At 70.0% G+C, this 55,646-nt stretch carries 57 protein-coding genes, 2 tRNA genes and 3 pseudogenes (1 of these 62 running past the window's edge); 41 read left to right on the forward strand and 21 right to left on the reverse strand.

Features of this window, described 5'->3' with window-relative positions:
- Positions 1-253: 253 nt before the first annotated feature.
- The 5 genes and pseudogenes from ABT078_RS31025 to ABT078_RS31045 form a co-directional block, all read left to right on the forward strand.
- A pseudogene (locus ABT078_RS31025) lies at positions 254-397 on the forward strand (UTRA domain-containing protein); the annotation flags it as partial.
- A 45-nt stretch (positions 398-442) separates the two neighbouring features.
- Positions 443-586, forward strand: a pseudogene (locus ABT078_RS31030) (site-specific integrase); the annotation flags it as partial.
- Positions 587-1,746: 1,160 nt separating this feature from the next.
- Positions 1,747-2,022: a hypothetical protein gene (locus ABT078_RS31035; protein WP_351233575.1), complete on the forward strand. Its 276-nt coding sequence runs from the start codon at positions 1,747-1,749 to the stop codon at positions 2,020-2,022.
- Positions 2,023-2,306: 284 nt separating this feature from the next.
- Positions 2,307-2,459, forward strand: coding sequence for a hypothetical protein (locus tag ABT078_RS31040; RefSeq protein ID WP_351233577.1), 153 nt, complete (start codon positions 2,307-2,309; stop codon positions 2,457-2,459).
- 213 nt (positions 2,460-2,672) lie between these two features.
- Positions 2,673-3,098, forward strand: coding sequence for a hypothetical protein (locus tag ABT078_RS31045; protein WP_351233579.1), 426 nt, complete (start codon positions 2,673-2,675; stop codon positions 3,096-3,098).
- A gap of 221 nt (positions 3,099-3,319) precedes the next feature.
- On the opposite strand, the gene ABT078_RS31050 is transcribed toward ABT078_RS31045, so the two are convergent.
- From ABT078_RS31050 to ABT078_RS31065, 4 genes are all read right to left on the reverse strand, one after another.
- Complete coding sequence (locus tag ABT078_RS31050; RefSeq protein ID WP_351233581.1) at positions 3,320-3,694, reverse strand: DUF6193 family natural product biosynthesis protein; 375 nt, start codon at positions 3,692-3,694, stop codon at positions 3,320-3,322.
- A gap of 226 nt (positions 3,695-3,920) precedes the next feature.
- The gene (locus tag ABT078_RS31055; protein ID WP_351233583.1) at positions 3,921-4,205 is read right to left on the reverse strand and encodes a hypothetical protein; all 285 of its coding nucleotides are present in this window, start codon (positions 4,203-4,205) and stop codon (positions 3,921-3,923) included.
- 420 nt (positions 4,206-4,625) lie between these two features.
- Positions 4,626-5,294 (reverse strand): YdcF family protein, encoded by a 669-nt coding sequence (locus tag ABT078_RS31060; protein ID WP_351233585.1) that lies wholly within the window; start codon positions 5,292-5,294, stop codon positions 4,626-4,628.
- Positions 5,291-6,082 carry a GntR family transcriptional regulator gene (locus ABT078_RS31065; protein ID WP_351233587.1) on the reverse strand — a complete coding sequence of 264 codons (792 nt, stop codon included), beginning with the start codon at positions 6,080-6,082 and terminating at the stop codon, positions 5,291-5,293. Before ABT078_RS31065 ends, ABT078_RS31060 begins: the two co-directional genes overlap by 4 nt.
- 156 nt (positions 6,083-6,238) lie before the next feature.
- Here ABT078_RS31065 and ABT078_RS31070 point away from each other — a divergent pair, with 156 nt between their 5' ends.
- From ABT078_RS31070 to ABT078_RS31120, 11 genes are all read left to right on the forward strand, one after another.
- Complete coding sequence (locus ABT078_RS31070; protein ID WP_351233589.1) at positions 6,239-6,565, forward strand: SCO3933 family regulatory protein; 327 nt, start codon at positions 6,239-6,241, stop codon at positions 6,563-6,565.
- A gap of 5 nt (positions 6,566-6,570) precedes the next feature.
- Complete coding sequence (locus ABT078_RS31075; protein WP_351233591.1) at positions 6,571-7,926, forward strand: FtsK/SpoIIIE domain-containing protein; 1,356 nt, start codon at positions 6,571-6,573, stop codon at positions 7,924-7,926.
- A gap of 143 nt (positions 7,927-8,069) precedes the next feature.
- Positions 8,070-8,741 (forward strand): DUF2637 domain-containing protein, encoded by a 672-nt coding sequence (locus ABT078_RS31080; protein WP_351233688.1) that lies wholly within the window; start codon positions 8,070-8,072, stop codon positions 8,739-8,741.
- On the forward strand, positions 8,741-8,923 hold the full coding sequence (locus ABT078_RS31085; protein WP_351233593.1) for a hypothetical protein: 183 nt from the start codon (positions 8,741-8,743) through the stop codon (positions 8,921-8,923). The genes ABT078_RS31080 and ABT078_RS31085 overlap by 1 nt, the downstream gene beginning before the upstream one ends.
- A 5-nt stretch (positions 8,924-8,928) precedes the next feature.
- Positions 8,929-9,120 carry a mobile element transfer protein gene (locus ABT078_RS31090; protein WP_351233595.1) on the forward strand — a complete coding sequence of 64 codons (192 nt, stop codon included), beginning with the start codon at positions 8,929-8,931 and terminating at the stop codon, positions 9,118-9,120.
- Positions 9,121-9,139: 19 nt separating this feature from the next.
- Positions 9,140-9,334, forward strand: coding sequence for a hypothetical protein (locus ABT078_RS31095; protein ID WP_266374132.1), 195 nt, complete (start codon positions 9,140-9,142; stop codon positions 9,332-9,334).
- A 24-nt stretch (positions 9,335-9,358) separates the two neighbouring features.
- Positions 9,359-9,700 carry a SpdD-like protein gene (locus ABT078_RS31100; RefSeq protein ID WP_351233597.1) on the forward strand — a complete coding sequence of 114 codons (342 nt, stop codon included), beginning with the start codon at positions 9,359-9,361 and terminating at the stop codon, positions 9,698-9,700.
- A 94-nt stretch (positions 9,701-9,794) separates the two neighbouring features.
- On the forward strand, positions 9,795-9,998 hold the full coding sequence (locus ABT078_RS31105; protein WP_351233599.1) for a hypothetical protein: 204 nt from the start codon (positions 9,795-9,797) through the stop codon (positions 9,996-9,998).
- 137 nt (positions 9,999-10,135) lie between these two features.
- The gene (locus ABT078_RS31110) at positions 10,136-11,419 is read left to right on the forward strand and encodes a replication initiator (RefSeq protein WP_351233690.1); all 1,284 of its coding nucleotides are present in this window, start codon (positions 10,136-10,138) and stop codon (positions 11,417-11,419) included.
- Positions 11,416-11,628: an excisionase family DNA-binding protein gene (locus ABT078_RS31115; protein ID WP_351233601.1), complete on the forward strand. Its 213-nt coding sequence runs from the start codon at positions 11,416-11,418 to the stop codon at positions 11,626-11,628. Before ABT078_RS31110 ends, ABT078_RS31115 begins: the two co-directional genes overlap by 4 nt.
- Positions 11,628-12,755, forward strand: coding sequence for a tyrosine-type recombinase/integrase (locus ABT078_RS31120; RefSeq protein WP_351233603.1), 1,128 nt, complete (start codon positions 11,628-11,630; stop codon positions 12,753-12,755). The genes ABT078_RS31115 and ABT078_RS31120 overlap by 1 nt, the downstream gene beginning before the upstream one ends.
- 89 nt (positions 12,756-12,844) lie before the next feature.
- On the opposite strand, the gene ABT078_RS31125 is transcribed toward ABT078_RS31120, so the two are convergent.
- Positions 12,845-12,917, reverse strand: a tRNA-Arg gene (locus ABT078_RS31125).
- An 859-nt stretch (positions 12,918-13,776) separates the two neighbouring features.
- Positions 13,777-14,448 (reverse strand): DUF3152 domain-containing protein, encoded by a 672-nt coding sequence (locus ABT078_RS31130; protein ID WP_351233604.1) that lies wholly within the window; start codon positions 14,446-14,448, stop codon positions 13,777-13,779.
- A 450-nt stretch (positions 14,449-14,898) separates the two neighbouring features.
- On the opposite strand from ABT078_RS31130, the gene ABT078_RS31135 reads away from it, so the two are divergent.
- From ABT078_RS31135 to ABT078_RS31150, 4 genes are all read left to right on the forward strand, one after another.
- Positions 14,899-15,588: a response regulator gene (locus ABT078_RS31135; RefSeq protein WP_351233606.1), complete on the forward strand. Its 690-nt coding sequence runs from the start codon at positions 14,899-14,901 to the stop codon at positions 15,586-15,588.
- Positions 15,589-15,686: 98 nt separating this feature from the next.
- On the forward strand, positions 15,687-17,195 hold the full coding sequence (locus tag ABT078_RS31140; protein WP_351233692.1) for an ATP-binding protein: 1,509 nt from the start codon (positions 15,687-15,689) through the stop codon (positions 17,193-17,195).
- 11 nt (positions 17,196-17,206) lie between these two features.
- Positions 17,207-17,782, forward strand: coding sequence for a hypothetical protein (locus ABT078_RS31145; RefSeq protein WP_351233608.1), 576 nt, complete (start codon positions 17,207-17,209; stop codon positions 17,780-17,782).
- 489 nt (positions 17,783-18,271) lie between these two features.
- On the forward strand, positions 18,272-19,945 hold the full coding sequence (locus ABT078_RS31150) for a class I adenylate-forming enzyme family protein (protein WP_351233610.1): 1,674 nt from the start codon (positions 18,272-18,274) through the stop codon (positions 19,943-19,945).
- A gap of 42 nt (positions 19,946-19,987) precedes the next feature.
- Here the strand turns inward: ABT078_RS31150 and ABT078_RS31155 are convergent, their stop codons facing one another.
- Positions 19,988-21,256 (reverse strand): M6 family metalloprotease domain-containing protein, encoded by a 1,269-nt coding sequence (locus ABT078_RS31155; RefSeq protein ID WP_351233612.1) that lies wholly within the window; start codon positions 21,254-21,256, stop codon positions 19,988-19,990.
- A 309-nt stretch (positions 21,257-21,565) separates the two neighbouring features.
- On the opposite strand from ABT078_RS31155, the gene ABT078_RS31160 reads away from it, so the two are divergent.
- The gene (locus tag ABT078_RS31160) at positions 21,566-22,246 is read left to right on the forward strand and encodes a TetR/AcrR family transcriptional regulator (protein WP_502981399.1); all 681 of its coding nucleotides are present in this window, start codon (positions 21,566-21,568) and stop codon (positions 22,244-22,246) included.
- Between the two features lie 190 nt (positions 22,247-22,436).
- Positions 22,437-23,987 carry an MFS transporter gene (locus tag ABT078_RS31165; RefSeq protein WP_351233616.1) on the forward strand — a complete coding sequence of 517 codons (1,551 nt, stop codon included), beginning with the start codon at positions 22,437-22,439 and terminating at the stop codon, positions 23,985-23,987.
- A gap of 195 nt (positions 23,988-24,182) precedes the next feature.
- On the opposite strand, the gene ABT078_RS31170 is transcribed toward ABT078_RS31165, so the two are convergent.
- Positions 24,183-24,689 carry a MarR family winged helix-turn-helix transcriptional regulator gene (locus tag ABT078_RS31170; protein ID WP_351233618.1) on the reverse strand — a complete coding sequence of 169 codons (507 nt, stop codon included), beginning with the start codon at positions 24,687-24,689 and terminating at the stop codon, positions 24,183-24,185.
- Between the two features lie 137 nt (positions 24,690-24,826).
- On the opposite strand from ABT078_RS31170, the gene ABT078_RS31175 reads away from it, so the two are divergent.
- Complete coding sequence (locus ABT078_RS31175) at positions 24,827-25,594, forward strand: dioxygenase family protein (RefSeq protein WP_351233694.1); 768 nt, start codon at positions 24,827-24,829, stop codon at positions 25,592-25,594.
- Here ABT078_RS31175 and ABT078_RS31180 read toward each other — a convergent pair.
- The gene (locus ABT078_RS31180; protein WP_351233620.1) at positions 25,591-26,166 is read right to left on the reverse strand and encodes a GNAT family N-acetyltransferase; all 576 of its coding nucleotides are present in this window, start codon (positions 26,164-26,166) and stop codon (positions 25,591-25,593) included. The two genes, ABT078_RS31175 and ABT078_RS31180, sit on opposite strands and share 4 nt — an antisense overlap.
- Positions 26,167-26,321: 155 nt before the next feature.
- Between ABT078_RS31180 and ABT078_RS31185 the strand changes: the two genes are divergently transcribed.
- Positions 26,322-27,326 carry a sigma-70 family RNA polymerase sigma factor gene (locus ABT078_RS31185; RefSeq protein WP_351233622.1) on the forward strand — a complete coding sequence of 335 codons (1,005 nt, stop codon included), beginning with the start codon at positions 26,322-26,324 and terminating at the stop codon, positions 27,324-27,326.
- A gap of 91 nt (positions 27,327-27,417) precedes the next feature.
- Here ABT078_RS31185 and ABT078_RS31190 read toward each other — a convergent pair whose 3' ends face one another.
- On the reverse strand, positions 27,418-28,506 hold the full coding sequence (locus ABT078_RS31190; RefSeq protein ID WP_351233696.1) for a helix-turn-helix transcriptional regulator: 1,089 nt from the start codon (positions 28,504-28,506) through the stop codon (positions 27,418-27,420).
- 63 nt (positions 28,507-28,569) lie between these two features.
- On the opposite strand from ABT078_RS31190, the gene ABT078_RS31195 reads away from it, so the two are divergent.
- The 4 genes from ABT078_RS31195 (at position 28,570) to ABT078_RS31210 (ending at position 34,208) form a co-directional block, all read left to right on the forward strand.
- On the forward strand, positions 28,570-30,108 hold the full coding sequence (locus ABT078_RS31195) for an MFS transporter (RefSeq protein ID WP_351233624.1): 1,539 nt from the start codon (positions 28,570-28,572) through the stop codon (positions 30,106-30,108).
- 223 nt (positions 30,109-30,331) lie between these two features.
- Positions 30,332-31,093 carry a DeoR/GlpR family DNA-binding transcription regulator gene (locus ABT078_RS31200; protein WP_351233626.1) on the forward strand — a complete coding sequence of 254 codons (762 nt, stop codon included), beginning with the start codon at positions 30,332-30,334 and terminating at the stop codon, positions 31,091-31,093.
- Positions 31,090-32,049, forward strand: a complete 960-nt coding sequence (pfkB, locus tag ABT078_RS31205; RefSeq protein ID WP_351233628.1) for a 1-phosphofructokinase — start codon at positions 31,090-31,092, stop codon at positions 32,047-32,049. The genes ABT078_RS31200 and pfkB overlap by 4 nt, the downstream gene beginning before the upstream one ends.
- Complete coding sequence (locus tag ABT078_RS31210; RefSeq protein ID WP_351233630.1) at positions 32,046-34,208, forward strand: PTS fructose transporter subunit IIABC; 2,163 nt, start codon at positions 32,046-32,048, stop codon at positions 34,206-34,208. Before pfkB ends, ABT078_RS31210 begins: the two co-directional genes overlap by 4 nt.
- A gap of 24 nt (positions 34,209-34,232) precedes the next feature.
- Here ABT078_RS31210 and ABT078_RS31215 read toward each other — a convergent pair whose 3' ends face one another.
- The 3 genes from ABT078_RS31215 to ABT078_RS31225 form a co-directional block, all read right to left on the reverse strand.
- A complete protein-coding gene (locus ABT078_RS31215; RefSeq protein ID WP_351233632.1) occupies positions 34,233-35,036 on the reverse strand; it encodes a DUF6227 family protein in 804 nt (267 codons plus the stop codon).
- Between the two features lie 192 nt (positions 35,037-35,228).
- Positions 35,229-36,287 (reverse strand): P1 family peptidase, encoded by a 1,059-nt coding sequence (locus tag ABT078_RS31220; RefSeq protein WP_351233634.1) that lies wholly within the window; start codon positions 36,285-36,287, stop codon positions 35,229-35,231.
- Between the two features lie 12 nt (positions 36,288-36,299).
- Positions 36,300-37,499: a low temperature requirement protein A gene (locus tag ABT078_RS31225; protein ID WP_351233636.1), complete on the reverse strand. Its 1,200-nt coding sequence runs from the start codon at positions 37,497-37,499 to the stop codon at positions 36,300-36,302.
- 181 nt (positions 37,500-37,680) lie between these two features.
- Between ABT078_RS31225 and ABT078_RS31230 the strand changes: the two genes are divergently transcribed.
- Positions 37,681-37,890 carry a hypothetical protein gene (locus tag ABT078_RS31230; protein WP_351233638.1) on the forward strand — a complete coding sequence of 70 codons (210 nt, stop codon included), beginning with the start codon at positions 37,681-37,683 and terminating at the stop codon, positions 37,888-37,890.
- Between the two features lie 19 nt (positions 37,891-37,909).
- On the opposite strand, the gene ABT078_RS31235 is transcribed toward ABT078_RS31230, so the two are convergent.
- The 5 genes from ABT078_RS31235 to ABT078_RS31255 form a co-directional block, all read right to left on the reverse strand.
- Entirely contained in the window at positions 37,910-38,317 is a 408-nt protein-coding gene (locus ABT078_RS31235) for a hypothetical protein (RefSeq protein WP_351233640.1), read from the reverse strand.
- Positions 38,318-38,929: 612 nt separating this feature from the next.
- Positions 38,930-39,859 (reverse strand): S-methyl-5'-thioadenosine phosphorylase, encoded by a 930-nt coding sequence (locus ABT078_RS31240; RefSeq protein WP_351233642.1) that lies wholly within the window; start codon positions 39,857-39,859, stop codon positions 38,930-38,932.
- A 131-nt stretch (positions 39,860-39,990) separates the two neighbouring features.
- Positions 39,991-40,320: an FmdB family zinc ribbon protein gene (locus tag ABT078_RS31245; RefSeq protein WP_351233644.1), complete on the reverse strand. Its 330-nt coding sequence runs from the start codon at positions 40,318-40,320 to the stop codon at positions 39,991-39,993.
- Positions 40,321-40,388: 68 nt separating this feature from the next.
- A complete protein-coding gene (locus ABT078_RS31250; protein ID WP_351233646.1) occupies positions 40,389-41,663 on the reverse strand; it encodes an MFS transporter in 1,275 nt (424 codons plus the stop codon).
- Positions 41,664-42,104: 441 nt separating this feature from the next.
- On the reverse strand, positions 42,105-43,655 hold the full coding sequence (locus tag ABT078_RS31255) for a potassium/proton antiporter (RefSeq protein WP_502981400.1): 1,551 nt from the start codon (positions 43,653-43,655) through the stop codon (positions 42,105-42,107).
- A 214-nt stretch (positions 43,656-43,869) separates the two neighbouring features.
- Between ABT078_RS31255 and ABT078_RS31260 the strand changes: the two genes are divergently transcribed.
- Complete coding sequence (locus tag ABT078_RS31260) at positions 43,870-46,677, forward strand: penicillin acylase family protein (RefSeq protein WP_351233648.1); 2,808 nt, start codon at positions 43,870-43,872, stop codon at positions 46,675-46,677.
- 91 nt (positions 46,678-46,768) lie between these two features.
- On the opposite strand, the gene ABT078_RS31265 is transcribed toward ABT078_RS31260, so the two are convergent.
- The gene (locus ABT078_RS31265) at positions 46,769-47,350 is read right to left on the reverse strand and encodes a 5-formyltetrahydrofolate cyclo-ligase (protein WP_351233650.1); all 582 of its coding nucleotides are present in this window, start codon (positions 47,348-47,350) and stop codon (positions 46,769-46,771) included.
- 107 nt (positions 47,351-47,457) lie between these two features.
- On the opposite strand from ABT078_RS31265, the gene galU reads away from it, so the two are divergent.
- The 7 genes from galU (at position 47,458) to ABT078_RS31300 (ending at position 52,909) form a co-directional block, all read left to right on the forward strand.
- Positions 47,458-48,360, forward strand: a complete 903-nt coding sequence (gene galU, locus ABT078_RS31270) for a UTP--glucose-1-phosphate uridylyltransferase GalU (protein ID WP_351233652.1) — start codon at positions 47,458-47,460, stop codon at positions 48,358-48,360.
- Between the two features lie 4 nt (positions 48,361-48,364).
- A complete protein-coding gene (gene glp / locus ABT078_RS31275; RefSeq protein WP_502981402.1) occupies positions 48,365-49,741 on the forward strand; it encodes a molybdotransferase-like divisome protein Glp in 1,377 nt (458 codons plus the stop codon).
- 79 nt (positions 49,742-49,820) lie between these two features.
- Entirely contained in the window at positions 49,821-50,312 is a 492-nt protein-coding gene (gene moaC / locus ABT078_RS31280) for a cyclic pyranopterin monophosphate synthase MoaC (protein ID WP_351233654.1), read from the forward strand.
- Entirely contained in the window at positions 50,309-50,899 is a 591-nt protein-coding gene (locus ABT078_RS31285; RefSeq protein ID WP_351233656.1) for a MogA/MoaB family molybdenum cofactor biosynthesis protein, read from the forward strand. Before moaC ends, ABT078_RS31285 begins: the two co-directional genes overlap by 4 nt.
- 17 nt (positions 50,900-50,916) lie before the next feature.
- A complete protein-coding gene (locus ABT078_RS31290) occupies positions 50,917-51,522 on the forward strand; it encodes a GNAT family N-acetyltransferase (RefSeq protein ID WP_351233658.1) in 606 nt (201 codons plus the stop codon).
- A gap of 153 nt (positions 51,523-51,675) precedes the next feature.
- Positions 51,676-52,749, forward strand: coding sequence for a divisome protein SepX/GlpR (gene sepX / locus ABT078_RS31295; protein WP_351233660.1), 1,074 nt, complete (start codon positions 51,676-51,678; stop codon positions 52,747-52,749).
- Between the two features lie 86 nt (positions 52,750-52,835).
- Positions 52,836-52,909: transfer RNA gene (locus tag ABT078_RS31300), tRNA-Ala, on the forward strand.
- A gap of 78 nt (positions 52,910-52,987) precedes the next feature.
- Here the strand turns inward: ABT078_RS31300 and ABT078_RS31305 are convergent.
- Both ABT078_RS31305 and ABT078_RS42905 read right to left on the reverse strand, forming a co-directional pair.
- Entirely contained in the window at positions 52,988-53,356 is a 369-nt protein-coding gene (locus ABT078_RS31305; RefSeq protein WP_351233662.1) for a tyrosine-type recombinase/integrase, read from the reverse strand.
- A pseudogene (locus ABT078_RS42905) lies at positions 53,356-53,547 on the reverse strand (hypothetical protein); the annotation flags it as partial. The pseudogene ABT078_RS42905 and the gene ABT078_RS31305, both read right to left, overlap by 1 nt.
- A 453-nt stretch (positions 53,548-54,000) precedes the next feature.
- Here ABT078_RS42905 and ABT078_RS31310 point away from each other — a divergent pair.
- The 4 genes from ABT078_RS31310 to ABT078_RS31325 all read left to right on the forward strand — a co-directional run.
- Positions 54,001-54,174, forward strand: coding sequence for a hypothetical protein (locus tag ABT078_RS31310; protein WP_351233664.1), 174 nt, complete (start codon positions 54,001-54,003; stop codon positions 54,172-54,174).
- Positions 54,175-54,460: 286 nt separating this feature from the next.
- Positions 54,461-54,781: a hypothetical protein gene (locus ABT078_RS31315; protein ID WP_351233666.1), complete on the forward strand. Its 321-nt coding sequence runs from the start codon at positions 54,461-54,463 to the stop codon at positions 54,779-54,781.
- A 440-nt stretch (positions 54,782-55,221) separates the two neighbouring features.
- Positions 55,222-55,350 carry a hypothetical protein gene (locus ABT078_RS31320; protein WP_351233668.1) on the forward strand — a complete coding sequence of 43 codons (129 nt, stop codon included), beginning with the start codon at positions 55,222-55,224 and terminating at the stop codon, positions 55,348-55,350.
- 67 nt (positions 55,351-55,417) lie between these two features.
- On the forward strand, positions 55,418-55,646 hold the beginning of the coding sequence (locus ABT078_RS31325) for a hypothetical protein (RefSeq protein ID WP_351233670.1). Its footprint extends 284 nt past the window's final position; 229 of the gene's 513 nt are visible here — the first part of the coding sequence; the start codon lies at positions 55,418-55,420; its stop codon lies off the right edge, out of view.

Consider the following 55,646-nt stretch of genomic DNA (forward strand, 5'->3'; position numbering starts at 1 on the left):
CTGCCGAGTCACACGAGACAAGCTGCCATCAGCCACACCCGGCCCTCCCGGGCCGCCTAACAACTTACGGAGCTGCCATGGGGCGAGAGATCATGACCCATCCGCTGGCCGCGAATCGGGCTGGCTCCTCGCCTGCCCGCAATAGCCCGATCTGGGGCCGTGATCTTCGAGGCTCACCCCATGGTGGCGCGTAACGCCGTGGAGCCGACCGCCCCAGCCCCAGCGGGGTTTACCCGTCAAGCCCATAGAGTGCGAACTCGCCTTGAGTCCCGGTGCCCCGGTCGTTCACCTCGTGCGCGAGGCGGTGACCGAAGCGGGCCGAGTGGTCGAGGTCTGCGACAGCCTCGTGGCCGCTGACCAGTTCGTCTTCCAGTGCAGGATTCTTGCGATCGACTGACGCTCGCTCAATTCCACCCAACCCGCCACAACTTCTTCGTCTCGGTACCTCATGTCCATGCCGGGTGCGAAGCGGCTTGAATCCCTCGGCGTTGCTGACGTCAGGCGCCTCCTCGTCCAGTTGGAGAACAGGGCGGCGGCGGCCACCGCCAAGGAGTCGCATCGCGTCTTGCGGACGGCTCTCACCGCAGAATCAACCCTCTGAACTGGCCCTTAGCGTTGTGCCCCCGGCAGATTCGAACCTGCGACACCCGCTTTAGGAGTTCGATCGCGCGGCCGATCTTGCCTGCGGAGCGTGCTCGGACTGGCGGGTGAGTGGCCGTCCGCGTACGTCCGCTCCCGCCGCTGTCCGCCGTCGTTGATGTCAGCGGTGGATGTCAGTACGCGAAGGGCATGACCCGGGACAACCGCCACGCTCAGGCGGGCCGTGCTCCCGGAGCTGCCCGGTGATCCACTTGTCACGAATTCTCGGTGAAGCGGACGGACCAGGCGTAACCGCTCAAACCATCGTGCGGGACCCGCCGGACTTCTCTGACTTGGCAGCCGTCGTGGGCATACTTCCGGGCGAACCGGTCGAGGCGTTGCGCGTCGGTGAGATCCTCCATGGACAGCGGTGCTCCGACGACGAGGTCTTCGTGAAGGACTGTGCTCGTCGCGGCACCGTCCGAGCAGGCCGAGCAATGATGCGTTTTGGGTAGGGCCATACAGACAGTGTCCTTCATGCCCCGCGTTCACAGCGCAAATGACGGCGCTGCGGCTCGCCCCCGCGCCAAGGGGTAATGCTGGCGGCCTTGCGAGAGGCGATCAGCCGTATGGACCGGCTGCTCAAGCGGCGGCCCGGCCGCGAGTGACCATCGCCGTTGATGGCAGACCTGGAGGATTCGAGCCTGCAACAGCCGCTTTAGGAGCGAGGTGGGGCGACTTGTGGTCTGACCTGCGGCACGCCGACATCGACGGACACGGGCGCGGGCACCGTCGGCGACCGCAGTTCCCCGTGGCTCCCCGCTCCATCTGGCGCGGTTGTGGCACGGTCATCCAGAGTCATTACGGCCGCTGTCGGTTGCTGTCGCTGCTGTACGGAGGGGGGTGCGCCTCATCATCACCAGAGCCACCAGTGGGGTAAGTGCCCTTGATCTGCCGTGGTGGTGCTTGTCGCGGTTGCTGGTCCAGGGCGGGGGAGCCACGTAGGTGGCCGGGACTTACCAACCGGTCGGGCACGCGTTCAGCTGCACGGGTTGACGCAGTCCAGGCCATGATCCTATTGTCCGCCTTGCGCGTGGTTGCAGCCGTCGGCAATCAAAGTCGACCGGATTCTGATTAATGCCGAAATCTGAGTAAGTGAGGGTAGTCGTGGGGGTGCTGCTCTCGTACCTGGTCCTTTTCCTTATTCAATTCGGCTTGATGGCGCTGCAGATTGTCGGCGCGTTCCTGCTCATGTTGAGTGCCGCTCTGTTTATCCGGCGCTTCGCTGTTGCGCGCAAGCGTCGATCCGGTGGCCACTTCCCGAAAGCGACGCCAGTGGCACCATATGTGCTTGGCGGCATTGGCATTTGCTTGCTGGTTCCTGCTTCGGCAGCGCTCTTCATCGGGAAGGAGTTGGGCATTTTTGAAACCTGGGCGATATAGGCCGAAACCGTTGTGGTCTGCGGGGGCATCGTCGGCCTGTCGAGGCTGGTAGCGGTCGGCTGCGGGCGCGGTGGTTGCTGCACTTGCCGCTGTACATCACCAGTTTGGAAGACGCCGTATGCAGATGGCGGCTGACCTAGCAACTCCCTGACCTGGGCCGGAGCGCGATCGGCGCCGCTGTTCCCCGTGAGTCCCCGCTGCGTCCCGCCGGACCGGGCACGGGGGCACAGCCCACCCTCTGCTTTTCAGCTGTGTTTGGGCTTGCGTGAGCCTGATTACGCGGGGTGTGGGAGACCTTGGTCGGCCGTGGTTGTGCGCTGCTGTTGGCGTACGGGTCGGCGTACGCCAACAGCGGCCCCGACTCGCCGCGCACGGTGAGGCTGCTCGGCGCGCGGGGCGCGCGCTGCCAGTCGACGCTCTCCAGCAGCACGAGCTGACCCGAGCGCCCCGCGCGCTTTCCGGGCGAGCGCATTTCGGTGCCGGGCCGCCGGCGTCAGGGTTCGGTCGCCGTCGGTGACGCCTCGAGCAGCTTCGATCGGATCACCCGAATGGCGGTTGTGGAGCATGCTTGTGGGTGCGCTTGAACACGTAGCGTGCTCCGATCGTTTCGGCGGGGGGCCCTGTTCTGTTCGTCGAAAGGCTGGAATCCCATGTCGATGTCGACCGACCGCATGGCGGCGCTCTCGGAGAAGGCGCACGAAGCGCAGGAGAAGGTACAGCACGCGATCTCCGAGGACAGGAAACAACTGTCGGACTCGGTCACCAAGGCCAAGCAGGACTCGATACAGAGAGCGGACAAGCTCCAGCGCGAGGTGGCGGCGAAGAAGGCCGAGGCCTCCGCCTCGCTGGCGGATGTGGGCACCAAGTGGCAGGAGCACGTCCAGTCCGTGAAGTCCCACATCGAGGAGCGCAAGGCCGAACTCGACATGAAGCGTGCCGATCGCTTGGCGGACGATGCGGAGTCCTACGCGTTGGACGCGATCAGCTTTGCCTCCGCCGCGATCGAGGAGGCCGAGTACGCCACGCTTGACGCGGTGCTGGCCCGTTCGGATGCCGACGCCAAACACACGAGGTGATCTGGAACATCAAGACGCCCGCTCCGAGAAGCCTCGGGGCGGGCGTTTTCCCTTTTCAGGGGCGGTGGCTGGGGCCGGGGTCGAACCGGCGACCTTCCGCTTTTCAGGCGAGTTGATCGGACGGCATGGGACACGATTCGTGCCGACAACCATCAAGGCTGACACCCCGTGACTTACCGCTGCGTACCGTGGCGTTCGCTGTCGTTGCCGTCAGGCTGCCGTCAGTTGCTGCCCGACTCGCTTGCCAAGGCATCGCGCGTCAGACGAACTGCCAGGGCAACAGCCTCGACGGGATCCTTGGTCTCAAACAGGACGTGGCCAGGCCACGGGGGGTAAGCGATCACCACGTATTCGTCGCCGCGAGCAGCGATCCTGGGAAAGGGCTCGTAGCGGTCCCGCATGTCGTCGAACTCCGACACGTACAGCTGGTGCATAGCGAGCCACGGATACATCGACCGGAACAGCTCATCGCGGGCTGCCGCCTGTACCGCGGGCCACAGGGCCTCGGCCCAGGAGTCCTGATGCGGTGGCCCGCAGAGAGTAAGCATTTCTGCCCAGGCGTCGTCATGACTGCGGCTTGGCCGCGCACCGTTCATGTGGCGACCGTCGTTCGCGACCTGCGGCGTGTCAACACCCGCGAGGCCAAGGCCGCCGCCCGGGTCCTGGAGCACTAGTTTGGAAGACCACGTATGCGGATGCCTGCTGAGCTGGGAGGTCGCTGACCTGCGGGGAAGTGGCTGCGTCGCCCTGGTTCCCCGTGGTTCCCCGCTCGTCTCCCTCTGATCGGGCACGCAGGGGGCACGAGCGGCTGTCTGTGCGCCGCTACGGCGACGTAGCGCGCTTCCTGAGTCGGGAGAATCGTCGCCAGGCCACCAACAAGCTGATCAAGAGCAGAGCTGATCCCGCGATGGGCCAGCCTACGGATCCACCGTCGCGGTAGGTCTCGATACCTACGGACAGCACCAGTGCACCGACCATTGGGCCGCCCACCAGGTCGAGGAAGATGCCCACCTGCCTCGGGACCTTTGGGAGGAGGATGTCTATCCGCGCCGCGATTTTTGTGAGGAGGATGTCCATCCGCCCCGCGATCTTTGCAAGGTTGACCACGGCTTGATCGTGACAGGTGGCCCCCCTCGCTGCCAAGGGCGAGATCCTCGCCACGACCTCCGCCTTGGACGCGCGGTCGGCGGAAGGACTTTGGCCGGGAGCTGCTTTGGCGCGAGTGATCATGGCCCCGTAAGCTTCCGGCGCGTCGGGCAGTCTGTGGACCTGCCCGGTAAAGCACGACGTTGGGGCCATGATCTTCGAGGCTCGCGCCAAAGTGGCTGGCTAAAGTCGTGGAGCCGACCGCCCTAGCCACAGCGAGGGCTGCCGTCTCGCGCATCTGGCGTTGCTCGCTTCAGCCGCGCGGCCGGCGTAGCCGGGCCCGGAGCGGGGCGAAGACTGGAGCGTCGGGCCCGGCGGCGAGCCGGGGCCGCGCGCGGCGAGCGGAGCGAGCCGCCTTGAACCCGTAGAGAAGGTTTCTACTCACTCCGCCTGAGTGGCATCAGGGATGAGGCGGCTTGTGAACCCCTGGGCACGCAAGCGCTCGTAGGCATCCTGGATGTCTTGAGGGACTTCCTGACGGATCATGAAGCCCTGGGCGGGGTAGATCAGGAGGCGCTGAAGCGCTCCGACCAGCATCTCGACGACAAGGCGGGCGTCACCGATCGCCTCGACGTAGTCGGCCAGGGTCATGGGCGTCGACGCACTGACGAACTCGACGTCCGGCCATAGCTTGCGCGCCGTGGCGTAGGCCCGACGCTCCTCGTACGGCTTGCTCACCAGCAACACCGACGACACCGGTACGCCTCGCTCTTCCAACAATGCGCGTGCGAAGCGGATGTTCTCCCCGGTGTTTCGCGCTTGCGGTTCCACGAGGATGGCGTCGCTGGGAACCCCCAGCTCGATGGCGCGTTCACGGTAGTGCTCGGCCTCCCCGCGGGGCATCCGGTCCCGGGTCGTGCGGCTCGTGGCTCCGGTGAAGACGATCAGGGGGGCCATCCCTTGGCGGTACAGCTCGGCGGTCGCGTCGGCGACGCCCAGGTCGTGACTGCCCAGACCGATGGCGACGGAGCACGGCTGCGGGCTGTGCCCCATGAGCTGGTAGTCCCAGAGGAGTTGCGCGTCCTTCATGACCGCGTCCGGCAGGTTCATGCGCCGTCCTTCGACTGCGCCGAGTCCGGGACCTTGAAGTCGTACTCCCACGCGAACCGCGAGGCTGCGTGAACGCCGACGGCGAACTCGACCACGGTCCCGTCCGCCGTGTATGTGGTCCGGTGGAGCTCCATGACGGGTTCCCCTGCCGGCAGTTGGAGGAGCTTGACTTCTTCGGCAGTCGGGACGCGCGCGAACAGGGACTCCTTCATGTGGTCGATCTCGTATCCCGCGTCGTACAGCACCTTGTACCCCCCGCCCTTGCCGGCCGGTCCCGGAGTCGGGTCCACGAGCCGCGTCCCCTCCACATGCTCCGGTCGGTAGTAGCTGGTCAGGGTGTGCGTGGGCTGTTCGCCCTCCCTGACCAGGCGGGCGCGGGCGTAGACCTCGGAGTCTGGTTCCACCCCCAGTTTCTCGGCGATCAAGGGCGACGCGGTGACGCGGCCGACCGTCTGGGTCTGCTCGTTGCGGCGGTAGGCACGGCCGGATGCCACTCGGTCCGCGATGAACGCGACTTCGTCCCCGTCGCGCCACTTCGCCTTGTCGTAGCGAGCGATGCCGAGCCGCTTCAGCGGGGTCTGCTCGCGCACGACCGTGCCGTGCCCTCGGGAAGAGGTGACGAGTCCTTCGGCCTCTAGGGCCTTATAGGCGGCATGCACAGTGGACTTGGAGCCCTCGCCAGCCTCCACAAGGTCGCGGATGTGCGGAAGCTGCTGGCCAGGCGCGTACTCACCACTCCTGATCCGCTCAGCCAGCCTGTCCGCAAGCTCACGCCACTTCGGTGCCATGCAGCCCTCCTCATCGACAGGTCAAGTCAAGCACAGTCCTAGGACAATGACAGTCCTGGGACTGCGCGTCATAGTTCTCGCGAGGCATTCGTAGTCCTAGGACAGCGACGAGCGTCTGTCCCTCGTGTGCCCGTAGGCCCGAACCCAGGAGTGGCAATGCCGTCCTTCAAGATCGACACTTCGACTGCTGTCGTGTTCGTCGCCGTCGAGCCGCAGCTGAAGGTCATCAACAAGCAGACCGGCGAGATCGCTGTCGGCCGTGAGTCGGGCGCGAAGATGATGACGGTCGGCCTGACCGTCGCCGATGAGGGTGAGGCGAACCTCTACAACGTCTCGGTCCCGGAGACGGGTGTGCCGGAGGGGGTCGCACTCGGTATGCCGGTGAAGGTCGTTGGCCTGAAGGCGCGGGACTGGGAGCGGGACGGCCGGCACGGCATCGCGTTCCGTGCGGTCGCGCTGGTCGCCCCGTCGGCCAAGGGCTGAGCACCGTGTCGACGGACACACTCGCCGTCTTAGCCCTGGTGGCGGTCGTCGCGGCTCTGGTGCTGCGGCGGCTGCGCCCGGCCTGGTACTGGCTGAGCATCGGCGTCACCCTTGCCGTGGTCCGGGTGGTGGTTCGGTACGCCTCGGTCATGGACGCGTGCGGGCTGACCGTGCCGCCGTCGAGGCTGCGGCTCACCCTCGCCCGGCTCGCCAACCGCCCGGCGCCTGAGTCGCGGCCTCCGCGGATCCTGCGGATCCGGCCGACTCGTACCGGGCTGGTGCTGCGGGTGAAACTGCGGCCCGGTCAGGACGCGTTCGACTTCGCGGCCTCCACGGACCGGCTGCGGCACTCGTTCGCCATGCACGGCATCACCTCCCGCGAGATCAAGTCGGGTGTGGTCGAGCTGCGCATGACCGGCTATGACGTGCTCCAGCGGGTCCAGATGCCCGCGAAAGTGCAGCGCGACGGGCTACGGGTTCCGGTCGCGCTGCGGGAAGACGGAGCAGTCCACTACCGCCACTATCTGGAGGTGCCGCACTCGCTGAACCTCGGCGCGACCAAGTCGGGAAAGTCGGTCTATCAGCGCCACTTGGTCAAGGAACTCGCCTCGCAGCACGTGGCACTGGTCGGGATCGACTGCAAGCAGGGGGTGGAACTCGCTCCGCTGGCGCGCCGGTTCTCTGCGCTGGCCGACAATCCCGATGATGCGGCTGATCTGCTGGATGCTCTGGTTGAGCGGATGGCCGACACCTATCAGGTGATCCGGCGCGAGCAGAGGATCAGCGCGGACACCCCGGATGCGGAGATCACCGCCGACATCTGGGGCCTGCCCGAGGACCTGCGGCCGGTGCCCGTCGTCCTCCTTGTCGACGAGGTCGCCGAGCTGGCCCTGTTCTCCAACACGGCGGAGAAGAAGCGCCGCGAGCGGATCGTCACCGCCCTGGTCCGCCTCGTCCAGCTCGGCCGCGCCGCCGGCATCTACGTGGAGATCTGCGGGCAGCGCTTCGGCGCCGAACTCGGGGACGGCATCACCATGCTCCGTGCCCAGCTGACCGGCCGTATCTCGCACCGGGTCAACGATGAAGCCTCCGCCAAGATGGCGTTTGGCGACATCTCCCCTGACGCGGTGCTGGCAACGACACAGATCCCGGTCGAGCGGCCCGGCATGGCTGTGGCTGGTGACTCCTCGGGCGGCTGGGTCCGCATCCGTACGCCATTCACGACGATGCGGCAGGCCGTGAACGCCTGCACCGTGCACGCCCACCGAACTCCGGTGCTGGAGGGCCTGGAGCCCTTCCGGCCGATGCTGCGAGACCTGGCCCCGGTCGAGATCCCGGCCCCGGCTCCTGTCACGGCCTGACCTGCTCCCCTCTCGGTCGGCGTGACCGCTTCGCGCCACGTCCCTACCCCCGCCATGCCTGAAACGGCTCCGCCGGGGCTCAGCGACCGGCCAATACGCCTCGCCCGGCCCCGGCCTAACTTTCAAGGAGGTGAAGACCCGTGATCCGCAAGGTCCGCCTGGACGCCGTACTCGTGCAAGCCGTGATTGCTGGAGCGCTGTCCTTCGCCCACCTGCACGACATCGCCCAGGCTGCCGGACAGGACGGCTGGAAGGCATGGGCCTACCCCGTCTCGGTCGATCTGCTGCTCGTCGCGGCCTGGCGCCGCCTGCGCATCCTGCGGGCACAGGGTGAACCGGCCCGGGCCGCGTGGACCTGGTTCGCCGTCGCCCTGGCCGCCTCGCTAGGCGCCAACGTAGCGACCGCGGGCCTGCTCGACCTGGGCGACGTGCCCTACTGGCTGCGCATCCTCGTCGCCGGGTGGCCCGCGCTGGCCTTCCTCGGCGGCACCCTGCTCGTCCACACACCCACCGGCCACAACGCCGACGCGGAGCCCGAGCCGCTGCCGGTGGTCGAGCCGGTGACCGTGCCGGCCGAACCCGATCCCGCCCCGGATGCGGTCGAGCCCGTGGAGCCGGTTCCGGCACTGCCCGCCGCCCCGCCGCCGGTGGACGTGCCGCCCGCCCTCGTCGACCACGCCCGCAAGCTCGCCGACGCCCACCGCACCGCGACCGGCACCCCGATCGATGCCGCCACCCTGCGCGACCGCCTCGGCCTGCCCGGCCCCATGGCGGACCAACTCGCCGCCCACCTCGCCTCAAGGGACCGCCACTGATGCCCGGACACGAACCGACACGAGACGAATACCTGTCGGCAGCCCGCGAAATGGCCAGCACCGGTCGCCCCACCCTGGCCCGGCTGCTCGCTGAAGAGGCCGCGGACCGTGCCACCGACCCGGCCGACGCCGCCCGCATCCTCGCCGAGTTCCCCGGCCCGAGCCTGCGAGCGGAGGACTGATCTCCATGCCCGCCCGTGACTTCTTCCACTCCGTGATGCGGATCGGCCCCGTGCAGATCGGCACCCACCGCGACCGGAACGGACGCACCAAACACGCCGCCGTCTGCACCCGCGACGACTGCGGCTGGTCCGCCGACTTCTCCACCCAGACCGCCGCCCAGCTCGCCGCCCGCACCCACCGCTGCCGCGCCAACTGACCCGAGGGAGCCACCCGTCGTGAACGTCGAACTTCCCCTGATCGTCCTGGTCGCCATCTTCGGCTACTTCGGGATCAAGCTCATGCGCCCGCCGACCTGGCTCATCGTCGTGCTCCTCCTCGGCGGCTTCCTCCTCGCCGACACCTTCCTCGCCCCCGCCATCGAATCCGGCACCCGGACCGGCGTCGACGCAGTCAACGGCACCACCAAGTAACCAACCCAGAAAGGAGAACCCATCATGCTCCGCCCGCGCATCCCGACCATGCCGACCCCGACCGGCATCGTCACCCCGCTCACCCACCGCCCGGCCACGGGCCCGGTCGTCCAGCACCAGCACGCCACCGCATGCACCTGCCAGCACACCCCCACGGCCGTTCCGGCTCCAGCGGCGTCCTCGGCGCCTGCGATCCGGCTCACCCCGACCGGCCTTCTGGTCGCCGTCGGCGGCGGTGCCGCGGTCGTCCTCGTCGTCGGCGCGGTTCTGGTCTCGCTCCTGCTCGCCGTCGCCATCACGGCCGCGTCCGTCGCCGTCTGCGCAGTCGTCCTGCGCTCCCTGCTCAACGACTCGCGCCAACGCTGACCGGCCCTCCGGGCGGCCCTGAAACCGCCAAGTCTCCGCCGCCCGGACAGGCCAGCCCCTACCCGACCTCAATCAACCGGAAGGACCCACCATCATGCCCCAGCACCGCCCTGCCCCGGCCCGCATCTGCCCGTCCTGCGACGGCTTCGCCTCCGCCGCCGTCACCCTCGGCGGCCGCGACCGCCACGGCCACCGCCGCACCATCACCGCCCACTGCCGCACCTGCCACGGCACCGGCACCACCCCGCCCCTGCGCCACCTCCTCGACGCCGCCGCCGACGCCGCATTCACCCGCTGATCTCCCGTCGGGGTACCGACCGCCTTCCGCCGGCCGGTGCCCCTTCTTCCTCTCCCCTCTGGAAGGAGGACTCCGCCTTGCCTGCGACCGCGCCGCCCCCGCTGCGTGACCTCGCCTTCCTCGCCTCGCTCGGCACCATGCCCGGACTCATGCGACAGCTCCGGGGCCTCGGCGGCTGCACCACCCCGATCCGCCTCGACGGCCACCGCACCGACGTCCACGCCACGACCGGCGAGATCCTGCACCACCTCACCGCCAGCGACCTGCCCGCCGGGAACCTCCTGGTCCGCTGCAACAACCGCCGCACCACCCGCTGCCCGGCCTGCGCCGAGACCTACCGCCGCGACACCTACCAACTCATCACCGCCGGGCTCCGCGGCGGCAAAGGCACCCTCGAGCGCGTGGCCACCCACCCCCGGGTGTTCGCCACCTTCACCGCCCCCAGCTTCGGTCCCGTCCACAACCGCCCCGCCAAGGGCCGCTGCCGCTGCGGCACCCAGCACGCCGAAGACGCCCCGGAACTGGGCACCCCGCTCGACCCCGAGACGTACGACTACGAAGCCGCCGTGCTGTGGAACGCGCACGCCTCCAAGATCTGGGCCCGCTTCTCCATCTACCTGCGCCGCGAAGTCGCCAAGCGCGCCGGACTCACCCAACGCGCCTTCGCCGACCACGCCCGCGTCTCCTTCGCCAAGGTCGCCGAGTACCAGCGCCGCGGCGCCATCCACTTCCACGCCGTGATTCGCCTCGACGGCCCCGACGGCGGCGACACCCCGCCCCCGGCCTGGGCCACCGCTGAACTCCTCACCGACGCCATCCGCGCCGCCGCCAAGGCCGCCGACGTGCCCGGCCCGGTCGTCGACGGACGCGCCCACACGTTCGCCTTCGGCACCCAGCTCGACATTCGCCCCATCCGCTCCGCCGACTTCGACGGCGGCACCGAACTCACTGAACGCGCCGTCGCCGCCTACATCGCCAAGTACGCCACCAAGGGCGCCGAAACCGCGACCGGCACCCTCGACCGCCCGATCAAGTTCCTCGCCGAACTCGGCCGCAAGTCCATCCCCGAACACGCCCGCCGACTCATTCGCACGGCCTGGGCCCTCGGCGCCCGCAAGGACCTGGAAGACCTCCGGCTCCGCGCATGGGCCCACATGCTCGGCTTCCGCGGCCACTTCTCCACCAAGACCCGCCGGTACTCCACCACCCTCGGCGCCTTACGCACCGCCCGCGCCGAATGGCGCCGCCTCCAAGCCGCCATCGCCCACGGCGACCACGCCGTGCCGGCCGAACCCGCCGACGACGACACCACCCTCGTCCTCGCGCACTGGGCCTTCGCCGGAACCGGCCTCACCCGCGGCGAGGGATGGCTCGCCGCCTCACTCGCCCCCGACACCACGGAAGGAGACATCGCCGCATGACCGACCGACTGCTCACCGTGGAACAGGTCGCCCGGCTCCTCGGCACCAGCGTCCGGTTCCCTCGACGACTGATTGAGGAACGGCGCATCACCTTCGTGAAAGTCGGCCGACACGTTCGCATCCCCGAGAGCGCCGTTACCGCCTTCGTCACGGCCAACACCATCGAGCCGGTGACGGTCCGGCGTGCCACTCTGCGGAGGGTCGCCTGATGGCCAACAAGAAGGGCAACCGCCGGCGCTTCGGCTCGGTCCGGCAACTCAAGTCGGGCCGCTGGCAGGCGCGGTATCGCGACCCCACCACAGGGCAACTGCGTACCGCTGAGCAGACCTACGCCAGCAAGACGGATGCCGAGGTGGGGCTGACGCATATCGAAGCGGACATCTCGCGCGGGCAGTGGGACGACCCGGACAAGGGCGCCGTCGCGTTCGGCGAGTACGCGGATGCATGGCTGAGGGATCGCAAGCTGGCAGATCGGAGCCGCGAGCGAAACGAAGCCGTGATCCGGCTGCACATCAAGCCGACGTTCGGCGCCGGCACTCTGGCCGACGTGACCACGTCCCGGGTCCGGGCCTGGCGCGGCAGCCTGCTCGCTGCCGGGGTGGGGGAGCCGACCGTGGTCAAGGCGTATCAGATCCTCCGGGCCATGATGAGCACGGCGGTGGACGACGAGCTGATCCGCCGGAACCCGTGCCGGGTCAAGGGAGCCGACCGATACGACGTTCCCGAACGGCCGGTGCTGACCGTCCCCGAGGTGTACGCCGTGGCCGAAGCCATCGCGCCCCGGTACCGCCTCCTCGTTTTGCTGGCGGCCTTCACCACCCTCCGGTTCGGCGAGCTGGCATCGCTGCGCCGTCGGGACGTCGACCTCATGGGACGCGTGGTCCTGGTCCAGCGGGCCCAAGCGGAGATGCAGGACGGCAGACTCTTCGACAAGGCTCCGAAGTCCGCGGCCGGTGTCCGTCCCGTCGCCTTCCCCGACGAGCTCCTGGCCGACGTGACCGAACACCTGGAGCGCTACGCAGGTGCCGGCCGAGACGGCCACGTCTTCCTCGGGCCCCAGGGTGGCCGACTCCGACGCAGCAACTTCCGCGACGACTGGACCAACGCGCGCACGAAAGCGGGCATCGCGGCTGACGTCCACTTCCATGATCTGAGGCACACAGGGAACACCTTGGTCGCCGCCGGGGCGAGCACCCGGGAGCTGATGACCCGCATGGGGCACAGCACCGCGCGGGCCGCGCTGATCTATCAGCACATGACCAACGACCGGGACCGGGCCATCGCCGATCGGCTGGGAGCGATGATCCGAAAGAGCAACGGGGGAGCGGAGTCCTAGCGGGCATCTGGCACGTGTGTGGCACGACCGCGATCATGCGGAAGGGCCAGTTCGAGAGGATCAACCCTCTGAACTGGCCCTTAGCGTTGTGCCCCCGGCAGGATTCGAACCTGCGACACCCGCTTTAGGAGAGCGGTGCTCTATCCCCTGAGCTACGAAGGCGGGGATGTGTGGGCAAAGGTGTTGGAAATCCGCCCATACCAGACGAATCTCGACCCCTGAGGGCCCCAGACATCCACAGGGCGCCCCACCGGAGTGGTGCACCGCGCACAGTCTAGCGGTTGCGGCAGCACGCCGAGGCGCAGCCATGCGCTGCCGTTGTGTGGCTACGCCGCCGTGTGCCGAGGCTCGTGCGTCGGCCGGCGGAGTGTCCTGTGCGGTGACGTGCGCCGACCAGCTGTGCGCCTGTACGGCGGGTGATACCGCGGGCCACGGAGTTGTTGGCCCAGGCGTATCCGATGCAGATGAGCAGAGCGCCATCGGCTCCGTACGCGGGGTTCCGGCGGAGGCGGTGTGTTTCATCCAGGGTGGAGAATCCGGATTCGCTGTCCTGGCGGAACCCGATGAGGCGTTCACCGGCCTCTGAGCCCGGCGGAATGATTCGAAGGCGCTCCGTCCTGTCAGACCTCATGCGCTTTGTTCCTGGATCCGGCGATCCATCTTTCCGAGTTTCGTCAACCGGAATCCTTTCCATGTGTGGACGGTTTCGGCAGGACATCTCAAGCATGTCGGCACCGTCGACTGTCTCGTGCTCCCAGATCCGCGAGGGCACCCACCCGAGGCGGACGAGGTGGGCATCGGTATCCGCGTCCCGCCGAAACGCTGGGCTCGAGCTTCTCCCGCCACCACTCCCCGTTGTGCACCGGAGCGTGCAGGTGCTGGGACACGGGTGCCAGAAGCAACCCAACTGCTTGGGCCGGCTGCTCACCCGGTGGCGGCGGCTCACCCGACACCGTTGCCACTGCTGGCAGCCCGTTCAAGCTGCCTTCCGCAACCGCCGGGAGGGCCGGTCGTCGCCGGTTCACTGCACGCGCGGCCCGGTGACGAGGTCACCGTTCTCGTCGTAGGGCCAGGCGTTGGCGATGCATCCGTGCAGGCCCTTGATCTGCTGCATCATCACGGGGGCCAGTCGGCCGGGGCCCGCGCAGGTCCTGTGCGTGTAGCCCAGGAAGTGCCCCATCTCGTGGTTGATGATCAGCGCCCGGTAGTCATGGATCGGACCGTCGAAGGTGGGCGAGCCCTTGACCCAGCGCTTGAGGTTCACCACCACCCCACCGGGGACCTCGCAGTTGTATTCGCCTTCGGTGTCCTGCTTGATGCCCGCCCAGCACACCGCGTCCGCCGTCCCCGGTGTCGCGATCGTCACCGTGAGGTCGTGGGGCTGTCCCGCGCTCACCAACTGGAACGCGTGGGCCGGGTTGTGGGTCCAGCCCCGGGGGGCGGCGAGTATGTCGGCGATCTCGTCCGCCGCTTGATCCGGCGAGATGTCGAGGCCGGTCTCGACCCTCACCACGTACCGCAGTGGACGCGGACCGTGACCGACCTTCGCGCCACTGGCCTGCGCGGTGACGAACGTGCCGGCGCCCGTCGAGGGGACGTCGATCTCGGTGGGCGTCGGGGTCGGGGTCGGGGTGGGCGTCGGAGTGGGAGTGGGAGTGGGCGTGGGCGTGGGGCTGGGGGTGGTGGGTGCCACGCTCCGCCGGTGCTGCGCACCGCTCGACGCGTCGCTTCGCCCACCGTCCAGGAAGAACGCAGCGGAGCCGAGCAGGCCCGCGGCCACCAGCGTGCCGACCAGGTACCTCCGGCCCCGGCGGGGCGGACGGCCCCGGCGGCGCGGACGGCCCCGGCGGTGCGAGGACCCGCGGGGCGCGGACTGGTGACGGCCACCGCCGTGGGAGGCCACGGCGCTGCCCGTGGGCGATGCGTATTCCCGCTGTGGTGCCGAATGCATGGCAACTCAAACTGGTTATCTCAGATGATGGCCATGAGTTCGAATAATCACGAACCGATAACGAGCGGCCGCTCGGTCGGTTCGACGGGGTTGCCCGCCCGGCGACCCGCCGATGTGACCCTTCTGTAACGGCTCCCGAGAGGGGCTCTTCCGCAGGCCGGCGACCGAACGCGATCTGCTTACACTGTCGAAGTGCCACGAGTCCTTATTGTCGAAGATGACCCAGATGTTCGTAAGGCCGTTCAGTTGGGGCTGCGACACCAGGGGCATGACGTCTTCGCTGCCGGAACGGGTGAAGAGGGATTGGAACAGCTCCACCCCTTCCATCCGGACGTCGTCGTACTCGACCTCATGTTGCCCGGCATGTCCGGCCTCGACGTATGCCGGCGGATCAGGGATCGCGACCAGGTGCCGATCATCATGGTGACCGCCAAGGGCGACGACATCGACGTGGTCGTGGGCCTGGAGGCCGGCGCGGACGACTACGTGGTCAAGCCCGTGCAGGCCCGGGTGCTCGACGCGCGAATACGGGCCGTACTGCGCAGGCAGGACGCGTCGGTCTCCGACGCCGTCCGGCCCAGGGCGGAGTCGCACGGCGAGCTGGTCATCGACCGGGCCGGGCTCGTGGTGACACACCGTGGTGAAACGGTCGCACTCGCGCCCTCCGAGCTTCGGCTGCTGCTGACCCTGTCGGCCTCTCCCGGACAGGTGTTCAGCCGCCAGCAGCTGCTGGAAGCGGTCTGGGAGCACAGCTACTACGGTGACATACGGCTCGTGGACGCCTGTGTGAAGCGATTGCGCGGCAAGCTCGGTGAGCTGGGCGGGGATCCCCGGTACATCCAGACCGTACGCGGCTTCGGTTACCGCTTCGGTTCGCCGTGAGCGGCCGCAGATCCGTAGGGACACGCAGACACGTACCCAAGCGCGAGGCCGTCGCAGCCGGGCAGGGCCCCAGGCCGGCGAGGTTTCATCGGGCGGTCCTGGCGAAGGTCCCGCTCCCGCTTCGGGGCCTGCGCCCCCGCCTGGTGGTGGCCTTCCTCCTGGTGGCCGTGGCCAGTGCCCTGAGCACCGGAGCCGTCGCCTTCCGGGAGGCGCGCACCGGGGTGCTGCAGCAGAGCCAGGACTCCGTCATCCGGCAGTTCCGGACCAGCGTCGACGCCGCGGGCGTCCGCGTTCCCACGGTGCCGAGCGACGCGCACGCGCAGAAAGTCCTGCAGAAAGCGGTGCAGCAGGTACTTCGCGCCAACCAGTCACAAGGATGGCGCGTACTGGCCACGTACGGCAGCGTCCGCGCCTACGCGCCGAGTGCCGACTTCGACAAGCTCAGCCCGGAACTGCGCCGGTCCGTGGACACCAAACGCGCCGCTGTGTTCCAGCGGGTGAACGACGACGGGCATCCCTACCTCGTCGTCGGAATGCCGGTCACGTACAACAGCGGTGAAGGCAAGGAGTCCAGGCTCTCGGGGATGGTGATGTACCTGGTGGTGCCGCAGAACACCGAACAGGCCTATGTCGAAGCGATGGTCAACGCCATCAAGCAGGCCACCCTGGTGGCACTGGGCCTCGCCGTCGTCCTGGCGCTGCTGGCCGCGAGCGGCGTACTCCGTCCCGTACGGGCGTTGCGCCGTGCGACACGTCGCATGGCCGAGGGGCACCTCGACGTCCGGCTGGCCGTGAACGGTTCCGACGAACTGGCCGACCTCTCGCGGTCCTTCAACCACACGGCGGCAGCCCTGGAGCTTTCGGTCGCGGAGTTGCGCCGCCTGGAGGCCCAGGCGCGCCGCTTCGTCGCGGACGTCTCCCACGAACTGCGGACGCCGCTGGCGGCGATGTCAGCGGTGACCGACGTGCTGGACGCGAACGCGCTGCACTTGAACCGGGATACAGGCGAGGCGGTGCGGCTCGTCAGTGAGGGAACCAGTCGGCTGAGCGTGCTGGTGAACGACCTGATGGAGATCTCCCGCTTCGACGCGGGCGCGGCCGAACTCAGCCTGGACGAGATCGACCTGGCCGAGTTCGTACAGCACACCCTCGCCGCTCGGGGGTGGCAGACCCACGTGGAGACCCGACTGCCCCGACCGGGCGTGCTCCGGACGCGCGTGGACCCGCGCCGGCTCGACGTGGTGATGGCCAATCTGGTCGGCAACGCGCTGCGGCACGGGGCGCCGCCGGTGCGGCTGACCATGGGCGTGAGAGAGGAGCGAGCGGACGTGGCGTGGGCCGTCATCGAAGTGACCGACAACGGACCGGGCATCGCCGAGGAAGCCATGCCGCACATCTTCGAGCGCTTCTACAAGGCGAGTACCACACGGACCAGAAGCGAGAGCAGCGGACTGGGCCTGGCCATCACGGCGGAGAACGTGCACCTGCACGGAGGACGCATCAGCGCCGCCAACCTTCCCGGGGGCGGAGCGGCGTTCACGGTCGAACTCCCCCTGCAGCGCGACATCACAGCCGCCGACCACGACTCCACCTCGGGTGCCCGGTGAAGGGCTCGCGCGTGACGGCGCTGCTGGCGGGGCTCGCGGCCGCGCTCACGCTGACGGCGTGCGGAGTACCCCCGTCCGACGTCATCGAGGCCGGCGAACCGGCGAGCGGCATGTTCTCCCCCAGTCCGAAGCCCTCGGTGCCGGTCGTCGTCTCCCTCTATTTCCTGGACGGCGGTGATCTGACGGCCTATCCCCGCACGATCGGCGATCCTACGGACCTCGGTACCGTCGTGGGCCGGCTGTTCGACGGACCGACGACAAGCGAGGCCGTGACGGCCACCACGGAGCTGCCCCGCCTGACGGATACACCGGACGTGACGGCCGACAGCGGCAACGGCGTCTCCATCAAGCTCCCCCATGATGTCGCTCCCCTCAGCCATCCGGCCATGCTGCAGTTGGCGTGCACGGTGGCTCACGTGAGCGGGTCGTTCGTCGCACTGCCCGCGGAAGCGCATCGGGACGGCGCCCTTGCGGCTCCTCCCGGCAAAGCACAACGGTCCCCCGCACACACGAGCGTCCATGTGCTCGGGGACGGATGGACGATGACGCAGTCGGCGGACTCGTGTCCCGACGCTCCGCAGCCGTAGGAGGAGCCCGGGCACTGCCCCGGTACTGGCAGAGATCATTGTTCGACTGGTCCGTATCCGTCCCTCGTGCTCTCGGATCCGTCCCGGTTCGTAGTGGTCGTCTCGGGCGATGAGCCCGTGAGCAGTCGAGCGATGCAGACGGGGCACGGGATTCTGCGCCGCAGCTTTGGGGGCGTCGCACGTCATCAGGCCCGGGCTGCGACGACGGAATTTCCCTCGGATCCCACGAAGGCGGGACAGGGCGGCGCGCCCGTCGAGCGTTGCGCACCGCGCACAGCCCGGCGGGTGACGTTCCGGACGTTCCGGCGGTCGGTGGGTTGATCCAGTTGCGTGGCACCCTCCGAGGCACATGGCACCCTCACCCTCCGAGGAGATCTTGACGTGGTCCCGCGCCGCGCATAGCGTCGCAGGGAACTGAGCGGGCGCTTAGCCCCGCGCACGACAGTGCGACGGCGCAGACAGCGTCACCGCACGACAGGAGGGCGACCCGTGCCGCACCCCCGTTCCGCCTCCTCCGCCCTCAGCGCGCTCACCGCGCCCGGTGCCCCCTTTGCCACAGTCGACGGGGTGTACGTGTCCGGGCCGCGGACGCTGCGGGAGTTCGTCGAGGCCACCTGGGCGTTCGGGGAGCGGCCGTTCCTCGTGGGGGAGAGCGGGACGTACACGTACGGGGAGTTCTTCGCGGCCGCGTCCGCGCTCGCGCGGCGGTTCACCGAGGAGTACGGGCTGCGGCCCGGCGACCGGGCCGTGGTCGGGATGCGCAACCACCCCGAGTGGCAGATCGCCTTCTGGGCCACGCAGCTGGCCGGCCTGGTGGCCGTGCCGCTGAACGCCTGGTGGACCGCGGAGGAGTTCGCGTACGCGCTCGACGACTGCGAGCCCCGCGTCCTGCTCGTCGACGGGGAGCGGCTGGAGAGGGTCGGGGCGTGGGCGCGCGGGCGGGTGCCCGTGGTCGTGTTCCACCATGACGGGCCCGTGGGCGACGGCGTCGTACGGTACGAGGACCTGCCCGAGGCCCACCCGGACCCCGCCGCCGCGCCGCCCGACGTCGACGTACGCCCCGAGGACGACGCCACCATCATCTACACGTCGGGCACCACGGGCCGGCCCAAGGGCGCCGTCGCCACCCATCTCGCCCAGGCAGGGGCCGCGATGAACCCCCGGTACACCGCCGCCGCCTCCGCACTCGCACGGGGCGTGATCCCGGGGCAGGGGCCCGCGCCCGTCTGCCTGATGACCTTTCCGTTCTTCCATGTGGCGGCCTTCACGACGGTGTACTCGGTGATGGCCGTCGGCGGGACGCTCGTCCTCATGCGGAAGTGGGACGCGGACGAGGCGCTCGCGCTGATCGAGAAGCACGGGGTCACGCACTACTCCGGGGTGCCCACCACCGCGCTCCAGTTGCTCGGTGCCGCCGAGCGGCAAGGGGCGGCCCTGGAGACCCTCACGCATCTCAACACCGGCGGTGCCGCCGCCCCGCCGGATCTCGTCGGGCGGCTCACGGCCCGGTACGGGCAGCGGATCGAGCCCCGCAACGGCTACGGTCTGACGGAGACGAGCGGAGGCGTGACGGCGAACTTCGGCGTCGAGTGCCGGGAGTTCCCGGACAGTGTCGGGCGCCCGACCCCGGCCACCGAGGTCCGGATCGCCGGGCCGGCCGGCGAGGTGCTCCCGGAGGGCGAGGTCGGCGAGCTCTGGCTCCGCGGGCAGTCGCTGGTGCGCGGGTACTGGCGCGACCCCGAGGCCACGGCGGCCGCGTTCACGGAGGACGGCTGGTTCCGGACCGGCGACCTCGCGACCGAACGGGACGGCGGCCGGATCTCGATCGTCGACCGCGTCAAGGACGTCGTCATCCGTGGCGGGGAGAACGTGTACTGCGTCGAGGTGGAGGCCGTCCTGCACGGCCATCCGGACGTCGCCGACGCGGCCGTCCTCGGCGTGCCGCACCCCGTCCTCGGCGAGGAGGTCGCGACGGTGGTCCAGCTGCGGCCCGGCGCCGCCGTCACCCCCGACGAGCTGCGGGCGCATGTCGCGAAGAGCCTCGCGGCCTTCAAGGTGCCGGCCCATGTCGTCGTACGGGACGAGCCGCTGCCCCGCAATCCCACCGGGAAGATCCTCAAGCGGGAGCTCAGGGGTCCGCTGGAGGAGCAGGTCAGGTGCTAGCAGCGGCAGGCCGGGGCCGAGCCGGACCGGGGCTCAGGAGGCTCAGGTACGCGTGACACGCACGCGATAGGTCCCCTCCAGGCTTTCCGACAGCACCGTGATCTGGATCCCGTGGCGCCCGTCCGTGAACGACTCTCCCGGCCGGTACGGCGCGTCCGAGAGCTCGGCGTGCACATTGGGCCGCCGCGTGCAGCCGCCGCTGTCCTGGTCGCTGTCGGAGACGCGCACCGGCCCCTGCCCGGTGTCGATGTCCGTCTCGACGCGGTAGACGAGGACCCCCGGCTCGCAGACCGCCTCGTCGTTCCCCTCCCGGGTGCGGACCTCCACGGCGTAACCGGCGTCCGTGCCGGTCGGCACGACGACGAGCTTGCGGCCGCCCGTGGTGGCGAGCGGCGTGAGGTCGTACTCGGCCGCCCCACTCGCCGAGACGCAGCCGACCTGGTCGTTGTCGAGCCAGCCGAGCTTCCACTTGTGCCAGCCCAGCAGATCGTTGTTGGCGCCCCAGTCCTCGGACATGATGTCCCAGTGGCCGACGGCGCCGCCGCCCTCCGAGGTGTAGAGGTCGGGCAGGCCGAAGACATGGCCGTTCTCGTGCGGGAGCACCCGGAAGCCGGTCTCGTCGTACGTCCCGGACCCGTCGTCCTGGCGGCTGTAGACGAACGAGGTGTTGGCGAGCGGCACACCGTCCGCGTGCGGCGCCTCGTTGTTCCCGGAGAACGTCACGGACAGGACGGTGTCCAGCGCGGACGGGCCGGCGTTCGGCGTGACGAGGACGTTGACCAGGTCGTACGCGCTGAAGTCCACGTGCGGGTCGGCCGTGGTCACCAAGTCCTGCACCAGCTGCCGATAGCCCGGCTCGTACGGCGCGCCGCGCTCTATCCCGTACGCCGCGAAGGGCAGCGGCATCCGCAGCCAGTCCGGCAGCGGGGCCTCGGGGCGGTAGAGGAGGCGCCCGTACGAGCTGGTCGCGAACCACTGCTGGGTCTGCGGGAAGAACTCCTCGTAACGCTCGCGCGCCGTGCCCTCGCCCTCCGCGTCCGGGAAGTCGATCATGATGTTGAGGGCGCGGACCTCGCCCGTGGAGCGCACGTAACCGGTCGGGGTGGGCATGCCCTCGGACATCTGCACGCCGGGGGTGGTCGCGATACGGCACGGGCCGAGCGCCGATTCCTCGGCCGTTGCCACCGGGCCGGCCGAAGCCCGCGAAGGGCCCGGAAGCATGGAGCTCGCCGAGGTCAGGGCGGCAAGGGCAAGAGCGGCGACCGCGCCGAGGACGCCCTGTCTGCGTATCCGGTGGCGGGTCTGCTGCATGCGGTCGCCTTCGGGTCCGCGGCAGCCGGCCGGTCCTCGGCTGCGCTCCGTTTGATCAGCGTGATTCGGGCGCGGGGCGGGCGCTCGCCGGGTGAGCCGATCGTGGGACGCGCCGAGGAAAGGGGAGCCGGCGGGAGGGGGACAGGAACCCGAGGGCTGTGAGGCAGGTCACCCGAGATTTCCGGGGCGAGGCGAAATAACCGGGGACGGACTCCCCGTTTGCAGGAGGGTCCCCCCGAAACGGGGAGTCCGTCCCCGGATCTTGTCCGGCCGGGTCGGAGACCGCAACGTAGACCCATGATCGACGCCATGAGAGGGAGTGGAGCCGTGAGCCCCGCCACCGCCACCTCCACCGACACCGCAGGGCGCCGTGCCCAGCGGCCGCGCGCGGACGCGCTGCGCAACCGGGAGCGGATCGTGTCGGCGGCCCGCGAGATGTTCGTCGAGTTCGGCCCCGACGTGCCGCTCGACGAGGTCGCCCGCCGCGCCGGCGTCGGCAATGCCACCCTCTACCGGAACTTCGCCGACCGGGCCGCCCTCGTCCACGAGGTCGTCCTGGCCGTCCTGAGCCGAACCACGGACCGGGCGGAGGAAGCGGCCGCCGAGGAGGAGGACCCCTTCGCCGCCCTGAGCCGTTTCACCCACGCGGCCGCCGACGAGCGGATCGGCGCGCTGTGCCCGATCCTCTCCGGCGGCTTCGACAAGGACCATCCCGAACTCTGCGACGAGCGCGATCGGCTCGAAGAGGCCGTCCATGGCCTCGTCGACCGGGCCCAGACAGCGGGGCGGCTCCGCTCCGACATCGCCGTCGGAGACCTGTTGGTCGCGCTGACCCAGCTCACCCGGCCGCTGCCCGGCATCGCGTGCCCGGACATCGACCAGTACACCCATCGCCATCTGCAGTTGCTGCTGGACGGACTCGAGGCGCCCGCGCGCTCGGAGCTGCCCGGTACGGCCGCGACCCTGGAGGACCTGCGGCGCCATCCGTGACCAGCACGCCGTCATCCGCATACCCGACCCGTCATCCGCAGTCCGTGATCCGAAACCCGTAGTCCGCACTTCGCGATCCGACATCCGTAATCCGGAAGCACTTACGCCCGGTGCCCGACACCGACTCGTCCGCGCGCGCCGGTACCGACGACCGTTTTTCACGCTTACGCACCCCTAGGTGGCCACACCCATGTCAAAAACCGCCCAGACGCAGCTCCCGCTCTCCGCGGGTCCTGATCCGAGCCGCTGGAAGGCCCTGGTCTTCATAGCCCTGGCCCAGCTGATGGTCGTGCTCGACGCGACCATCGTGAACATCGCGCTGCCGTCCGCCCAGCAGGACCTGGGTATCTCGGACGGCAACCGGCAGTGGGTCATCACCGCCTACGCCCTCGCCTTCGGCGGACTGCTGCTCTTCGGCGGACGCATCGCCGACCTGTGGGGCCGCAAGCGCACCTTCGTCGTCGGTCTGCTCGGCTTCGCCGCCGCGTCCGCCGTCGGCGGCGCGGCCACGGGTGAGGCCATGCTGCTCGGTTCGCGCGCGCTCCAGGGCGCCTTCGGCGCGCTGCTCGCTCCGGCTGCGCTCTCGCTGCTCGCCGTGACGTTCACCGACGCCAAGGAGCGGGCGAAGGCCTTCGGCATCTTCGGCGCTATCGCCGGTGGCGGTGGCGCCGTCGGTCTGATCCTCGGTGGTTTCCTCACCGAGTACCTCGACTGGCGCTGGACGTTCTACGTCAACATCCCCTTTGCCGTCGTCGCGGCCGCGGGCGCGTACTTCGTGATCCGCGAGCCGGCCGGCGGCCGCAACCGCTCGCCGCTCGACATCCCCGGCGTCATCCTCTCCACCCTCGGCCTGGTGGCCCTGGTGTACGGATTCACGCGTGCCGAGGCGGACGGCTGGTCGGACTCCATGACCATCGGTCTCTTCGTCGCTTCGGCGGTCCTGCTCGCGGCCTTCGTGTTCACCGAGTCCAAGGTCCGCTCGCCGCTGCTGCCGCTGCGCGTCCTGACCGAGCGCAACCGCGGCGGTGTCTACCTCTCGCTGGGGCTCGCCATCATCGCGATGTTCGGCCTCTTCCTCTTCCTCACGTACTACCTGCAGGTCGTGAAGGGGTACTCGCCGGTCAAGACGGGCTTCGCCTTCCTCCCGATGATCGTGGGCATGATCACGGGCTCGACGCAGATCGGCGCCCGGCTGATGACCCGCGTCCCGCCCCGGCGGCTCATGGGGCCCGGCTTCCTGGTCGCCGCGACGGGCATGCTGCTGCTGACGCAGCTCGAGATCGGCTCGTCGTACGCCGGACTGATCCTGCCGGCGCAGCTGCTGCTCGGCCTCGGCATGGGTACGGCCTTCATGCCGGCCATGTCGCTGTCCACGCACGGCGTCGAGGCGCGGGACGCGGGCGTCGCCTCCGCGATGGTGAACACCTCGCAGCAGGTCGGCGGCGCGATCGGTACGGCCCTGCTGAACACGATCGCCGCCTCCGCGACCACCTCGTACATCGCCGCGCACGCGGCGGGCGCGACCGGCCCCCAGGCGCAGCAGACGCTGCAGATGCAGGGCCTGGTGCACGGCTACGCCAGCGCCATCTGGTGGGCCGTCGGCATCCTGGTGGCGGCTTCGGCCATCGCGTTCACCTTCATCAACAGCGGGCGGCCGGGGACCGGCGCGGTGGCGTCGTCCGCGGACGGCGCCGGTGAGGGTGCCGAGGACGAGGTGAGGGTCCCGGTCATCGCGCACTGAGCGCGCGGCCGGGGGCCGGGGCCGACGTCCAGGGCTTATGGCCAGGGCCGACGTTCAGGTCGGAGGTCGGTCGGAGGTCGGGCTGACGTCAGGCCGACGCCCAGGTCACTGTGCGGGGGAGCGGGGCTCCACCCGGATCCGGATCCACCGGACCCCGGGCGGAGCCCCGCTCCATGCGCCAGGAAGGGCGGCGGCTCAGCGCAGCCAGGGAAGGTCCGCGCCCGCGCAGTCCGGCTCGAGACTCTCGACCATGGTGCGGGTGATCTCGCCCAGCTGGCGCACCTGTTCCGGCGTGAGCCGGTCGAAGATCGCCTGCCGTACGGCGGTGACATGGCCCGGCGCCGCCTTCTGCAGGACCTCGTACCCCTTGTCCGTCAGGTACGCGTTCTGGCCCCGCTTGTCGGAGGGGCAGTCCTCGCGGTGCACCCAGCCGTTCTTCTCCAGGCGCGCGATCGCGTGTGAGAGCCGGGACCGGGTGATCTTGGCGTCCTTGGCCAGCTCGGTCATGCGCCGGCGGCGCCGCGGTGCCTCGGCGAGCTGGACGAGCAGGCCGTAATAGATGTGCGGCATCCCCGCGTCCCGCTGGAGCTGGCGGTCGAGAGTGTCCTCGAGGAGGGTGGTCGCCTGGAGGTACGAACGCCACACGCGCTGCTCCTCCGCGCTGAGCCAGCGGGAGTCGCCCGCGTCGTTCGCCGTAGTCATGCGTCCACTGTACGAGCCCGTCCTTGAAAGTTGAACAAGATGCGCCTAACCTGTCCCTCGGCATGAACTTGAATGTTCAAGAAGATTCGCTCGAGGCCCGGGAGGCTCCTGTGGGTGCGGACGTGTACGCGGAGCGGATGCCCGCCCTCTACCTCTCGCACGGCGCACCGCCTCTCGCCGACGACCCGGTATGGACCGGCCAGCTCGCCGCGTGGTCCGCGGATCTGCCGAGGCCCACGGCCATCCTGATGATCTCCGCCCACTGGGAGGAGGCCCCGCTCGCGCTCGGCGCGACCGAGCCCGTGCCGCTCGTGTACGACTTCTGGGGCTTCCCCGAGCACTACTACCGGGTGCGGTACGAGGCCCCGGGTGCGCCCGCGCTGGCCGAGTCCGTACGGAAGCTGCTGCGCGGCGCAGGTACGCCTGTCCAGGACATCCCGGACCGCGGTCTCGACCACGGCGCGTACGTCCCGCTCGTCGAGATGTTCCCCGGCGCGGATGTCCCCGTGCTGCAGGTCTCCATGCCGACGCTCGACCCGCAGCGGCTGCTGGAGATCGGACGCAGGCTCGCTCCGCTGCGCGACGAGGGCGTGCTGATCATCGGCAGCGGCTTCTTCACCCACAACCTGGCGGCGCTGCGGCAGGCGGGCGGCGGCATACCCGGCTGGTCCGCCGAGTTCGACGACTGGGGGCAGCGGGCGCTGGCCGCCGGCGACGTGGACGCCCTGCTGGACTTCGAGCACAAGGCGCCGGCGGGCAGGCTGGCCCATCCGCGGACCGAGCACTTCGCTCCGCTGTTCGTGACACTGGGAGCGGCGGACGCCTCCGGGGAACTGGACCGGGGGCGGAGCGTCATCGACGGGTTCTGGATGGGGCTGGCCAAGCGGTCGGTCCAGTTCGGTTAGGTCCGTGTCCGGTCGGTCCCTGTCCGGCGCTCGGGTGGCGCCGTGCCGGGTCGGCCCAGCTTCTTCTCGTACCAGGCCACGTCCCAGTAGCGGCCGAACTTTCGGCCCACCTCCGCGTACGTTCCGACGTGCCGGAAGCCGAAGCGCTCATGGAGCCCGATCGAGGCCTCGTTCGGAAGGGCGATGCCGGCATAGGCGCGGTGCAGGTCCTCGTCCGCGAGGGCGGCGAAGAGCGCGTCGTAGAGGAGTGTGCCGATGCCGCGGCCCACGGCGTCGGCCGCGAGATAGACGCTGACCTCGACGGATGTGGCGTACGCGGGCTTCGGGCGGAACGCGCTGCTGGTCGCGTAACCCAGAATTCGGTCAGAACGGACATCCCGAGCAACCAGAAGGCGGTGCGGGCCGTCTTCAGGGTGGGAGTGCAGCCACGGGCGGCGCTGCTCGGGCGTGAACGCGGCGGTGTCGAAGGTCACGGCCGTCTCGCGCACGTAGTGGTTGTAGAGCTCGGTGAGGGCCGGGAGATCGGCCTCCGAGCCCGCTCTGACCTGCACCTCTGTGTGCTTCGGCAGCATCCGTCCTCCCAAGTGGCGGCACAGGGTACTGCAAGATCACAAAAAACCCTGCACTCCTGGGAATTCTGTCCGGATTCCAGTCGTTGTTTCCCTCGGATGCAGGGCACCTGGAAGACCCTGAAGGGTGTCGCGACCTACTCAGCAAGGGAGCACGCATGGCAACCCGTGCCGTCGCCCGTCGTCAGTCCGCCGCCAATGGGGCCGGTTCCGATGGGGCACGCAGTGTTCGCGCCGCGAGCGGGGAGATCGCCGACCGCGACCTGGTCGGTATGTATCTCGACGAGATCGCGCGCACGCCGCTGCTCGACGCCGCCAAGGAGGTCGAGCTCTCCCAGACCATCGAGGCCGGGGTGTACGCCAGGCAGATCCTCGAAGGCGAGGTGGAGAGCGAGGCGGGCGGTGCCACACGCGAGGAGCTGGAGGCACTGGTCCGCGAGGGCGAGGGCGCCAAGGACATCTTCATCAAGTCGAATCTGCGCCTGGTGGTGGCCGTCGCGCGCCGCTATCCGCGCAGCGGGCTCCCGTTGCTGGACCTGATCCAGGAGGGCAACGCCGGTCTCGTGCGCGCGGTGGAGAAGTTCGACTACGCGAAGGGCTTCAAGTTCTCGACGTACGCCACTTGGTGGATCCGTCAGGCCATCACCCGCTCCATAGCCGATCAGTCGCGCACGATCCGGCTGCCCGTCCACCTGGTGGAGGAGCTGGGCCGGATCCGCCGTGTCCAGCGCGAGTTCAACCGCGAGCACGGGCGCGAGCCCGAGCCGGCCGAGGTGGCCGAGGAGCTGGGCTCGACGCCGGAGCGGATCATCGATGTGCTCGACTGGGCCCGTGACCCGGTCTCGCTGAACATGGCGGTGGACGACGGCGGAGAGACGCAGTTCGGCGATCTGCTGGAGGACACCTCCGCGGTGTCGCCGGAGCAGTCCGTGATGACACTTCTGCGCAGCGAGGAGCTCGACGACCTGATCGACAAGCTCGACCACCGGACCGCCTCCATCATCCGTATGCGGTACGGCATCGAGGACGGCCGCGAGCGCACGCTGACGGAGGTCGGCAAGGAGCACGGTCTGACGCGTGAGCGCATCCGGCAGATCGAGAAGCACGCGCTGCTGGAGCTGAAGCGCATGGCGCGCGACACGGGCTTCGACGCGGCGGCGTAGGATCAGGCGTGGCCAGGCCTGATGAGGTGGGGGCTCGCCCCACCCTCCCAGAGCGGACCCCGGCACCCTCCCCCCCCGGTGTCGGGGTCCTTCATGCGCGCGGTGGGCCGGCGGCGTCAGATGTGCTCGGGCCCGCGGTGCGAGACGTGCTCCGCCTTCCGGCTGTGCTCTCCGGGCTTCCCGTGCCGGCCGTCCCGGCTGTCCCGGCCGCGCTCCGCGCGCTCGCCGCGCGGGTGAGGCGGTCACCCAGGGACGCGAGGTGGTCGCGGAGCGACGGCGGCCCGTGGACCGTGAACGCGCAGTCGACCATGGCCAGTCGGAGTGCCAGCCACTCCAGGGAGTCCTGCGAGCGGGTCCGGAGGCGGCAGCTGTCCGGGCCCGTCGGCTCGGGCGTGCCCAGATAGTCGGGGAGGCGGCCGGAGACGGACTCCGCCGACGCCTCGAAGCTCACGTCCAGCGCGAGCTCCGGCTGATTGCGGGACATGGAGTGCGACAGGAGCTTTGCGGCGTCCCAGCCCTCAGGGACCTCGCGCGGTGTGAACCGCGCGCCTGTCGGGAACGGCTCGCCGACCCGGTCGACCCGGAAGGTACGCCAGTCGTCGCGCACGAGGTCGTACGCGACCAGGTACCACCGCCGCCCGGTCGAGACCAGCCGGTACGGCTCGACCTGCCGCTTCGTCTCCGTGCCGTCGCCGGAGCGGTAGTCGAAGCGCAGCCGCTCGCGGCCGGTCACGGTCGCCGCGATGGCGGTGAGGGTGTGCGGGTCGACGGTCGCTCCGTCGCCGCGGGTGAGCGGGATCGTCGCGTTCTGGAGGGAGGAGACACGGTGTCGCAGTCGTGACGGCAGCACCTGCTCCAGCTTGGCCAGGGCCCGCACGGACGCCTCGTCCACGCCCTCGATGGCGTGGCCGGCCCCCGCCCGCAGCCCCACCGCGATCGCGACGGCCTCCTCGTCGTCGAGCAACAGCGGCGGCATCGCGGCACCCGCGACCAGCCGGTATCCGCCGACCGCGCCTCGCGTCGCCTCGACCGGATAGCCGAGGTCGCGCAGCCGGTCGATGTCCCGGCGGATGGTGCGCGGGCTGACCCGGAGCCGTTCGGCGAGCTCGCTGCCCGGCCACTCGCGCGGCGTCTGGAGCAAGGACAGCAGATTCAGCAGTCGTGCCGGGGTGTCTGTCATACGTTCCATACTGGCCACCTTCTAGGTCACGAGCTGGCCTATATCCCGCCTAGCTTCTCGGGCATGAGTTCCCCAGCCGCCGTACTGGATACGGCTTCCGACCCTGCCACCACTGCCGACCGGCGTCGCTGGACAGCCCTGGCCATCGTCATGACGGCGGCTTTCATGGACCTGGTGGACGTCACCATCGTCAACATCGCGATCCCGTCGATCGAGCACGATCTCGGCGCGTCGTTCGGCGCGATCCAGTGGATCACCGCTGGTTACGCGCTGGCGTTCGCCGCCGGCCTGATCACGGGTGGCCGACTCGGTGACATCTTCGGCCGCAAGCGCCTGTTCCTGATCGGCATCACCGGCTTCACGCTCGCCTCCGCGCTGTGCGGCTTCGCGGTGGACGCCGAGATGCTCGTCGCCGCGCGGCTGCTGCAGGGCGCGATGGCCGCGATGATGGTGCCGCAGGTGCTCGCGATCATCCATGTGACGTTCCCGGCGCACGAACGCGGCAAGGTCTTCGGGATGTTCGGCGCGATCGTCGGGCTCGGGGCCGTCTCCGGCCCGCTGCTCGGCGCGCTGCTGACCCAGTGGAATCTGTTCGGCCTCGAGTGGCGGCCGATCTTCCTGATCAATCTGCCGGTCGGCATCGCGGGCGTCGTCCTCGGCCGGAAGTTCATCACCGAGTCCCGCGCCGAGAAGGCGCTCCGCCTCGACCTGGTCGGCGTAGCGCTGGTCACCACCGGTCTGCTGATGCTGATCTACCCGCTCACGCGCGGCCGTGAGCTGGACTGGCCGCTGTGGGGCCATCTGTGCATGGCGGGCAGCCCGTTGGTGTTCGCCGTGTTCGTGGCGTACGAGAAGTGGAAGACGCGCAGGGACGGTTCCCCGCTCGTGGAGCTGTCGCTGTTCAAGGTGAAGAGCTTCGCCGCCGGTATCGCGGTCCAGCTGACCTTCGGCGTGGTCATGGGCATCTTCTTCCTGGTCTGGACGCTGTACATGCAGATCGGCCTGGGCTGGAGCCCGCTCAGGGCGGGGCTCACCGGGGTGCCGTTCTCCATCGCCGTGTCGCTGGCGGCCGGGATGTCCGTCCAGAAGCTGGTGCCGCGCTTCGGGCGGAAGGTGCTGCAGGCAGGAGCGCTGACCATGGGGGCCGGCCTGCTGCTCTACATCTGGGAGGCCGGGCGGTACGGCACGGGGATCCACTCCTGGCAGATGATCGCGCCACTCGTGATCATGGGGCTCGGCATGGGGCTGATCGTGGCGCCGCTGACGGACGCGGTGCTGTCCGACGTGCCGCGCGAGCACGCCGGCTCGGCGTCCGGGCTGATCAACACGACGGCGCAGATGGGCAACGCGCTCGGTCTCGGACTGGTCTCGGTCGTCTTCTTCGGGGCGATCGACGAGCCGCTCGCACCGGTTGCCGTGGGCCCGGCGTTCGCGGACGCGTTCCAGAGCTCCCTGTGGTGGGTCGTCGCGGTGCTGGCGGCGATCTTCGTAGTGATGTTCGCGCTGCCGGCGCGGCCGAAGCAGCACATGGAGGGGGCCATGGAGTCCGTTCCTTCGGAGCCTCGCGCGGAGGAGGAGCGGGAGCCGATGCTCGCGTACTGAGCGCGTTGCGGTGCGGCCCGGGGAGCACGGGGGAAATTCGGGGGAGTACGAGGGAAGTGCGGGCGCGAGGCCCGGCGCAGGGGCCCGGCACGGGGCGTGTCCCCGGCGCCGGGCCTCTGTCTGTTCATGCCCGATAATTGCCCGAGTCTGTTTACTTCATGGAAATCGGGGCGTAGTCTTGCGTGAAACCACAGGTTCGGGCATGGAACGGACGTAAACCCACATGTACGCACCCGAGCGTCAGCAGCAGATCATCCGCCTCGCCCGCGAAGGCGGACGCGTCGATGTGCTGTCTCTCGCCGACGAGTTCCAGGTCACCGCCGAGACCATCCGGCGCGATCTGAAGGCCCTGGACCGGGCCGGGCTCGTGCGCCGGGTGCACGGCGGGGCCATCCCGGCCGGGCGGCTCGACTTCGAACCGGACCTCGCCGAGCGCGAGTCGACCGCCGCCGACGAGAAGGACCGCATCGCGCGGGCCGCGCTCGCCGAGCTGCCCGAGGACGGAAGCGTCATCCTCGACGCGGGTTCCACGGTGGCGCGACTGGCTGCCTCGTTCCCGCTGGAGTGCTCGCTCACGGTCGTCACCCACGCCCTGCCCGCCGCGGCAAGGCTCGCGGACCACCCCGGAATCGACCTGCATCTGGTGGGTGGCCGGGTCCGGCACCGTACGCGCGCCGCCGTCGACGCGTGGGCACTGCGGGCGTACGGGGAGATCCGCGCCGATGTCGTCTTCCTCGGCACGAACGGTTTCTCGCCGGGGGCCGGGCTGACCACGCCCGATCTGGCCGAGGCCGCCGTCAAGCGCGCGCTCGTCGCCGCGGCCCGGCGCGTGGTGCTGCTGGCCGACTCCGCCAAGTACGGCGAGGAGCACTTCGCCCGCTTCGCCGACCTCGCCGACGTCGATCTGCTCATCACGGACAGCGGGCTCAGCCCCGAGGATGCCGCGGCGATAGAGGCCGCGGGCACGGAAGTAGTACGCACATGATTCTCACCGTCACCCCGAACCCGTCGCTGGACCGGACGTACGAGATCCCGGGCCTGGAGCGCGGCGAAGTGCTGCGGGCCACCGGCGAACGCATGGACCCCGGCGGCAAGGGCGTCAACGTGTCCCGGGCGGTCGCGGCGGCCGGGCACCGCACGGTCGCGGTGATGCCGCTCGGCGGCGCTCCCGGCGCGCTGGTCGCGGATCTGCTGGCGGGACACGGGATCGAGGTGGCTCCGGTACCGGTGGCGGGCGCGACGCGGTCGAACGTCGCGCTCGCGGAGCCGGACGGGACGCTGACGAAGATCAACGCACCGGGCCCGCTGCTGACGGCCGACGAGTCGACGGCGCTGCTCGCGGCCGCCTCCGCCCACTCGCCCTCCGCGTCCTGGATCGCGTGCTGCGGCAGCCTGCCGCGGGGCCTGGAGCCCTCCTGGTACGCGGAGTTGGTGGCCCGGGCGCACGAGTCGGGTGCCCGGATCGCCCTGGACACCTCCGGACCGTCCCTGCTGTCGGCCCTGTCCGGCCGCCCCGACGTGGTCAAACCGAACACGGACGAACTCGCCGGGGCGGTCGGCAGACCTCTGACGACGGTGGGCGACGCGGTGAAGGCGGCGGAGGAACTGCGCTCGCTCGGGGCGGTCGCGGTGCTGGCGAGCCTGGGAGCGGACGGGCAGTTGCTCGTCTCCTCGGCCGGGACCTGGTTCGCGTCCGCCGCCGTCGCCGCCGATCGCATCCGCAGCAACGTCGGCGCCGGCGACGCGTCCCTGGCCGGCTTCCTGGCGGCGGGCGGCGAGGGGCCGGACGCCCTGGCCGCCGCGGTGGCGCACGGCGCGGCCGCCGTCCAACTCCCGGGCAGCGTGATGCCCACGCCGTCCGACCTCGATCCCGCCGCGGTCCTGGTGACCGCGGACGTCCCCCTCGACCGCGTACTCATGGAGCAAGGGAGCCCGCGATGAGCGACATGATCACCGCGGACCTGGTCGACCTCGACCTGGCCGCCGCAACGAAGGACGAGGCGGCCCGTTCGCTGGCCGAGCGCATGCGCGCACTCGGCCGCGTCACCGACCTCGACGGCTTCCTCGCCGACGTGGCCGCGCGCGAGGCCCAGATGCCGACGGGCCTCGACGGAGGCATCGGCATCCCGCACTGCCGCAGCACCCACGTCACCGACCCCACCCTGGCCTTCGGCCGCGCGCCCTCCGGAATCGACTTCGGCGCCCCGGACGGCCCGGCCGACCTGATCTTCCTCATAGCCGCCCCCGCGGGCGCCGACGACGCCCACCTCACCATCCTCTCCTCCCTCGCCCGCCGCCTCATGAACGAGGACTTCACCTCCGCCCTCCGCGCCACCCCCTCGCCGGCCACGGCCGCGGCCCTGATCAGCGGCGACATCGAGCCGGCTGAAGCGGTCGCGGGGGACGCGGAGACCGCGGGGGCCGCGACGGCCTACGCCACTGATGTCCTCGCCGGGCAGGAGCCCGGGAAGCCCGGCGTGAAGCCCGCGCTCGAGCCTGCGGCCGCGCGAGGCGCCGGAGGTCCGGCCGCACCGGCAGGCGCCGGCGCGGAGCCGGGCGACGCCGCTGTCGGCGGACCGGTGGTGTCCCCCGGTTCAGGGGACGGGCAGGGGCAGGGAGAGAAGCCCTTCCGCGTCGTCGCCGTCACCTCCTGCCCCACCGGCATCGCCCACACCTACATGGCCGCCGAGTCCCTCGAAAAGGCCGGCCACGCCGCGGGCGTCGAAGTCGCCGTCGAAACGCAGGGTTCCGCCGGGTTCACCCGGCTCGACCCGGCGGTCGTCGAGGCCGCGGACGGCGTGATCTTCGCGCACGACGTCCCCGTACGGGACAAGGAGCGGTTCGCCGGGAAGCCCACCGTCGACGTGGGCGTGAAGGCCGGTATCAACCGCCCCGCCGAACTCATCGCCGAGGTGCGCGAGAAGGCCGCCCGCGGTGAGGTGACCGACACCGCCCGGCCCACCCCCGTCGAGCGCGGCGGCGCGGCCGACGAGGGGTACGGCACGAAGCTCCGCAAGTGGCTGATGTCCGGCGTCAGTTACATGATCCCGTTCGTCGCCGCAGGCGGCCTCCTCATCGCCCTCGGGTTCGCCATCGGCGGTTACGAGATCACCGGCGCCAAGTCCGTCGCCGAGGTCTTCGCCTGGGGCGACCACACCAGCTGGGCCGCGCTCCTCTTCCAGATCGGCGGGCTCGCGTTCAGCTTCCTGATCCCCGTACTCGCCGGGTACATCGCCTACGGAATGGCCGACCGCCCCGGCCTCGTGCCGGGATTCGTCGGCGGGGCGATCGCCATCACGATCAAGGCGGGCTTCCTCGGCGGCCTGGTCGCCGGACTCCTCGCAGGCGCCGTCGTCCTCGCGATCCAGAAGGTCAGGGTGCCCGCCGTGCTGCGCGGCATCATGCCCGTCGTCGTGATCCCGCTGATCTCCTCGGTGATCGTCGGATTTCTGATGTTCCTGGTGATCGGCGAGCCGCTCGCCAGGCTCCAGCAGGGGCTCACCGACTGGCTGAACGGTCTCACCGGTGCCAATGCCATCATCCTCGGCGTCATCCTGGGCCTGATGATGTGCTTCGACCTGGGAGGCCCGCTCAACAAGGTCGCGTACACCTTCGCCGTCGGCGGTCTCGCCAACGCCACCGACGGCTCCCTCAAGGTGATGGCCGCGGTGATGGCCGCGGGCATGGTGCCGCCGCTGGCGATGGCGCTGGCCACGACGGTGCGCGGCAAGCTGTTCACGAAGGCCGAGCGGGAGAACGGCAAGGCGGCCTGGGTGCTGGGCGCTTCCTTCATCACGGAAGGCGCGATCCCGTTCGCCGCTGCGGACCCGCTGCGGGTCATCCCGTCGGTGATGGTGGGCGGCGCGGTCACCGGCGCGCTGTCGATGGCCTTCGAGTGCACACTGCGCGCACCGCACGGCGGCATCTTCGTGGTCCCGCTGATCGGCAACCCGTTCCTCTACCTGGTCGCCATCCTTGCGGGCACCGTCGTCAGCGCCGGCCTGGTCATCCTGCTGAAGGGCATGCGGAAGACCTCAGTGGTGAGCCCCGCGGCTCAGGAAGCCGCGGCCGAGAAGCCCACGGTGGTCGCCGCCGTCTGAGCCCTCGCCCCGACGGCCCGTCGGTCAGCGCACCCGCGCGCGGAGCTCCATCGCCCCGCGCGCGGTGCGCTCGTCGGCGTAGACCTCGCACATGTGGCGGCCGTCGGGCGTTGCCGTGTGCTCCACCTCCCACAGGCTCAGCTCGGTGCCGTCGAGCAGCAGGAACGCGTGCTCGTAGAGCGTGAATCCCGAGCCCCGGTCGTCGATCGGGCACTGACGGCCGAACGCCTGGCCGATGTGGTGCGCGAACGCCGACCGCAGCAGCCGGGCCGTGTCCTCGCCCGGCCGGTCCGGGTTCTCGGCACGGCGCAGGAGACGGCGGGCGTGGTCCGGGGAGTTGTCGGGGACGTACGTGCGCGCGGGGGCCGCCGGGGGAGTGGCCAGCAGTCGGCCGAGCAGCTCCAGATCGGCCTCGAGGTCGGGCTCGGGCTCGAGGCCGGGATCCGAGCCCGGCTCCGCGTCGAGCAATGCTGCGAGACCGTCCGTCTGCGCACGATCCGGCCGCTCCGGATGCCGTGCCCGCAGCCGGGACGCGGCGAGCCGTGCCTCCCCCTCCTCCGCATACAGCTCGTGCTGCTCGGCACCGTCCCGGCCGGAGTTGTGCACCAGCTCCCAGAGGGTGACGGCGGAGCCGTCGGCCAGCAGGTACGCATGCCGGTAGGTGGTGCGGTGCAGGGCCGCGCTGTGGTGCGAGGAGTGCAGCGAGCTGGCGTGCGCCAGCGCGGATTCGAGCCGCTCGACCGTGGTGTCGGGCAGGTCGAAGGAGTTGAGTGCCCGACCCAGGAGCCGCTCGAGGTGCGTCTCGGTTGTCTCGTACGGATCGTTCAAGGTGGATCTCCGGATGTCCAGGCCGTTGCCACACGTCACTTGATGACTGCTTAACGTAGCCCCTGGGTCTGTCATCTCGTCCAGGGTTCGGGAAAACGAACGGGGCGTGCACAAAGTTTCCCCGCACCTTCGCGCACCCTCCCAACTCCCGTACACGGAAAGGGTGTCGGCCCGCCGAACGGGTGTCTCGTGTCAGCCGACGGAGGGCCCGTACAGCTCCTGGTACGAGGGGAAGTCGCCGCCCGGGCCGGTCACGGTGCGCGCCGCCCGCACGGCGCGCACGATCGCCCGTGTCACGACGTCCGCGCCCGCCGCGAGCACGGCGTTGAGGGCGAGCGGGTGAGGACCGAGCGGGTGTACGCCGGTGGCCAGGGTGAAGACCGTGTCGCCGTCGTTGAGGAGATGGACCGGGCGCACGGCGCGTGCGATGCCGTCATGCGCGGTGCCGGCAAGCTTCTGCGCCTGGGCGCGGGTCAGTTCGGCGTCGGTTGCGACGACGGCGAGGGTCGTGTTGAGCGGCGGCACGTCGTCCCTCTCGGCCGCCTGGGCGAGACGGCGCAGGGCCGCCGCGTGCACCTCGGGGGAGGGGAACGCGGGCCGCTCGCCGGTGAAGTACTGCCCGTACAGCACACCTGTGTCCGGATCGACCGCCGAGCCCGCGGCGTTGGCCACGACCAGCGCTGCGACCGTGGTCCCGCCGGGCAGCACGGTGCTCGCCGTGCCGACTCCGCCCTTGATGCGCCCCACCACCGCGCCCGTACCGGCGCCGACGTTGCCCTCCTCCACCGGTGCGCCCGGCTCCGTGCGTACCGCCGCCTCCACCGCCGCGCGACCGGTGGCCGCGTCCGGCCTGGCCCGCCATTCGCCGCCGCGGCCCAGGTCGAAGACGCAGGCGGCCGGGACGACCGGCACGACCTGCCAGGGCTCGCGGCTGACCGGAAACCCGCGCCCCTGCTCCTCCAGCCAGGCCATCACCCCGGATGCGGAGTCCAGCCCGTACGCGCTGCCGCCGGTCAGGACAACCGCATCGACGCGCTGGACCAGATTGCGCGCGTCGAGCGCATCGGTCTCCCGGGTGCCGGGCCCGCCGCCGCGTACGTCGACGGCGGCGATCGCCCCGCCCTCGGGCGCGAGGACGACGGTGGTGCCGCTGAGGGCGCCCGGTCCGGAGAGCCGGGCATGCCCGACCCGCAGACCGGCCACATCGGTCAGTGCGTCGTTCGGTCCATGAGCAGATGCCGTGTCTGTCATGGACCTTGCCTATCACGCCGGTCGACGAGTCCGGCCATGATGGAGCAGCATCTCGCTCACCGCCACCGCCGCGGCCGCCACCAGGCCTGCCGAGAGCACCGCCCACTTGCCCGCGAAGGTGCAGGCCAGGATTGCCAGCGCCGAGACGGGCAGCGTCAGCTGCTGTGCGAGGCCATGCTTGAAGTGGCGTGAGTGCAGCAGCCATACCGTCAGCAGGAACACCGCCGTGGGTACGGTGACCGCGGCCGCCGCGGCCGCTGTCGAGATATGGGACTTGTGGATGACCGTCTCCACCGCCACCTCCAGGCCCGCCCCGATGGCCGCGGCGGACGCGAAGATCACATAGTGACCGTAGCCCCACCGGAACGACTCCCTGCTGGACGTCAGCCGGGCGTGTACGGGCACCGCGAAGTAGATCCACCAGGCCGCGAACACGATCAGCAGCCCGCCGGCGGCGATCGGCAACAGGCCCCCCAGCTCGGGGCTCACGTCCAGCGCCGACTGCACCCCGACCGTGGCGGCGAGGACCGTCTCGCCCAGCACGATGATGGTGAACAGGCCATAGCGCTCGGCGATGTGGCGGGCGTGCCAGCTGGTGGCCAGGGAACGCTCGGCGAGCAGCGGTACCGCCATCTCCGCGAGCGCCATCACGAGGAACACCCAGGGACGTGCGCCCTGGGGCGTGAACACGAGCGCCGTCCAGCCGACCTGACAGAGGGCGATCCCGCCCGCGTACCGAAGCGCTGTCCTCCGCTCGGCGCCCCGCGTCGATGCCGCCGCCCTCAGCCACTGCGTGATGAGCCCCAGCCGCATCACCACATAGCCGAGGAAGACCATGAAGAAGTCCTGCTGGAGGAAGGCCCGGGCCACCCCGGCGGCGAGGATCAGCACTCCCGTGATCTGGATGAACGTCACCACCCGGTACGGGATGTCGTCGGTGTCGTACGCGGAGGCGAACCAGGTGAAGTTCATCCAGGCCCACCAGATCGCGAAGAACACCATCGCGTAACTGCGTAGCCCGTCCCCGGCATGGCCCTCGGCCACAGCGTGGACCAGCTGCGCCCCGGCCTGCGACACGGCGACCACGAAGCAGAGGTCGAAGAGGAGCTCCAGCGGGGTCGCCGTGCGGTGCGCCTCGTCGCGGCTGCGGGCGCGCATCGGGCGCACGGCCCCGGGGCCGCCGCCGGCGGCTGATGCGGATGTGGACGTCATGCCTTCAGCACATCAGAGCGGAAGCGGTCCGGTGCGGGAGACGCGCTATCCCGGTCTCCTGTCGTGTCCCGCCGCGCCGAGTCCCGCGTCGTTGCCGGACACCGATGACACCGATGACACCGATGACACCGATGACACCGCTGACAACGGTGCCCCGTCGCCCCCGGCGTACCCTTGCCGTATGAGCACCGCCCCCGCCCCCGGACCGCGCGATGCGGAGGAAGCCCGGCCACAGCCCCTTCCGACGCCGGCGCTGATCTTCGAAGATCCGCTGGACCAGCAGTCCTCGGACGATACGGACCGCGGGTGGGGCGAGCGGCCTCCGACGAGCGGCGACAGCGTCTCGGACCTTGCCCGCTTCCTCGACGAGAAGCCCCCGCACCACATCTGATCCCCGCTCGGGTGCCGTGTCAGCACAGCGTCACCGCCAGCCGTGCCCCCGTGCCCGCGCCGGCGAGCGCTGCAGCGACAGGACGCGGGACGGACAGGACGATCAGCGCTCCCCCTTCCGGGAAGGTCTCCTGCGCCCGCGGAACCTCGGCCACCCGGGCGCCGGTCGCGACGACACGGGCCTCGGACGCCCCGCCCGCCCGTGACTCGGCAGCCGCGATGACGTCGACCCGGTCGCCCGGCTCCAGCAGCCGCACCGTCTCGGCGTCCGCGATGCGTACCGGTGCGGAGACGAGCTCCACCGGCGGCGGCCGGTGCTGCCGCAGCGCGACAGGGTCGCCGTGCGGCTCCGCGGACTCCGCACCGACCGGTGCGCGCGGCCCCCATGCAGCCAGAGCGGCTGCTGTCACCGCCAACCCGGCCACCAACGCACGCCTCCTCCGTCGCAGGGCCCGCCGCAGCCGCAACCGCTGCCACCCGGACCGCACATGCAGCGGCGCGAACACCGGCACCCCGCACGGCTCCGGCGCGGCAGCGGGCGGCAAGCCCGTCGGCTGCCCGGGCGCCAGGGAGTGCCCGCGCGGCTGGTGCGGCCCGGTACCGGGCAGCCCGTCCGGCCCCTGCAGTCTCGCCGCCCAGGTCCGGTGTGGCTCGTGCGCCCCAGGAACCTGCGGCCCGCGCCGACGGGAGCCTTCGCCCGGCCCGCCTCGCCCGCCCGGCGGCCCGCCGTGCGCGGACGACGCGCCCGCGGTCCCCTGCCCCCGGGGAGATGACGCAGAAGGCACGGGAAGTGCGGGAAGCACGGGAAGTGCGGGAGACACGGGAGACGGAGAAAGAGGAGTAAGCGGAGCAAGCGAATGAAGCGAGGGAAGCAGCGACATCGTCGTGACCACCGTTCGTGAGAGTCGTGAGGTGCTGTGCCGAACGCACCTCACGATCCTCGCCTTCCCGTCGCCCCGCCCGTCCCTGTGGATCAAGTCCCGACTGTGGACAACTCGCTCACCCCACAGGGTGATTACGGCAGGTGATGGGGCACGTGACTACGGCAGCTCAATCCCCGTCTCCAGCCCGTTCAGCGCCGTCGTGCACAGGCAGTTGCGGTCCTCCGTCGCCTGCAGCCCGGCCACCGCGTCGAAGAGGACCCCCCGCAGCCGGTCCACGTTCGCGGCGAAGACCTTCAGCACCTCCTCGTGGGAGACGCCTTCGCCGGCCTCCGCCCCCGCGTCGAGGTCCGTGACGAGCGCCATCGACGTGTAGCAGAGCTCCAGCTCGCGAGCGAGCGCCGCCTCGGGGTGCCCGGTCATGCCGACGACGGACCAACCCATCGCCGCATGCCAGCGCGACTCTGCGCGCGTCCCGAAGCGCGGCCCCTCGACGACCACCAGCGTCCCGCCGTCGACCGGCGCCCAGTCCCGTCCGCGTGCGGCGGCCAGGGCCACGGAGCGCCCCGCCGGGCAGTACGGGTCGGCCAGCGACACATGGACCACCTTCGGCACCGAGCCCTCCGGCAGCGGCTCACCGTCGAAGTACGTGTCCGTGCGCGACTTCGTACGGTCCACCAGCTGGTCCGGGACGAGCAGTGTCCCCGGCCCGTACTCCGGTCGCAGTCCGCCGACCGCGCACGGCGCCAGCACCTGGCGTACGCCCACGGAGCGCAGGGCCCACAGATTGGCGCGGTAGTTGATGCGGTGCGGCGGGAGGTTGTGGCCGCGGCCGTGCCGCGGGAGGAAGGCGACCCGGCGGCCGGCGATCTCGCCGAAGAAGAGGGAGTCGCTGGGGCTGCCGTACGGGGTCGGGACCTCGACCTCGGTCACGTTCTCCAGGAAGGAGTAGAAACCCGAGCCGCCGATCACGCCGATCTCGGCGCGTTGGGCGGTCCCTCGCTGCGCGTTCCCCGCGTTCCCCGCACTCCCCGTGCGGTCCGAACTCTCCGCGCTCTGTGCACTCGCTGCACTCTCTGCGTTCGCCATGGCGATCACAGTAGCCGCGCCCGAATGCGCCAAGGGGCCCACCGTTCGAGAACATTCGATAACGGTGAGGCCCCAGAGGCTACAAGTGCCCTACGAACGGCTTGCGGGAGGCTGTCGCCCCTCGCCAAGACTCAGGCGGCCGTGGATCCGCTGCTGGAGGACGTGCCGGAGCCGCTGGACGACGAGCTCGACGCCGCCGGCTTCGCGTCCGACGAGGACGTGGCGGTCGAAGTCGACGAGGGGGACGAGGAGGACGAGGACGCGGGCGAGCTACTCGACGACGCACCACGGCTGTCGTTCCTGTAGAAGCCGGAGCCCTTGAAGACAATGCCGACGGCCGAGAACACCTTCTTGAGGCGTCCCTGGCAGCTCGGGCACTCGGTCAGGGCGTCGTCGGTGAACTTCTGGACCGCCTCGAGGCCCTCGCCGCACTTGGTGCACTGGTACTGGTAGGTCGGCACTTGTCTTCCTCCTGGCACTCTCACTCGATGAGTGCTAACGACGGTCCATAGTGACGTATTCCGCGGGATCAGTCCACCGTCACCGGCACTCGGTGACCGATCCCACGTGCGACGGTACGGCTGTGCCCCCTCGGTGCGAGGCGGGAGCGCAGCGCCGCCAGAGTGGCGAGAGCGAGCGCGGTGCCCACCAGCGGGACCACGAATCCGGCGCTCGAGCCGTGGGCGTCGGCCAGCTGTCCGGCGACCGTCACCGCGGCCGCCTGGCCCAGCGCCACGGCACCCGTCAGCCAGGTGAACGCCTCGGTCCGGGCCGATGCCGGCACCAGCGTCTCGACCAGCGTGAATCCGCTGATCAGCGCGGGCGCGATGAACATGCCGACGACCAGGCCCAGTGCGCCGAGCAGTACCACGGAGTCGGCGGCCCACAGCAGTGACGCCGCGGCCGTCAGGCCCGCGTAGCCGAGCACCAGGCGGCGCCGCGGCCCGGACTTCCAGGCGATGGCGCCGACGGCGATGCCCGCCAGCATGTTGCCGGCCGCGAAGAGCCCGTAGAGCAGACCGTTCGCTCCGGGCCGGCCGATCTCCTCGGTGAACGCGGTCAGCGAGACCTGCATACCGCCGAAGACCGAGCCGATGCCGAGGAAGGCCACGGCCAGGACCCGCACGCCCGGGACGGACAGCGCCGATGTGTGCCGGGCTTGGGCGTCCTCGCCGTCGCGACGGCCGAAGGCGGGCTGCGTGCGGCTCTGAGCGGCGAACAGCAGGCCGCCGGCCAGCGTCAGCGCGGCCTCGGCGACCAGACCGGCGGCCGGGTGGATCCCGGTGCCCAGCGCGGTGGCCAGGACCGGTCCGACCACGAAGGTGAACTCGTCCGTGACGGACTCGAATGCGGCGGCCGTCGGCATCAGCGGGGAGCCTCCGACCTTCGCCGCCCAGCGGGCCCGCACCATGGGGCCGACCTGCGGCACGGACGCACCGGTCGGCACGGCCGCCGCGAACAGTGCCCACAGGGGCGCATTCGCGAGCGCCAGTGCGGTGAGCGCGACGACGGACGCGGTGTGTACGAGGACGCCGGGCACGAGCACGGCGCGCTGGCCGAAGCGGTCGGCGAGCTTGCCGCTCTGCGGCGCGAAGAGCGCCATGGAGACACCGGTGACTGCGGCGACGGCGCCGGCGCTGCCGTACGAGTCGGTGGTGTGCTGGACCAGCAGGACGATGCCGATGGTGAGCATCGCGAAGGGCTGCCGGGCAGCGAAGCCGGGGAGGAGGAAGGTCCAGGCCCCAGGGGTACGGAGCAGCTGTCCGTAGCCGGGGCGCTTGCCAGAAGCGACCGTGGACGCCACGGTCCTTGCCTTTCTGCCGCCTGGTAGCGCTCTCCGGGGTGCCGGGAGCAGCCGAGAGCTGTCCTCTTGCGCGGAACTGCGGTAGATACCGGTGCCCACTGCGGGGAGACTCGGCCGCCATACGGTCGCGCCAGCTCTGCGTCAGGCAGAGTTGGTCGATCAGTGTGCCTTCATGCTACAGGGGCCAACAGTCTTCAGGCCTGTGAAATTGCCGACCCGTACCGATCCGCACCTGGGATTAACCGACCGTTCAAATGGAGGCCTTGGCTCCACTCGAGTCGGCGGCCCTCCGGCAACCGTCCGAGCGGTCCGCGCGCCCTTCTGGCGGTGGCACCGGTGGTCCCGTAGCTCCGCGGCCCTCCGGCGCCCCCCGCACGGTCCGCAGGGTCCGCGCGGTCCGCGCGGTCCGCGTTCTCCGCGCGCGGCCTTCGGCCGTCCGCCTCAGCCCCCGCCGGTCCCCAGCCAGCCGGCAAGCTTTCCGCCCCGCCCGACCGCCCGCAGCCGTGCCTCCGCCGCGTCCCGCACCGGATCCGTCGCCACCACCAGCAGTTCGTCCCCGCGCCGCAGCACGGTCGAAGGGAGCGGTACGAAGCTCTTGCCCTCCCGCACGACGAGGGTGACCGCGGCCCCCCTCGGCAGCCGCAGCTCCGAGACCTCGACGCCGTGCATCCGGGACTTCTGCGGGATCGCCACGGACAGCAGATGCCCGCGCAGCCGCTCGAGCGGCGCCGACTCGATGCCCAGGTCGGCAGCGGCCTCGCCCCCGTTGCCGAGCCGTAGCGCCCTCGCCAGCCAGGGCAGCGTCGGCCCCTGTACGAGCGTGTAGACGACCACCAGCACGAAGACGATGTTGAAGATCCGTCTGCTGCCCTCGACCTCGTACACCATCGGAATCGTCGCCAGGATGATGGGGACGGCGCCGCGCAGGCCCGCCCAGGACATCAGCGCCTTCTCCTGCCAGGGCATCCCGAACGGCAGCAGACTGAGAACGACCGACAAGGGCCGCGCGACCATGGTCAGCACGAGTCCGATGACGACGGCCTTCCAGAAGTCGTGCACCAGCTCGTGCGGGGTCACCAGCAGGCCGAGCAGGACGAACATGCCGATCTGGGCGATCCAGCCGAGCCCGTCCGCGAAGCCCCGGGTGGCCGGCCAGTGCGGCAGCCGGGAGTTTCCGAGCACCATGGCCGCGAGATAGACGGCGATGAAGCCGCTGCCATGGGCGATGGCTCCGGCCGCGTACGCCGTCACGGCGATCGCCATGACGGCGATCGGGTACAGGCCCGACGCGGGCAGCGCCACATGGCGCAGGCCGAACGCGCCGGCGAAGCCCACCGCGAGACCGATCGCCGCGCCGATCGCCAGCTCCAGGACGATCTTCCCGATGAGGGCGTACCAGTTGTCCGTCGGCCAGGTCGTCGAAAAGGCCACGACCAGGATGACCACGGGGGCGTCGTTGAAGCCCGACTCCGCTTCCAGTACGCCGGTGATGCGCGACGGCAGCGGCACCCTCCGCAGTACGGAGAAGACCGCGGCGGCGTCCGTCGAGGAGACCACCGCGCCGATGATGAGCGCCTGGCGCCAGTCCAGTCCGACCAGGTAGTGCGCACCGGCAGCCGTGACCCCCACGCTCACCGCGATGCCGACGAGCGAGAGGGACGCCGCCGCGGGCAGCGCCGGCTTGATCTCCCTCCACTTGGTGCCCAGGCCACCCTCGGCCAGGATCACCACGAGTGCGGCGTAGCCGATCACCTGTGTCAGTTCGGCGTTGTCGAACGCGATGTTGAAAATGCCGTCCTGCCCGATGGCGATCCCGATGCCCATGTAGAGCAGCAGGCTGGGGAGCCCGCTTCGGGAGGAGATGCGCACGGCCGCGACAGCGATGAGCAGGACGAGCGAGCAGATGAGCAGGAGCTCGTTGAGGTCGTGGACAGACAGTGGCCGATCCTTCCCCTTGCGCCCGGATTGCCGAATCGTTCCTCCGGCACACAATCCGGAGGCGACACTTCGTTACCTTACCTAATCTTTAACGTTTCCTTGATGCCGATGATCATTTGGTCGCTCGCCGCTCGATCACAAGTTCGATGAATTCTGGCCAATGGCGTTGTTCGTATGGCGTTACTGATACCGCGTCCGGGCAAGATTCGCGCTGCGCCTATGGTTGCTCCAGCACTCCCTGGTCCACCCTGCCCCTCGAAGGACAGCGATGCCCGCCAACACCACCGCCCCTGCGGCCGACAAGCCCGCCAAGAGGAAGGGGCGACGCGCCCGTCTGATCGTGATCCTCCTGGTGTTGTCGCTGGTCGGGGGCGTCGGCTACGGCTCGTACTGGGGCGTGAGCGCCGTACGTGCCTCCTTCCCGCAGACCACCGGCACGATCAAGCTCAAGGGCCTGTCGGGCCCCGTCGACGTCAAGCGCGACGCCAACGGCATTCCGCAGATCTACGCGAGCAGCGACGAGGATCTGTTCAAGGCCCAGGGCTACGTCCACGCCCAGGACCGCTTCTGGGAGATGGACGTACGGCGCCATGTGACCGCCGGCCGGCTCTCCGAGATGTTCGGCTCCGGGTCGGTCGAGACGGACGCCTTCCTGCGCACGCTCGGCTGGCGCAAGGTGGCCGAGCGGGAGTACGAATCCGAGCTGTCGCCCGATACCAAGAAGCACCTCCAGGCCTACGCGGACGGCGTGAACGCCTACCTGGAGGGGCGGAACAACAAGGACATCTCCGTCGAGTACGCCGCTCTCGGCTTCACCAACGACTACAAGCCCGAGAAGTGGACGCCGGTCGACTCGGTGGCCTGGCTCAAGGCCATGGCCTGGGATCTGCGCGGCAACATGCAGGACGAGATCGACCGTTCGCTGATGAACAGCAGGCTGAGCGCGCAGCAGATCAAGGAGCTGTACCCGGCCTATCCGTACGAGTCGAACCAGCCGGTCGTCCAGCGCGGCGCCGTCGACCCCGACACCGAGAAGTGGGACCCGGAGGCCGAGCCGTCCTCGGACTCGGACTCGGACTCCGACTCCGGCTCGACGGGCTCGGCGGACAGCGGATCGAACGCGTCCGTGCAGGGCACCCAGGGCGCTCAGGGGACCCAGTCCGACCAGGACGCGCAGGGCATGCAGTCCCAGCTGTCCGCGCTCTCCGACTCCCTCGACGGCATCCCGGCCCTGCTCGGCCCGAACGGCAACGGCATCGGCTCCAACTCCTGGGTCGTCTCGGGTGAGTACACGACCACCGGCAAGCCGCTGCTGGCCAACGACCCGCACCTCGCGCCGCAGCTGCCCTCCCTCTGGTCGCAGATGGGCCTGCACTGCCGCGCGGTCTCCGACAAGTGCACGTTCGACGTCGCCGGATACACCTTCTCCGGCATGCCGGGTGTGATCATCGGTCACAACCAGGACATCGCCTGGGGCTTTACCAACCTCGGTGCCGACGTCACGGACCTCTACCTGGAGAAGATCTCCGAGACCGGCTACCTGTCCGGCAAGACGATCAAGCCGTTCACGACCCGCGAGGAGATCATCAAGGTCGCCGGCGGCGAGAGCCACACCATCCTGGTCCGCGAGACCGAGCACGGCCCGCTGGTCTCCGACCGCAGCGACGAGCTGGAGGGCGTCGGCAAGCGCGCACCGGTCACCTCCGCCCCGGACCGGGCCGCGGGCTACGGCGTGGCGCTGCGCTGGACCGCGCTGGACCCGGGCAAGTCCATGGACGCGGTCTTCAAGCTCAACCGCGCCAAGGACTGGGACAGCTTCCGCGCCGCCGCCGAGGACTTCGAGGTCCCGTCCCAGAACCTGATCTACGCCGACACCAAGGGCAACATCGGCTACCAGGCGCCCGGCAGGATCCCGATCCGCGCCGAAGGCCTGGACGGTTCCATGCCGGCGCCGGGCTGGGACCGGGACTCCGGCTGGAAGAAGTACATCCCCTTCGACGAACTGCCGTACGAGTACAACCCGAAGCGCGGGTACATCGTGACGGCCAACCAGGCCGTCGTGGACGCGAAGAAGTACCCGTACCAGATCACCACGGACTACGGCTACGGCTCCCGCAGCCAGCGGATCAACGACCTCATCGAGGCGAAGACCAAGGACGGCGGGAAGATCTCCACGGACGACATGCGCACCATGCAGATGGACAACAGCAGCGAGATCGCCAAGGACCTGACGCCGTATCTGCTGAAGATCGACATCTCCGACCCGTACGTGCGGGAGGCGCAGAAGCTGCTGGAGGGCTGGGACTACACCCAGGAGCCGGACTCCGGGGCCGCGGCCTACTTCAACGCCGTGTGGCGAAACGTCCTCAAGCTCGCCTTCGGCAACAAGCTGCCCAAGGAGCTGCGCGTCGAGGGCGAGTGCCTCAACGTGTCTCCCGTGGACAACGCGGGACCGGTCGACGACCTGCACCGGCTCGTGCGCGAGTGCGGCCAGCGCGACGCCGAGTCGGCCCAGCCGGACGGCGGCGACCGCTGGTACGAGGTGGTGCGCGGGCTGCTGAAGAACGAGACCAGTGAGTGGTGGCAGACCCCGCCGAACCGCAACGAGATCGGCACCGCGACCCGTGACGACCTGCTCAAGCGGGCCATGGACGACGCCCGCTGGGAGCTCACCGCCAAGCTCGGCAAGGACGCCTCCACCTGGAGCTGGGGGCGGCTGCACCAGCTGACGCTGAAGAACCAGACGCTCGGCACCGAGGGCCCCGGCGCCCTGCAGTGGGTGCTCAACCGCGGCCCGTGGAACCTGGGCGGCGGCGAGGCCACCGTGAACGCGACCGGCTGGAACGCGGCGGGTGGCTACGAGGTGATCTGGGTGCCGTCGATGCGGATGGTCGTCAACGTGGGGGACTGGGACAAGTCCCGCTGGATCAATCTGACCGGCGCCTCCGGGCACGCCTACAACGCGCACTACACCGACCAGACCGACAAGTGGGCCAAGGGTGAGCTGCTGGACTGGGCGTACGGGGACGAGGCGGTCGAGGCGGCGACGCAGGACACGCTGGTGCTCAGGCCGTGATCCTCGGGCCGCTCAGGGCGTGATCCCCGGGACCGGGACCGGGGCCGGGGGCCTCGGTCCCGGGGCGCGGGCTTCAGGTCGTTCGGGCCGCTCAGGCCGTGAAACGGCGGACGCCTTCGGGCGTCACCACCGCGTGCACGGGGTGGTCGTGCGGTTCCTCCGGGACCAGCGCGACCACCTCGTTCGCGTACAGGAGCACCACGAGCCGCGGCTGGGCACCCGCCCGGGAGAGCCGGGCGAGCACGCGGTCGTACGAGCCGCCGCCGCGGCCGAGCCGCATCCCGCGCTCGTCCACCGCGAGCCCGGGCAGCAGCACGGTCTCCGCGTCCAGTACGGCGTTGTGGCCGAACCGCGGCCCGTCCGGCTCCATCAGTCCGCGCCGGGCGGGCACGAGATGGTCCGGGCCCTCGTACTCCGCCCAGTCGAGATCGTTGTCGTCGAGGAGCACCGGGAGAAGCACGCGCACGCCCCGCGTGCGCAGCGCGTCGATCAGCGCACGCGTGCCCGGTTCGCGCCCCACCGACACATAGGCGGCCACGGTGCGTACGGCGGCAAGTTCGGGGAGCTCGAGCGCGTGCCGAGCGAGAACCAGGGAAGCCTCGCGGACGTCTTCAGGGGACAGCAGGCGTCGTGCGTCGAGCAGTTCACGCCGTACTGCGCTCTTTCCGGACATGTCCGCATCCACGAAAACCTCACAAACCACGGCCAATATGTCTGTATGAGGAGAAAGTTAACCGGAGGCTAATCTTCCGCCCATACGCAGCAGATATGGTGCTGCGCATGACTCAGTCCCACACCAGGATCAGCAAGGCTGTCATCCCGGCCGCGGGCCTCGGAACCCGGTTCCTGCCCGCTACGAAGGCCACTCCCAAAGAGATGCTGCCTGTCGTCGACAAGCCGGCCATCCAGTACGTCGTCGAAGAAGCGGTGGGCGCTGGTCTCACGGACGTCCTCATGGTCACAGGCCGCAACAAGCGCCCCCTCGAGGACCACTTCGACCGCAACTACGAGCTGGAGGAGGCGCTGAGGCGCAAGGGCGACGGCGACCGTCTCGCCAAGGTCCAGGAGTCCAGCGACCTCGCCACTATGCACTATGTGCGCCAGGGTGACCCCAAGGGCCTCGGCCACGCCGTCCTGTGTGCCGCCCCGCACGTGGGCGACCAGCCCTTCGCGGTCCTCCTCGGCGACGACCTGATCGACCCGCGCGACCCGCTGCTGTCCCGGATGGTCGACATACAGGAGCGCGAGGGCGGCAGCGTCATCGCCCTGATGGAGGTGGATCCGGCCCAGATCCACATGTACGGCTGCGCCGCCGTCGAGCCCACCGGTGACGACGACGTCGTCAGGGTGACGGCCCTGGTCGAGAAGCCCGAGCCGGCCGACGCGCCGAGCAACTACGCGATCATCGGCCGTTACGTCCTCGACCCCGCCGTCTTCGAGATACTGCGCAAGACCGAGCCGGGCCGCGGCGGCGAGATCCAGATCACCGACGCCCTGCACAAACTCGCCGCCGACGAGAAGATCGGCGGCCCGCTCCACGGCGTCATCTTCAAGGGCCGCCGCTATGACACCGGCGATCGAGGCGACTACCTCCGTGCCATTGTCAGACTCGCGTGCGAACGTGAAGACCTGGGCCCGGATTTCCGGACCTGGCTTCGCCGTTACGTCACCGAGGAGATGTAGCACTTTGAGCAGTACGGCAACACCGTCCACCGGCCCGGGCGCGGGCACCGCCGGGGGTGCCGCCGCGGGCACTGCCGGGAGTGCCGCGGCGCTGTGGTCCGTGGACGAGCACCTGGAGGACATCCTCGGCGCGATCCGCCCGCTCGACCCCATCGAGCTGCCGCTGGCCGACGCCCAGGGCTGTGTCCTGGTTGAGGACGTGACCGTCCCGGTAGCCCTGCCGCCCTTCGACAACAGCTCGATGGACGGGTACGCGGTCCGAGTCGCCGACATCGCGGGCGCGAGCGAGGAGTTCCCTGCGGTCCTCACGGTCATCGGCGATGTGGCAGCCGGCAGCGGAGAGCCGCCCACCGTCGGCCCCGGCCAGGCTGCCCGCATCATGACCGGAGCGCCCCTGCCGCCCGGCGCCGAGTCGGTCGTCCCCGTCGAGTGGACCGACGGCGGCGCGGGCTCCGGGGCGGCGACGACCATGCGCCCGGCCGGCGCCGCGCCCGAGGGCGCGAGCGGCGAGGTCAGGGTCCACCGGCCCGCGGAGGCCCGCGCGCACGTCCGTGCGCGCGGCAGCGACGTCCAGGCGGGCGATCTCGCCCTGACCGAGGGCACGGTCCTCGGCCCGCCGCAGATCGGTCTGCTCGCCGCCATCGGCCGCGCCACCGTGCGGGTGCGGCCCCGTCCGCGCGTCGTCGTGCTCTCGACCGGCAGCGAACTGGTCCAGCCCGGCGAGGAGCTGCCCGAGGGCAAGATCTACGACTCGAACAGCTACGCGCTCACCGCAGCGGCCCGCGACGCCGGTGCCATCGCCTACCGCGTCGGGGCGGTGACCGACGACGCCGACGAGCTGCGCGCCACCATCGAGGACCAGCTCATCCGCGCCGATCTGCTGGTCACCACGGGCGGTGTCAGCGTCGGCGCCTACGACGTCGTCAAGGAGGCGCTCTCCTCGGTCGCCGACGAGGACGAGCCGGGCAGCGGGATCGACTTCCGCAAGCTCGCCATGCAGCCGGGCAAGCCGCAGGGCTTCGGCTCGATCGGCCCCGACCACACCCCGCTGCTCGCCCTCCCGGGCAACCCCGTCTCGTCGTACGTGTCGTTCGAGCTGTTCGTCCGCCCGGCCATCCGCGCACTGATGGGTCTGAAGGACGTCCACCGCCCGCGCGTGCACGCCGAGGTCCAGGCCGACAAGGCGCTGCCGTCGCCGGCCGGGAAGCGTCAGTTCCTGCGCGGTGCCTACGATGCGGAGAAGGGCACCGTCACCCCGGTCGGTGGCAGCGGGTCCCACCTGATCGCGGCGCTCGCCCAGGCCGACGCGCTCATCGTGGTCCTCGAAGACGTCACGTCCCTCGAGCCGGGCACCGAGACGGAGGTGGTCCTGCTCCGCTGACGGGAGGTGGTCCTGCTCGGCTGAGCGCTCCGCCGTGGCGGTACGGTGTCTGACCACACAGTGACCAGGAGCCACAGCAATGAGCGCGCAGCAAGGACTCACACACATCGACGAGGCGGGCGCGGCCCGCATGGTCGACGTCTCCGAGAAGAGCGTCACCGCGCGCACCGCCCGCGCCAGCGGCCGGGTCCTCGTCTCGCCGCGAGTCGTCGAGCTCCTGCGCGGCGACGGAGTCCCCAAGGGCGACGCCCTCGCCACCGCGCGGATCGCGGGCATCATGGGCGCCAAGCGCACGCCCGACCTGATCCCGCTGTGCCACCCGCTGGCGGTCTCGGGCGTGAAGCTGGACCTGACCGTGGCCGATGACGCCGTCGAGATCCTTGCGACGGTGAAGACGACGGACCGCACCGGCGTCGAGATGGAGGCCCTGACGGCGGTGTCCGTGGCCGCGCTGACCGTCGTCGACATGATCAAGGCGGTCGACAAGGCGGCCGTCATCTCCGACATCCGGGTGGAGGAGAAGACGGGCGGCAAGTCGGGCGACTGGTCGCGCGAAGGAGTGACACGGTGACCCCGCGCGCCGGCGAGGTCCACAGCCACGCGCACGGGACCGCGCCCCGGCACGACGAGGCCGGCCGCACGCCGCGCCGCGCCCTGGTCGTGACCGCCTCCAACCGTGCCTCGGCCGGCGTCTACGAGGACAAGGGCGGCCCGATCCTCGCCGAAGGGCTCGCGGACATGGGCTTCGAGGTCGAAGGCCCCCGGGTCGTCCCCGACGGCGACCCGGTCGAGGCGGCCCTGCGCGAGGGCGTCGCCGCGGCGTACGACGTCATCCTCACCACCGGCGGCACCGGCATCTCGCCCACCGACCGCACCCCCGACGCCACCCGCCGGGTCATCGACTACGAGGTTCCCGGCATCCCCGAGGCGATCCGGGCGTACGGCCTGGCGAAGGTCCCCACGGCCGCGCTGTCCCGTGGCCTGGCCGGTGTCGCGGGCGGCCGCACCCTGATCGTCAATCTGCCGGGTTCGACGGGTGGGGTACGGGACGGGCTCGCCGTCCTCGGCCGGATCCTGCCGCACGCCGTCGACCAGATCCGTGGCGGTGACCATCCCGGACCCGCCGACCCCTCCGGACCCACCGGGAGTCCAAGCTGAACGCCCCGTCCTGGCCCGTGGTCCTGACGGACGGTGATGTCACCCTCCGCCCCATAAAGCTGCGCGACCAGCGCGCATGGCGCGAGGTGAACCGGCGGAACCGCGACTGGCTGCGCCCCTGGGAGGCGACCGTCCCGCCGCCCGCCCCCGGCGGCCCGATGGCTCAGCGCCCCACCTACCGCCAGATGGTCCGCCATCTGCGTGCCGAGGCCAACGCGGGCCGGATGCTCCCGTTCGTGGTCGAGTACAGGGGCGAGCTCGTCGGCCAGCTCACCGTCGCGGGGATCACCTGGGGCTCGATGTGCTCGGGCCATGTCGGCTACTGGGTCGACCGCGACGTCGCGGGCCGCGGGGTGATGCCGACCGCCGTCGCGCTCGCCGTCGACCACTGCTTCCGCACGGTCGGACTGCACCGCATCGAAGTCTGTATTCGCCCCGAGAACGGGCCGAGCCGCAGGGTCGTCGAGAAACTCGGATTCCGCGAAGAGGGACTCCGGCCCCGCTATCTGCACATCGACGGTGCGTGGCGGGACCATCTGGTCTTCGCACTGACAGCCGAGGAGGTGCCGGAGGGGCTGTTGCGCCGCTGGCACCAGGCACGACCCGCGCGTCACGACAAATAAAATAATTGTTCGAATTTGATCGTCATCCGGCCGCATCGTGATCGCCGGTCGATCTGAAGAATCACAAAAAAAGTCAGTGATATCAGCCAGATCGTGCGACACACCGGGCCAATTGGCCGATGCCCTCGTGCGAACCCCTCTACGGTGTGATGCGTGAGCAGCAGCGGCCTCATCTATGCAGTCATCGTCGGGGCCTGGGCCGCCTACTTGGTGCCGATGTGGCTCCGCAGGCAGGACGAGCTCAACGAAGCCCGTCCGACGGAACGCTTCAGCACCGCCATCCGGCTGCTGTCCGGACGGGCGGGAATGGAGCGCCGGTACGCCAAGGAGCTGCGTGAGCGCATCGCCGAGGAGGAGACGCCCGCCGACGCCGACCCGGATGCCGAGACGGACCGATTGAGTTCCGTCGACGTCCGGGCCTTCGCCGCGCCTCCGGCCCGTACGGAGGCCCGCATCCGACCTCCGGCGCGTGCCCCGCGCGGGAACGGGCCCGCGGCCGCCGGTGCGGCCGCCGCGCGTGCCCGGCGCTCGAAGGTCCTCGCGCGCCGACGGCGCACCACAGTGGTCCTCTTCCTCGCCTTCACGCTCGGCGCGATCGTCGCCGCGGTCGGCGGCCTCGGCTTCCTCTGGGCACCCGCGGCTCCGGCCGTCCTCCTCACCGCGTACATCGCGCATCTACGCGCGCAGGAGCGCCGCCGCTTCGTGTACGTCATGGACCGGCGCCGCGCGGAGGCCGCGGCGAAGCGCCTCCGCGAGCGCCGCCGGCCTGCCGCACCCGCACCTGCACCCGCGGCCGCGGAGCCGGACGAGGAGCCCGAGTCCTGCCCGGAACCCGAATCCTCCCCCAGGCTTCGTGCGGGGGGACCCCCGCCCGCGGTCTCACCGCAGGAGGCGGGCCGCCGCGCCCTGGTCGAGCAGACCGACCATGCGGAGTGGGTCGACCAGCAGCGCGACCCGGGCCCGCCGGCCCGCGGCGACAGCTGGGACCCGGTCCCGGTTCCCCTCCCGACGTACGTCACGGCCCCGGTGGCCCCGCGCGCCACCAGCGGCATCGATGTCACGGACCCGGAAACCTGGAGCTCGGCCCGCTCCTCCCCGGCCGAACCCTCCGCACCGGCCCCCCCGCGCCAGCGCACCACCCCGCCCCGCCGCACCCGCGACCACGGTCGCACCCCCCTCTTCGACCAGTACGCCGACGAGGACCGCCCGCGCGCGGCCAACGAGTGAGACCTGGGAAACCCTGCTTCCTCTGACCAGCGAGGAACGGATTTCCAAGCACCCCGATCGGGATGCTAAGGTTTCACTCGTTGCAAGGGCCTGTGGCGCAGACTGGTAGCGCACCTCGTTCGCATCGAGGGGGTCAGGGGTTCAAATCCCCTCAGGTCCACAACACAACGGGTCAGAGCCCCTGCCGGAGAGATTCGGCAGGGGCTCTGTCGTGCTGTACGGCAGCGAAGTACAGCAACTACTTCCGTTCCGGCCCGTCCAGGTGCTTGCCGAGCTTCCGCAGCGCCTTGCGTGTCGCCTCGGACGGGGTGTGCGTGTAGACCTCCATCGTGACCGCGATCTTGCTGTGACGAAGGATCTGCGTCGCGATGCGCGGGTGCACGTCGAGGGCGGCGAGCAGTGACCCGCAGGTGTGGTGGGTGTCGTGCAGACGGATTGTGCGGACACCTGCCTTGGCCGACCGGGCCGCGAATGCGCGGTTGAAGTCACGCGGCTCAATCGGGCTGCCGTATCGCGTGGTGAAGACGACGTCTGACGCAGTCCACGCGGTGCCGGCCGCTGCCTTGGCGATGGCTTGAGCCTTCTGCCGAAGCTGCAACGCCGTCACGCAGGCACCACCCCCTCGAACTCCACCGGCCGCCCGCGCTGCCCCACGGGCACCACACCAGAGGGCACCGCGGCCGGGACCACCTCAGGCGGACCGGCAGGAACAGGCGCCACATCGGCGGGATCCGGCACCACAGGAGCCGTCCACTGCTGCGGCACCAGCGCGAGCACTCCAGCAACCCTCACGCCGAGCCCGGCGCAATGGACTTGGGTGCGAAGCTCGCCGTACTGGTCACGATCACCGCAGTTCTCGGGCTCGCCATTGCTGCTGCCCGCTGGTTCAAGTCACAGGAACGGTAGCCAGGGCCTGGGTCGGCCACCAACGGCCGTTCGGCAGCCGTGCCCCCTCCGTGGCCGATCAAGCGGGAGACCACGCTGAACCACGGAGGCGAGCGGACACCGCACAGCACAACGACCCCTGATCGATTCACCTGGACAGGGGTCGTTAACCTGCGGTGGGTGTGGAATCGAGGCCCCGGTGACATCGCTGCCACGACGGTTTTCGAGATCGCTCAAGGGGTCCCGCTGATCGCCTGGCATGGCGATCAGGCGTACAACTATCTTTGTTGCGTCACGTCAAGTGGCCGATCGGGTCACCCGGTCTGATCCCGGCCAGTACTCGAGTTGAAGTCAGGGATGAACCAAGTGACACGCGAACGAAGAATCGCAGGTGCGGTACTCCTGGGGGTGGCCGGGGTGGTCATGGCGGCGTCCCTGCCTTACACCCATGGAGCCCTGAGCATCACGCTGACGGTCGCGGGCGTCTGTCTCGCCCTCGCCGGCGCGGCGCGCGAGTTCCTCAGGTCCAGGGAGCCATAGTCCTCTGAGGACCGATGTGCGTGGCCGGGTCGGTATGGTTTACCTGTGCCGTGCTCGGGGCCGCACTTGATGGGCCAAGCCGTATTCACCTTGACCTGACGCCGATCGCAGAGGCGTGCCCGGCGCGTGCCCCATCAAGCGGGGCCGAGCGAGGAACCACGGGGAAGAGCAGAGACATCGACGCTCCCACGCAGGTCAGCGGGTTCTCAGCTCAGCAAGCACCCGCATACGAGGCCTTCCGAACTAGGGCTTCACCGCAGGGCCGACGCATAGTTAGTCTCGGCCCATGCCCCAGCGAATCATGTACGTGCAGCTAAAAACGGGATATGACACCGACCGCGGCCCGTCGTGGATCGCCCGGGTTCGATTCTCCAAGACCTGGAAGACGGCTTACTTCCACGGTCGTACACTGCGCCGTTGGCCGGGAATGTTCGACGCCAACTTCTCCGACGTAGAAACGGAAGAGCAATTCTGGATCTCTGGTCCAAAACGGGACCAGTCCGACGGTCGGTACAGTCGGGCCCTGCCAGAAGTGGACGAAGACGCCCGCGACGCATATGAGGCATTCCTGCAGGGAGCCCGGTTGCCGGGGCGTGAGCACGGATAAGTGATCCGCGCCTTGCCGCCCACAGCCGGCCTCTCGCAGGGCGCCATCTCGACGTAAGCGATGAATCACTGGGCGATCGAACCTCTGTGGCGGTGGTCATGCTGCTCGTGCGGTACAGCAGCTAAGTACAGCAACCACGGCGACCGCAGCCGATCCTCAATGCACCTGGGAAGCCGAGCCGTCTGCCCAGCAGACCTCAGCGACCGTCGCGCCCATGGTTCGCATCGAGGGGTCAGGGGTTCAAATCCCCTCAGGCTCACAACACAACGCGCCGTTCTCGGGTTCACCCGCGAACTGATCACGAGATCCCGGTCGGACGGTCACCGTCGGATCGGGATCTCGGCGTTTCAGGCGCGATTAGTACGCACGTCTGCCCAACAGCTCGCTGGTGCCTCGCCCAGGAACAGGATTTCGCCGTGCGAACTGCTGCACTCCCTCCCTTGATCTCATCCCGTGAGCTACTGCTTCACGAGATGGCCGACGCGATCAAGGCCGTTGGTAGGCTGCGCTACGGCAACCTGGCCGCATGTCGAGGCTTGGCGATGCTCCTGGGGGAGCTGAGCAAATGACGGGTTGTCGATTTCCGCTCCCTGTCGTGCCCTGTCGGGTTGCACAGAGAACTACGGAGTGGGTGAGTTGACAGACATCGAGAGCTTGCGGCGATCCTTCATGGAGGAATTGTCCAAAGCGTCACAAAGGTCCGAGCTCGAAGCGCTGCGGACTTCGTTTCTGGGCCGGCGCAGCTTTATCAAGGAAGAATTTCGTCGCCTGCCGGAGCTTCCCGAAGAGGAGCGTCGCGCGTACGCCGCCCGGTTGAACGAGCTCTCGCAGCAGATGCAGGGCGAGATCGACGCCAGAGTGAGTG

Origin of the sequence: Streptomyces sp. NPDC002133 (assembly GCF_040296405.1) — a bacterium.
In the GTDB taxonomy this organism is placed as follows: domain Bacteria; phylum Actinomycetota; class Actinomycetes; order Streptomycetales; family Streptomycetaceae; genus Streptomyces.

Bases quoted from the DNA above. Each gene is read 5' to 3' on its own strand.
- ABT078_RS31045 (WP_351233579.1), top strand. From the start codon at position 2,673: ATGTCGATGTCGACCGACCGCATGGCGGCGCTCTCGGAGAAGGCGCAC.
- ABT078_RS31050 (WP_351233581.1), bottom strand. From the start codon at position 3,694: ATGAACGGTGCGCGGCCAAGCCGCAGTCATGACGACGCCTGGGCAGAA.
- ABT078_RS31060 (WP_351233585.1), bottom strand. From the start codon at position 5,294: ATGAACCTGCCGGACGCGGTCATGAAGGACGCGCAACTCCTCTGGGAC.
- ABT078_RS31065 (WP_351233587.1), bottom strand. From the start codon at position 6,082: ATGGCACCGAAGTGGCGTGAGCTTGCGGACAGGCTGGCTGAGCGGATC.
- ABT078_RS31070 (WP_351233589.1), top strand. From the start codon at position 6,239: ATGCCGTCCTTCAAGATCGACACTTCGACTGCTGTCGTGTTCGTCGCC.
- ABT078_RS31085 (WP_351233593.1), top strand. From the start codon at position 8,741: ATGCCCGGACACGAACCGACACGAGACGAATACCTGTCGGCAGCCCGC.
- ABT078_RS31090 (WP_351233595.1), top strand. From the start codon at position 8,929: ATGCCCGCCCGTGACTTCTTCCACTCCGTGATGCGGATCGGCCCCGTG.
- ABT078_RS31100 (WP_351233597.1), top strand. From the start codon at position 9,359: ATGCTCCGCCCGCGCATCCCGACCATGCCGACCCCGACCGGCATCGTC.
- ABT078_RS31105 (WP_351233599.1), top strand. From the start codon at position 9,795: ATGCCCCAGCACCGCCCTGCCCCGGCCCGCATCTGCCCGTCCTGCGAC.
- ABT078_RS31110 (WP_351233690.1), top strand. From the start codon at position 10,136: ATGCCCGGACTCATGCGACAGCTCCGGGGCCTCGGCGGCTGCACCACC.
- ABT078_RS31115 (WP_351233601.1), top strand. From the start codon at position 11,416: ATGACCGACCGACTGCTCACCGTGGAACAGGTCGCCCGGCTCCTCGGC.
- ABT078_RS31120 (WP_351233603.1), top strand. From the start codon at position 11,628: ATGGCCAACAAGAAGGGCAACCGCCGGCGCTTCGGCTCGGTCCGGCAA.
- ABT078_RS31155 (WP_351233612.1), bottom strand. From the start codon at position 21,256: ATGCAGCAGACCCGCCACCGGATACGCAGACAGGGCGTCCTCGGCGCG.
- ABT078_RS31160 (WP_502981399.1), top strand. From the start codon at position 21,566: ATGAGAGGGAGTGGAGCCGTGAGCCCCGCCACCGCCACCTCCACCGAC.
- ABT078_RS31165 (WP_351233616.1), top strand. From the start codon at position 22,437: ATGTCAAAAACCGCCCAGACGCAGCTCCCGCTCTCCGCGGGTCCTGAT.
- ABT078_RS31170 (WP_351233618.1), bottom strand. From the start codon at position 24,689: ATGACTACGGCGAACGACGCGGGCGACTCCCGCTGGCTCAGCGCGGAG.
- ABT078_RS31175 (WP_351233694.1), top strand. From the start codon at position 24,827: ATGCCCGCCCTCTACCTCTCGCACGGCGCACCGCCTCTCGCCGACGAC.
- ABT078_RS31180 (WP_351233620.1), bottom strand. From the start codon at position 26,166: ATGCTGCCGAAGCACACAGAGGTGCAGGTCAGAGCGGGCTCGGAGGCC.
- ABT078_RS31185 (WP_351233622.1), top strand. From the start codon at position 26,322: ATGGCAACCCGTGCCGTCGCCCGTCGTCAGTCCGCCGCCAATGGGGCC.
- ABT078_RS31190 (WP_351233696.1), bottom strand. From the start codon at position 28,506: ATGACAGACACCCCGGCACGACTGCTGAATCTGCTGTCCTTGCTCCAG.
- ABT078_RS31195 (WP_351233624.1), top strand. From the start codon at position 28,570: ATGAGTTCCCCAGCCGCCGTACTGGATACGGCTTCCGACCCTGCCACC.
- ABT078_RS31200 (WP_351233626.1), top strand. From the start codon at position 30,332: ATGTACGCACCCGAGCGTCAGCAGCAGATCATCCGCCTCGCCCGCGAA.
- pfkB (WP_351233628.1), top strand. From the start codon at position 31,090: ATGATTCTCACCGTCACCCCGAACCCGTCGCTGGACCGGACGTACGAG.
- ABT078_RS31210 (WP_351233630.1), top strand. From the start codon at position 32,046: ATGAGCGACATGATCACCGCGGACCTGGTCGACCTCGACCTGGCCGCC.
- ABT078_RS31220 (WP_351233634.1), bottom strand. From the start codon at position 36,287: ATGACAGACACGGCATCTGCTCATGGACCGAACGACGCACTGACCGAT.
- ABT078_RS31225 (WP_351233636.1), bottom strand. From the start codon at position 37,499: ATGACGTCCACATCCGCATCAGCCGCCGGCGGCGGCCCCGGGGCCGTG.
- ABT078_RS31230 (WP_351233638.1), top strand. From the start codon at position 37,681: ATGAGCACCGCCCCCGCCCCCGGACCGCGCGATGCGGAGGAAGCCCGG.
- ABT078_RS31240 (WP_351233642.1), bottom strand. From the start codon at position 39,859: ATGGCGAACGCAGAGAGTGCAGCGAGTGCACAGAGCGCGGAGAGTTCG.
- ABT078_RS31260 (WP_351233648.1), top strand. From the start codon at position 43,870: ATGCCCGCCAACACCACCGCCCCTGCGGCCGACAAGCCCGCCAAGAGG.
- ABT078_RS31265 (WP_351233650.1), bottom strand. From the start codon at position 47,350: ATGTCCGGAAAGAGCGCAGTACGGCGTGAACTGCTCGACGCACGACGC.
- galU (WP_351233652.1), top strand. From the start codon at position 47,458: ATGACTCAGTCCCACACCAGGATCAGCAAGGCTGTCATCCCGGCCGCG.
- moaC (WP_351233654.1), top strand. From the start codon at position 49,821: ATGAGCGCGCAGCAAGGACTCACACACATCGACGAGGCGGGCGCGGCC.
- ABT078_RS31315 (WP_351233666.1), top strand. From the start codon at position 54,461: ATGCCCCAGCGAATCATGTACGTGCAGCTAAAAACGGGATATGACACC.